At 48.0% G+C, this 57671-nt stretch carries 57 protein-coding genes and 1 pseudogene (2 of these 58 cut by a window edge); 46 read left to right on the top strand and 12 right to left on the bottom strand.

Annotated elements, in window-relative coordinates:
• Positions 1 to 145, top strand: the 3' portion of a protein-coding gene (locus ACKU4E_RS14585) for a response regulator (protein WP_320171812.1). The gene continues 1112 nt to the left of window position 1, outside the view; 145 of the gene's 1257 nt are visible here — the last part of the coding sequence; its start codon lies beyond the left edge, outside the window; the stop codon is at positions 143 to 145.
• A gap of 15 nt (positions 146 to 160) precedes the next feature.
• On the opposite strand, the gene ACKU4E_RS14580 is transcribed toward ACKU4E_RS14585, so the two are convergent.
• The 10 genes from ACKU4E_RS14580 to ACKU4E_RS14535 form a co-directional block, all read right to left on the bottom strand.
• Positions 161 to 733, bottom strand: coding sequence for a class I SAM-dependent methyltransferase (locus tag ACKU4E_RS14580; protein ID WP_320171811.1), 573 nt, complete (start codon positions 731 to 733; stop codon positions 161 to 163).
• A gap of 218 nt (positions 734 to 951) precedes the next feature.
• On the bottom strand, positions 952 to 1704 hold the full coding sequence (locus ACKU4E_RS14575; RefSeq protein ID WP_320171810.1) for a hypothetical protein: 753 nt from the start codon (positions 1702 to 1704) through the stop codon (positions 952 to 954).
• A 9-nt stretch (positions 1705 to 1713) separates the two neighbouring features.
• Positions 1714 to 2211 carry a type II secretion system protein GspM gene (gspM, locus tag ACKU4E_RS14570; RefSeq protein WP_320171809.1) on the bottom strand — a complete coding sequence of 166 codons (498 nt, stop codon included), beginning with the start codon at positions 2209 to 2211 and terminating at the stop codon, positions 1714 to 1716.
• Positions 2212 to 2239: 28 nt separating this feature from the next.
• A complete protein-coding gene (locus ACKU4E_RS14565) occupies positions 2240 to 3358 on the bottom strand; it encodes a hypothetical protein (RefSeq protein ID WP_320171808.1) in 1119 nt (372 codons plus the stop codon).
• 73 nt (positions 3359 to 3431) lie between these two features.
• Positions 3432 to 4382 (bottom strand): type II secretion system protein GspK, encoded by a 951-nt coding sequence (locus ACKU4E_RS14560; protein ID WP_320171807.1) that lies wholly within the window; start codon positions 4380 to 4382, stop codon positions 3432 to 3434.
• On the bottom strand, positions 4369 to 4947 hold the full coding sequence (locus tag ACKU4E_RS14555) for a prepilin-type N-terminal cleavage/methylation domain-containing protein (RefSeq protein ID WP_320171806.1): 579 nt from the start codon (positions 4945 to 4947) through the stop codon (positions 4369 to 4371). Before ACKU4E_RS14555 ends, ACKU4E_RS14560 begins: the two co-directional genes overlap by 14 nt.
• Positions 4947 to 5312: a prepilin-type N-terminal cleavage/methylation domain-containing protein gene (locus ACKU4E_RS14550; RefSeq protein ID WP_320171805.1), complete on the bottom strand. Its 366-nt coding sequence runs from the start codon at positions 5310 to 5312 to the stop codon at positions 4947 to 4949. The genes ACKU4E_RS14555 and ACKU4E_RS14550 overlap by 1 nt, the downstream gene beginning before the upstream one ends.
• Before the next feature lies 1 nt (position 5313).
• On the bottom strand, positions 5314 to 5736 hold the full coding sequence (locus ACKU4E_RS14545; protein ID WP_320171804.1) for a prepilin-type N-terminal cleavage/methylation domain-containing protein: 423 nt from the start codon (positions 5734 to 5736) through the stop codon (positions 5314 to 5316).
• A 15-nt stretch (positions 5737 to 5751) separates the two neighbouring features.
• A complete protein-coding gene (gene gspG / locus ACKU4E_RS14540) occupies positions 5752 to 6213 on the bottom strand; it encodes a type II secretion system major pseudopilin GspG (protein ID WP_320171803.1) in 462 nt (153 codons plus the stop codon).
• A gap of 30 nt (positions 6214 to 6243) precedes the next feature.
• Positions 6244 to 7614, bottom strand: coding sequence for a WD40 repeat domain-containing protein (locus tag ACKU4E_RS14535; RefSeq protein ID WP_320171802.1), 1371 nt, complete (start codon positions 7612 to 7614; stop codon positions 6244 to 6246).
• Between the two features lie 189 nt (positions 7615 to 7803).
• Here ACKU4E_RS14535 and ACKU4E_RS14530 point away from each other — a divergent pair, with 189 nt between their 5' ends.
• The 45 genes from ACKU4E_RS14530 to ACKU4E_RS14310 all read left to right on the top strand — a co-directional run bounded on the left by ACKU4E_RS14530 (position 7804) and on the right by ACKU4E_RS14310 (position 55526).
• On the top strand, positions 7804 to 9075 hold the full coding sequence (locus ACKU4E_RS14530) for an ATP-binding protein (RefSeq protein WP_320171801.1): 1272 nt from the start codon (positions 7804 to 7806) through the stop codon (positions 9073 to 9075).
• Positions 9059 to 9964 carry a response regulator gene (locus tag ACKU4E_RS14525; protein ID WP_320171800.1) on the top strand — a complete coding sequence of 302 codons (906 nt, stop codon included), beginning with the start codon at positions 9059 to 9061 and terminating at the stop codon, positions 9962 to 9964. Before ACKU4E_RS14530 ends, ACKU4E_RS14525 begins: the two co-directional genes overlap by 17 nt.
• 177 nt (positions 9965 to 10141) lie before the next feature.
• A complete protein-coding gene (locus ACKU4E_RS14520) occupies positions 10142 to 10918 on the top strand; it encodes a type II secretory pathway component PulC-like protein (protein WP_320171799.1) in 777 nt (258 codons plus the stop codon).
• 14 nt (positions 10919 to 10932) lie between these two features.
• Positions 10933 to 12144, top strand: coding sequence for a type II secretion system F family protein (locus tag ACKU4E_RS14515; protein ID WP_320171798.1), 1212 nt, complete (start codon positions 10933 to 10935; stop codon positions 12142 to 12144).
• Between the two features lie 7 nt (positions 12145 to 12151).
• On the top strand, positions 12152 to 13150 hold the full coding sequence (locus ACKU4E_RS14510; RefSeq protein ID WP_320171797.1) for a KpsF/GutQ family sugar-phosphate isomerase: 999 nt from the start codon (positions 12152 to 12154) through the stop codon (positions 13148 to 13150).
• Positions 13151 to 13244: 94 nt separating this feature from the next.
• On the top strand, positions 13245 to 15221 hold the full coding sequence (gene asnB, locus ACKU4E_RS14505) for an asparagine synthase (glutamine-hydrolyzing) (RefSeq protein ID WP_320171796.1): 1977 nt from the start codon (positions 13245 to 13247) through the stop codon (positions 15219 to 15221).
• Positions 15218 to 16327, top strand: coding sequence for a glycosyltransferase family 4 protein (locus ACKU4E_RS14500; protein WP_320171795.1), 1110 nt, complete (start codon positions 15218 to 15220; stop codon positions 16325 to 16327). The genes asnB and ACKU4E_RS14500 overlap by 4 nt, the downstream gene beginning before the upstream one ends.
• Before the next feature lie 3 nt (positions 16328 to 16330).
• Positions 16331 to 16951: a sugar transferase gene (locus ACKU4E_RS14495; protein ID WP_320171794.1), complete on the top strand. Its 621-nt coding sequence runs from the start codon at positions 16331 to 16333 to the stop codon at positions 16949 to 16951.
• Positions 16936 to 17562 carry an acetyltransferase gene (locus ACKU4E_RS14490; protein ID WP_320171793.1) on the top strand — a complete coding sequence of 209 codons (627 nt, stop codon included), beginning with the start codon at positions 16936 to 16938 and terminating at the stop codon, positions 17560 to 17562. The genes ACKU4E_RS14495 and ACKU4E_RS14490 overlap by 16 nt, the downstream gene beginning before the upstream one ends.
• A gap of 38 nt (positions 17563 to 17600) precedes the next feature.
• Positions 17601 to 18581 carry a biotin/lipoyl-containing protein gene (locus tag ACKU4E_RS14485; protein WP_320171792.1) on the top strand — a complete coding sequence of 327 codons (981 nt, stop codon included), beginning with the start codon at positions 17601 to 17603 and terminating at the stop codon, positions 18579 to 18581.
• On the top strand, positions 18582 to 19580 hold the full coding sequence (locus tag ACKU4E_RS14480; protein WP_320171791.1) for a hypothetical protein: 999 nt from the start codon (positions 18582 to 18584) through the stop codon (positions 19578 to 19580). It begins immediately after the preceding gene.
• Between the two features lie 31 nt (positions 19581 to 19611).
• On the top strand, positions 19612 to 20544 hold the full coding sequence (locus ACKU4E_RS14475; protein WP_320171790.1) for a thiamine pyrophosphate-dependent dehydrogenase E1 component subunit alpha: 933 nt from the start codon (positions 19612 to 19614) through the stop codon (positions 20542 to 20544).
• A 1-nt stretch (position 20545) separates the two neighbouring features.
• A complete protein-coding gene (locus tag ACKU4E_RS14470) occupies positions 20546 to 21547 on the top strand; it encodes a transketolase C-terminal domain-containing protein (RefSeq protein ID WP_320171789.1) in 1002 nt (333 codons plus the stop codon).
• Positions 21548 to 21559: 12 nt separating this feature from the next.
• The gene (locus ACKU4E_RS14465) at positions 21560 to 22693 is read left to right on the top strand and encodes a DegT/DnrJ/EryC1/StrS family aminotransferase (RefSeq protein WP_320171788.1); all 1134 of its coding nucleotides are present in this window, start codon (positions 21560 to 21562) and stop codon (positions 22691 to 22693) included.
• A gap of 3 nt (positions 22694 to 22696) precedes the next feature.
• Complete coding sequence (locus ACKU4E_RS14460) at positions 22697 to 24568, top strand: nucleoside-diphosphate sugar epimerase/dehydratase (RefSeq protein WP_320171787.1); 1872 nt, start codon at positions 22697 to 22699, stop codon at positions 24566 to 24568.
• An 11-nt stretch (positions 24569 to 24579) separates the two neighbouring features.
• Complete coding sequence (locus tag ACKU4E_RS14455) at positions 24580 to 25965, top strand: MBOAT family protein (RefSeq protein WP_320171786.1); 1386 nt, start codon at positions 24580 to 24582, stop codon at positions 25963 to 25965.
• Between the two features lie 338 nt (positions 25966 to 26303).
• A complete protein-coding gene (locus ACKU4E_RS14450) occupies positions 26304 to 27881 on the top strand; it encodes an ankyrin repeat domain-containing protein (RefSeq protein ID WP_320171785.1) in 1578 nt (525 codons plus the stop codon).
• Between the two features lie 45 nt (positions 27882 to 27926).
• The gene (locus ACKU4E_RS14445) at positions 27927 to 28454 is read left to right on the top strand and encodes a winged helix-turn-helix domain-containing protein (protein WP_320171784.1); all 528 of its coding nucleotides are present in this window, start codon (positions 27927 to 27929) and stop codon (positions 28452 to 28454) included.
• A gap of 37 nt (positions 28455 to 28491) precedes the next feature.
• Entirely contained in the window at positions 28492 to 29649 is a 1158-nt protein-coding gene (locus tag ACKU4E_RS14440) for a DegT/DnrJ/EryC1/StrS family aminotransferase (RefSeq protein WP_320171783.1), read from the top strand.
• Positions 29650 to 29661: 12 nt separating this feature from the next.
• Positions 29662 to 31233, top strand: a complete 1572-nt coding sequence (locus tag ACKU4E_RS14435; RefSeq protein ID WP_320171782.1) for a Gfo/Idh/MocA family oxidoreductase — start codon at positions 29662 to 29664, stop codon at positions 31231 to 31233.
• Positions 31234 to 31244: 11 nt separating this feature from the next.
• Positions 31245 to 32402, top strand: a complete 1158-nt coding sequence (locus tag ACKU4E_RS14430) for a glycosyltransferase (protein ID WP_320171781.1) — start codon at positions 31245 to 31247, stop codon at positions 32400 to 32402.
• Between the two features lies 1 nt (position 32403).
• Complete coding sequence (locus ACKU4E_RS14425) at positions 32404 to 33588, top strand: glycosyltransferase family 4 protein (RefSeq protein ID WP_320171780.1); 1185 nt, start codon at positions 32404 to 32406, stop codon at positions 33586 to 33588.
• A complete protein-coding gene (locus ACKU4E_RS14420) occupies positions 33575 to 34534 on the top strand; it encodes an NAD-dependent epimerase/dehydratase family protein (RefSeq protein WP_320171779.1) in 960 nt (319 codons plus the stop codon). The genes ACKU4E_RS14425 and ACKU4E_RS14420 overlap by 14 nt, the downstream gene beginning before the upstream one ends.
• 5 nt (positions 34535 to 34539) lie before the next feature.
• A complete protein-coding gene (locus tag ACKU4E_RS14415; RefSeq protein ID WP_320171778.1) occupies positions 34540 to 36309 on the top strand; it encodes an ATP-binding cassette domain-containing protein in 1770 nt (589 codons plus the stop codon).
• Positions 36306 to 36977 carry a PIG-L deacetylase family protein gene (locus ACKU4E_RS14410; protein ID WP_320171777.1) on the top strand — a complete coding sequence of 224 codons (672 nt, stop codon included), beginning with the start codon at positions 36306 to 36308 and terminating at the stop codon, positions 36975 to 36977. Before ACKU4E_RS14415 ends, ACKU4E_RS14410 begins: the two co-directional genes overlap by 4 nt.
• Positions 36978 to 36981: 4 nt before the next feature.
• Complete coding sequence (locus tag ACKU4E_RS14405) at positions 36982 to 37995, top strand: aminotransferase class V-fold PLP-dependent enzyme (protein ID WP_320171776.1); 1014 nt, start codon at positions 36982 to 36984, stop codon at positions 37993 to 37995.
• Positions 37992 to 38696 (top strand): WbqC family protein, encoded by a 705-nt coding sequence (locus tag ACKU4E_RS14400; protein WP_320171775.1) that lies wholly within the window; start codon positions 37992 to 37994, stop codon positions 38694 to 38696. Before ACKU4E_RS14405 ends, ACKU4E_RS14400 begins: the two co-directional genes overlap by 4 nt.
• Positions 38689 to 39354 (top strand): class I SAM-dependent methyltransferase, encoded by a 666-nt coding sequence (locus ACKU4E_RS14395; protein ID WP_320171774.1) that lies wholly within the window; start codon positions 38689 to 38691, stop codon positions 39352 to 39354. The genes ACKU4E_RS14400 and ACKU4E_RS14395 overlap by 8 nt, the downstream gene beginning before the upstream one ends.
• The gene (locus tag ACKU4E_RS14390) at positions 39355 to 40275 is read left to right on the top strand and encodes a hypothetical protein (RefSeq protein WP_320171773.1); all 921 of its coding nucleotides are present in this window, start codon (positions 39355 to 39357) and stop codon (positions 40273 to 40275) included.
• Positions 40272 to 41297 (top strand): N-acetylneuraminate synthase family protein, encoded by a 1026-nt coding sequence (locus ACKU4E_RS14385; protein WP_320171772.1) that lies wholly within the window; start codon positions 40272 to 40274, stop codon positions 41295 to 41297. Before ACKU4E_RS14390 ends, ACKU4E_RS14385 begins: the two co-directional genes overlap by 4 nt.
• Complete coding sequence (locus tag ACKU4E_RS14380; protein WP_320171771.1) at positions 41298 to 41990, top strand: acylneuraminate cytidylyltransferase family protein; 693 nt, start codon at positions 41298 to 41300, stop codon at positions 41988 to 41990.
• Between the two features lies 1 nt (position 41991).
• Positions 41992 to 42612 (top strand): serine acetyltransferase, encoded by a 621-nt coding sequence (locus ACKU4E_RS14375; protein WP_320171770.1) that lies wholly within the window; start codon positions 41992 to 41994, stop codon positions 42610 to 42612.
• Positions 42613 to 42632: 20 nt separating this feature from the next.
• A complete protein-coding gene (locus ACKU4E_RS14370; protein ID WP_320171769.1) occupies positions 42633 to 43631 on the top strand; it encodes an NAD(P)-dependent oxidoreductase in 999 nt (332 codons plus the stop codon).
• Positions 43632 to 44798 carry a LegC family aminotransferase gene (locus tag ACKU4E_RS14365; RefSeq protein WP_320171768.1) on the top strand — a complete coding sequence of 389 codons (1167 nt, stop codon included), beginning with the start codon at positions 43632 to 43634 and terminating at the stop codon, positions 44796 to 44798. It begins immediately after the preceding gene.
• A gap of 19 nt (positions 44799 to 44817) precedes the next feature.
• A complete protein-coding gene (locus ACKU4E_RS14360; RefSeq protein WP_320171767.1) occupies positions 44818 to 45909 on the top strand; it encodes a nucleotidyltransferase family protein in 1092 nt (363 codons plus the stop codon).
• Positions 45902 to 47284 (top strand): hypothetical protein, encoded by a 1383-nt coding sequence (locus ACKU4E_RS14355; protein WP_320171766.1) that lies wholly within the window; start codon positions 45902 to 45904, stop codon positions 47282 to 47284. The genes ACKU4E_RS14360 and ACKU4E_RS14355 overlap by 8 nt, the downstream gene beginning before the upstream one ends.
• The gene (locus ACKU4E_RS14350; RefSeq protein WP_320171765.1) at positions 47285 to 48160 is read left to right on the top strand and encodes a polysaccharide deacetylase family protein; all 876 of its coding nucleotides are present in this window, start codon (positions 47285 to 47287) and stop codon (positions 48158 to 48160) included. It abuts the gene before it with no gap.
• Positions 48161 to 48628: 468 nt separating this feature from the next.
• Positions 48629 to 49795, top strand: coding sequence for a dTDP-4-amino-4,6-dideoxygalactose transaminase (rffA, locus tag ACKU4E_RS14345; RefSeq protein WP_320171764.1), 1167 nt, complete (start codon positions 48629 to 48631; stop codon positions 49793 to 49795).
• A gap of 232 nt (positions 49796 to 50027) precedes the next feature.
• A complete protein-coding gene (locus ACKU4E_RS14340; RefSeq protein WP_320171763.1) occupies positions 50028 to 51143 on the top strand; it encodes a glycosyltransferase in 1116 nt (371 codons plus the stop codon).
• A 15-nt stretch (positions 51144 to 51158) separates the two neighbouring features.
• Positions 51159 to 51842 (top strand): methyltransferase domain-containing protein, encoded by a 684-nt coding sequence (locus tag ACKU4E_RS14335; protein ID WP_320171762.1) that lies wholly within the window; start codon positions 51159 to 51161, stop codon positions 51840 to 51842.
• A gap of 75 nt (positions 51843 to 51917) precedes the next feature.
• Positions 51918 to 52910, top strand: coding sequence for an AAC(3) family N-acetyltransferase (locus ACKU4E_RS14330; protein WP_320171761.1), 993 nt, complete (start codon positions 51918 to 51920; stop codon positions 52908 to 52910).
• A gap of 2 nt (positions 52911 to 52912) precedes the next feature.
• Positions 52913 to 53605 carry an SDR family NAD(P)-dependent oxidoreductase gene (locus tag ACKU4E_RS14325; protein ID WP_320171760.1) on the top strand — a complete coding sequence of 231 codons (693 nt, stop codon included), beginning with the start codon at positions 52913 to 52915 and terminating at the stop codon, positions 53603 to 53605.
• Positions 53602 to 54324 (top strand): methyltransferase, encoded by a 723-nt coding sequence (locus tag ACKU4E_RS14320; RefSeq protein ID WP_320171759.1) that lies wholly within the window; start codon positions 53602 to 53604, stop codon positions 54322 to 54324. The genes ACKU4E_RS14325 and ACKU4E_RS14320 overlap by 4 nt, the downstream gene beginning before the upstream one ends.
• 1 nt (position 54325) lies before the next feature.
• Positions 54326 to 54565 carry a hypothetical protein gene (locus ACKU4E_RS14315; RefSeq protein WP_320171758.1) on the top strand — a complete coding sequence of 80 codons (240 nt, stop codon included), beginning with the start codon at positions 54326 to 54328 and terminating at the stop codon, positions 54563 to 54565.
• A complete protein-coding gene (locus ACKU4E_RS14310; protein ID WP_320171757.1) occupies positions 54558 to 55526 on the top strand; it encodes a ketoacyl-ACP synthase III in 969 nt (322 codons plus the stop codon). Before ACKU4E_RS14315 ends, ACKU4E_RS14310 begins: the two co-directional genes overlap by 8 nt.
• 32 nt (positions 55527 to 55558) lie before the next feature.
• Here the strand turns inward: ACKU4E_RS14310 and ACKU4E_RS14305 are convergent.
• A pseudogene (locus ACKU4E_RS14305) lies at positions 55559 to 56623 on the bottom strand (IS3 family transposase).
• Between the two features lie 609 nt (positions 56624 to 57232).
• Positions 57233 to 57671 carry the end of a hypothetical protein gene (locus ACKU4E_RS14300; RefSeq protein WP_320171756.1) on the bottom strand. 1502 nt of this gene lie beyond the right edge of the window, so 439 of the gene's 1941 nt are visible here — the last part of the coding sequence; its start codon lies off the right edge, out of view — the gene reads right to left on this strand; the stop codon is at positions 57233 to 57235.

The raw sequence follows: 57671 nt of genomic DNA, 5'->3' as shown, positions 1-57671 counted from the left end.
TTCAGGATCGGCCAGATTCATGGCTTCAGCCTCATTCGTAATCAGCAAAGACCCGGTTGCCGACATGGATCAGGCCATGTCCAAGGTAGCCAACGGCCTGAGCGCAAGCCAGTCCCGAGCCATCAATTCATACAGCTTTATCTAACTGTCCAGGCTGGGGCTAAAGCTTGAAAACGAATACAACCCGAATAGGATGTCCGGGTTTGTTGATCATCTCACTCTGAACCACCCGGTAGGAATGGTAGTCCAGCGACCTGCAGAATTGCCTGACCTCCGAGTCTTCATCGTCGCCGCCGGGATGCCCGGCATAGATGGCAATGCAAAGGACTCCGCCCACAGATAAAAGAGAAAGGGACGACCGCACAGCCGCGATAGTGGTCTCCGGCTTTGTAATAACGCTTTTATCGCTTCCTGGCAGAAAACCTAGATTGAACATGATCACGCCGACCCGGCCGTGAAACTCTTCAGGGATATATTCTAGCATATTCTCGTGACCGGCCTTGAAGAGAGTCCAGTTGGCCGCTGTGCACTCCTCCTCCAGACGAGATTCAGTCTGAGCAATAGCCTCTTCCTGAATATCGAAGCCGAAGACATGCCCGCAGCTGCCCACGCTGCGGGACAGAAAAACCGTATCGTAGCCGTTGCCGACTGTTGCATCCACGGCAATGCCGCCAGATTCAAGAGCATCACTCAGTATCGATTTGGCAAAAGAAAGAATGTTGCTGCCTATCATTTCTCAAACCCCGGTTAAGATTCCAGCCTATCATTTGATGCGCTTCGCGCCTTTGATGATCTGATTTCGCCGCTGGCAGCCAAAGGAGATAATCCCCTTTGGAAACCCTAACAGTTTTTGGTTCTTGCCTTAAAAGCTGTTACCATACTCAAAATTTTGTAGAAACAAGGCAATAATCTCAGAGTTGAATCCCCACGAGGCAGCAGTAAACCAGTCTGCTAGAAACTGAGATACTTAGAAAGGTTGCCTGATTTACTGAACTGGCGCTCGGTGCTGCCCAAGGTAGTGCTGCCGCTTATCTGATAGGTTGACGAGGCGAGATTGCCCCAGTTGAGTGTTGCTGCACCCTTGGCGCTTACAGGGATAGGCTGTCCGCAGCTGAATGAATTCAATTGGAACTGGTTGCCGGCGAGGACCGCATTCACATTCACGTCTTCGGCAATTAGCCCGCCGGGAATCTCCACCTGATCCGCCCTCAGCACAAGGCTGCCGGTGTGAGGAGGCTTGCCCCAGGCCGGAAATCCTACATCGGACGTTATGCGTACCTTTCCGCCAAGGCCGTCCATGCGCACCAGCTTTCCGAGATCCACACCGCCGCCGAGGGTCAGGGATTTGGCCTGAAACAGCCTAGCCGTAAGAGTAGGTCCGGTCTTGACCCTTACTTCGACAAGAGGTGAAATCCCCACATCAAAGCCGAGTTGAGGTATGGTGATGACAATCCCGTTCTGCGTTGTCACATGCACATTGGAGACTTCGAACGACAATGGTCCGGCACTGATAAAATCACCCCACTGAATGGTGGCTTTGGATATTTTGGCATCAGCAATCTTGAAAACCTGCGACCAGGCGACTTCCCAGGGCATGAAGAGAAATGCCCCGAGCAGAAGTCCGGCAATGAAAAGAAAAAAACGCCCAAGAATTTTCTTGAAGCTGAAACTGAAATTTAAGTTTAATTTGGGGAGGAACTTCATTAAGCCGGCCTACCTGCTGAGAATGATCTGAACATCCGCCAACTCCGGCGAATCCAGTCTGTGGGAGATGCTGAAGTTCGTTATTTTAAGTCCGCCGCGTACCTTGAAATCACGAAGCAAAGCCACCAGTTCCGGCAGATTTATAGACTCAAGAAGAACCTGCACGCCCTGATCCGAATTGATTCCGGCCTGTAACGGCCGAAGAGAACTGAGACGATTATCCATTCCGAGGTCGCGTATGACCTGCTGGGCCGCAGCCATAGGCTCTCTGTCGACCAACGCCCCGCGGGAGGATTCTCCCGCCTTGAGCTGCTCCACAAGCGGTACGGTCTTAACGAATTGCTGGCGGGTCGATACCACAGTCCGCAAGGCGACAGCCTGCGACTCGTGCATGGCTGACCAGATCATAAAAAGGATCAAGGCCCACCCGGCGACAAGCCCCGCAAAAAAGAGCTTCTGCTTTTCGGCAGGCCAGTCCTGCCAGATGAAAAATCTCTCCAGATCCATTAAGACACCCGCGTACGGCGATTAAAAATTAGCGGTTATACTCGGCCCGCAGGCTTATGCTGACGCCGCCTTCCACGTTATTGGCCTGCTCCAGCACAAATCTGAACTGAGATGAACCGGACAGCTTTTCCATCATGGCATCAATTTCCTCATAGCTGCTTACTTTGCCCCTGATATTACCGGATTCAGGTCCCAGGTTGAAACCCTCTATCACGATTCCCACAGGAGCGCTCTCACTGAGCGTCGCCAGCAGCCCCAAAACATCAACTCCGCCGCCCTGAGCACCACCGCTCTTAAGTTGGTCGAGTTTATAAAGTATCTTTCCGTACGGATCAGACCCGATATCGGGCCCCAGAGCTCCTACATAAACTTCCCTGAGCCGGCTTCTCCACTCAGCCGCCTGGTTCCCGGCCTGCTGCAGGCGATGATACTGGCCGACAAGAAAAAACAGCCCGATCAATGTCACCAGAACAGCTGCGGCAATATAGGGCTTGAAATCAATGGCAACGGCTTTATCGGAAACGGATTTCCTGCCGGTAGTCAGGTTGATGCGTGCCCAGCGGACTTTCTTTTCGGTCAGAATGCGGCAGGCCTTTGAAATATCCATGGGCTCCGGAGTGCCTTCAAGCCCCAACCGTTCAAACCTGCTGTTAAACTCTTCTTCACCGCCCCGAAAGTAGGTCAGGTCATCGCCGGAAGCCAGAATGCGCATATTACCCTGCCCTGTCCAACTCCAGACGGATAGGCCCTCGGCAACAGCTGCTCTCCAGCAGACCGCAAAAGAAGTTGTAAGAACAGTAGCTCTGGACAGGACATCCCTGTGCTGCTCCAGAAAACGTTCCAGCAGATCGTGTGGGGTATAACCAAGTACAGCGCTGCCTGAGGGACGCAGAACGCTGAACCCGCTTTCCGCCATGGGAAAGGAGTAGCTCATCTGCATCATGGTGGCGGACTTGGCATGGCGGGGCTTTATGGCCCCTTTCGGCTTGAAGAAAAAGAATAGGGGATCCGGCAACAGGGCCACCACCGGGCTTTTGTCCTTATCGTCCGGAGCCTGAGCCTCAGCCAGGTTCTCGCCGTCGAACTTCATCCACCGGTGCTCATTGCCCTTGAAGGAAAGAATATATATCGTTTTTTTGGCAGCCATTTATGGCTATTCCCTATACCTGTTAGCAGGAAGTTTGTCCATTTACCGGAGACATTATAAACACGGTCCGGAACTATTCGGCTGGAGCGAAAGTGACCGATACATCATTTTGAAAAACAAGTGTTGGCTGTTCTGTTTCAAACGTGCTCGGTCTTGAGATTATATATCGCTTTACCACCGTGCATCCGGACGCTTCAGCGACAACCAGGGCTTCAAAAACATCAGAACGAACCGTAAGCAGTTCAAGCATGTCCTTATACAATTCCGAATCAGACTGTATACCAACAACATTTATAACCTGGCTGAGGTCGGTAAACCCTCGTGTATTGCGCCAGTGAACTATCTGAGCAACCTTTTTACCCAGCTTTGGGAAATACGCAAGCAGCGCCTTTTTCGAGGCAAAGTTAATATTCAGTTTACTCTCAGAACTCCAGACGGTAAAAGTCTCGTCTACCCACTGGCGACTGAAATCCCGCCATCCGTTAACCAGAAGGACCTCTTCCGGAGTTTTCAAGCCCTTACCCCGGGGACTATAGGGAGGAAACTGGGAGGCATAATACAGGGAATCTATATTGCTAAGAGCCTTGCTAACAGGCAGTCCGACCCAGACACCCAGGCTTCCCATAAGCCGTTTTACATTTGTTCCGCCGGGGAAAATCTGACTCATAATTTTTAAAATTCTGTCAGAATTTCCCCCAGCTATCAATTTATTAAGATCAATTTTGGCATTACACGGAGCTATGGAAACATGTACACCATCATAATCAAGCCCGTCGGCCCATTCTTCCCTTGCCGTATCGGAAAAGGGAGTCCGGTCATCGCGCAGCACCCGGTAGATCATGAACAGGGCTTCCTCCGCCTTGAAATGCGCTTCATACTCACTGCGGACACGGGCGGCTTCCACTGCTCCCCTGGAGCTTACCTCGATCGTCATCAGGGTCAGTCCCGACAGGGCCATAAACAGGACCAGCACAATTACCAGCACGACACCACGTGATTTTTCCTGCTCCCTACTGGTTGGCATAAGGCACCCTCTCAACGAACATGATCTTCTGCCCGTCATCAAAGACAAGTTCAAGCCTCAACGCCTTCAAACCGGAAGCGGAAGAAACTGCTCTGCTGCCGACCTGGGCAGCTCCAACCCAAGCATTGTTTCTGCTGTCCAAAAATTCGAGACGCCAGGACTCAAGTCCCCTCAGGAATTGAAATGAAGATGAATACCCCAGGTTCTCATTGCTCTCCGACCTGCGAATCATGTTAGCTGAAAAATCCCACTCCGCTTTTACTTCGACACCTCCGTCCACAAGAAAATTACTGCTTGTAAAAATGCTGAATCCATTGTCGCCGGTTTCCAGAGTTTTCCCGACCGAAATATTCTGCAGATCGCGATGAAGCACCCGGCGCATAGTGAACATGCGAGAAGAAAGCCCGGCGGTAGACCGGACCACTTCGTTGTTGGTCACGGACTGCCCCAGAACCATGGCCACCATACTCATAAGCAGACCGGAAAGCACAAGGCCGATCAGGACTTCCACAAGCGAAAATCCGCCCTGAAGACATTTTCTTTCAGAAGGAGAAATAAACTTCATCAGCGATCGTACCTGCCCTTGTGGGACACCCTGTATATATTCCAGTCCAAAGTGTATTCTCCGCTGCGAGTCTGTAGGGAATAAAATCCTACTCCCACTGAAGATATGGATTCAACCTTTACACGGAAATCACCTGCCGGAGGCCCCGGCCAGGGAATCCATCCGGAAGAAACAACGCTCATGCCGTCAGGATACTTATGCCCCAGAATATCCTGAGACATATTCAGAACATCCCAGGAATCCTTTGACGACTGAGCCATCAGGGCGCTCTGCCTCTGCACCCCCAGGAAACTGATGGACAGGATAGCCGCAATAGTAAGAGCGACAATGATTTCAATCAGGGAAAAACCGTTACTGCCGCGCATGCTACATCTCTCCGAACCGAGCGGAAAGGGGATCAAGGACAATGGCCAAACCGTTGGAAAGGACAAGCCGGACCTCATCGCAGAACCCTGCAGGATAGATGGTGAAGTCAACACCTTCTCCCCCTACAGGATCCTCGTTGAAATGTCCGCTTGAAACAGGATCGGGCAACTCTGCTGTTTCCTCGTTCCAACGAACCTCGCCGGATTCGAAATCTATATGCACGATCTGTCTGGAATCTGTTTCCACGGCCTTGTTCTTAGCCTCGTAAATAAGCGCGTTGACCAGGCTGACTTTGTCATCCTTTTTGCCGCCGGCAAGATCAAGATTGGGCATGAGCGTAAACCAGCCCATGCCCACAATTAGGAGTACGATAAGAAGCTCAATGAAAGTAAGCCCGTGTGAACGGGCTTTATGATCATACATGCATCCGGTCCCGGGTTATTCCCAGCTCTTGATATCGGCGTCGTAGTCTTCGCCGCCTTCCATGCCGTCTGCTCCGAGAGAAATCAGTTCATAGGGACGATCATCCTCTCCGGGACTCCTGTAAATGTAATCATATCCCCAAGGATCGACCGGGGTGGTGGATGCGTCAAGATAACCGCCCTTGCGGTAGTTACGGGGAACAGGACGGGTATCGGGCTTGGTTATCAGCGCCTTCAGTCCCTGCTCGGTAGTCGGATACCTTCCGGTATCAAGTTTGTAGAGCTTCAGTGCCGAGTCAAGAGCCTTCATGTCCATCCTACACTTGGTCACCCTTGCTTCGTTAGGGCGGTCCATGATCTTGGGAACCAGCATGGAAGCCAGCAACCCGAGAATCACGATGACAATCATGAGTTCGATCAGACTGAAGCCGCACTGGCCCTTGAACCGCCTAGCATCACGTATCTTTCTATTCTGCATTGTTTCCTCGAATGTTCCATCTGCAGTTAACTAATCCCTGATATCCGATTCACCGCTTGCAAGCGGAATCCACTTCAGGGGAGCCCTTGCGGAAATACCTTCGCGGCGGGGAATCATGCCGCGCGATTTGAAATAATCATCCGGACGGGCCACTTTTTCCCACCAAAGGACATAACCTTTACTCGGTATATACCGACAATACAACCTCTGAAATTCACGCTGTGCAATAGGATCGGCCAGCACGAATTCCCGTCCGCCGTCCGTAAACCTGTAATTACTGTCCACCCGGACCTTCTTCCAATCGGCAAGATCGGGGGCGTCCTTAATAAGGTCACCGCTTTTTTCCGAATAGAATCGGAAATTCCCGTCAACATCCTTAATCCTGAAAACTCCGCCTGAACCGGAACGCTCCACGGAAATCCGGACCGGACTGAAAACCACTTTCCTGGAAAACCTTTTACGTGGCGAAGTATAACTCAGCACACCGTTTTTAAGGCTGAACCGATCATCACCCACCTGATAGGCGGACCTGGCCTTACTGCTCACATCCCATAAAAACCGATCGCCCTTTTCAGTGATAATGTTCAGATACGGTCCGTCCGCACGTACCTCCCGGAAAGGGCCGCCCTTTATCTTGTATTCGAAAATACGGCTCAGCTTTAACGGGCTCCACATATTGAGTTGTCCGGTTTCATCGACCGCCATGAGGATTCCTTCACCCCCGGAAAAGGACAGGGAAAGCGGCTTGTGCAGAAACCGATAAACCTGCCGCAACCGCCCCTCTGCCGGACCGACAAAAAGCCTGCGTGCTTCATCCACTATGGCCAGCCAACTGCCTTTGGGAGAAATCGCGAACAGGTCAACAGTGCTGTTTACGTTGGCCATACGCACACGGGCGCACTCGTCAACCCTGAAAACTTCCACGTATTTCCCTTCTCCGGAAGTAGCAGCAAGCACCCTGGAATCCGGAAACCAGGAAATGCCGGTCACCGGGCTTGTCTCGGTCTGCACGGCACCGCATCCGGGACCGCCGTATATATTTATGATGCCGCTCTGAAAACCGACTGCAAGCACATTGCCGTGCTGCACATAAGAAATCACCCTGTCGGCAAGGTTGACGACCTCATTAGTCCTGCTGAGCAGCACATAGTAATCATGCGTCATATCCTCAGGAGGTCGGTTATAGATGGTTTCCGGCGAAGAATACTGTTGCGAAGCGGAATAATCGACCAGTTCAGCCAGTGTTACCGGACGTTTGCCCACAAGCTGCGAAACATCAAGCCGCCCGGCTTCCGAAACCGATGGTTCAGGATAATCCGTGGAAACATTTTTCCCACTGCCGCAACCGGCGGCCGTGCACAGCAACAGAAAAAATAACAGAACAGGATAATTTATTCTCATTGTCAACTCAGCTCTTCTATTTAATGGCTCTCCAAAAAAACAGGGCGCAGGAATTAGCCGCTTTTACAAGGAGTGTGTTAAAGATGTGCGGATAAAAGTCAAGCCTGCAGCGAAACTCCTGCTTGCCCATCGACGGAGTTTACGGCAAAAGAGGCCTACAAACTCCGATTATTATCCAACGAACAAGACATGAACAAAAACAATAAAAAAAGCTACACACCATCTTCCCCTGATTCCGGGTGGAAAAAAATGCTGGCTCCCCTGGCCGGTTCCGGCTGGAGGTTGCCGCTTTTGGCCGTCTTTTACGTTCTGGCCTACGTTATCTTCGACCTGGCCGTCGACAGTGTGGTGCGGCAATACATTTTCTGCATAGTGCTGGTCGTTTCCAGTCTTTACTTCTCCTGGCGCATAGGAGGAAGGGAGACCATGACCTATGTCGGTTTCTTCAACATTTTCTTTGCGTTCATATTCTCCAGACTGCTGTACATGACCGGCAACTTTTCATCCAAGCTATTCCTGAGCCGCTCGTTCATGACACTCTATGTGGTGGCAATCGTCTTCATGTTTTTCATGGCCAAACGCAAGTCTCCGGCAGACGAGGAAAAAACAAACAGGGAAAAATCGATACGCGATGAACGACAGAGACGCCGACAGCTTGAGCTTATGGTGGCAACGGAAAAACTTACCGATGACATGATCGTGAAGGCCAATATGGTCAAAGACGAACTCATGGTCCTGCAGAACTCGTGGCGATCCCAGATCCACACCATTATCAACGACCTGCCGAAAGTTAAGGAACGGGAACTATACGAGCAAATAGTTTCACCTTTTGAGGAAAGCATAATCGAGCATCTCCGGGGACTCGAAAACAGGCTTTCGTTTAAACCGCAACTGGTGGAATTGGAGGAACTCGGCAAAGAAATCAGCGAAAAGCTTGAACACGACAAAAAGCATTTCAAAAACCGTATGGACGCACGTTTCGACTTCAGCAGTTGGGCAGGCAGGACGGAAGAAATTTTCGTTGATCGCCACAAGACCTGGGAAATAATCCTGAACCTGCTGCGCAACAGCCAGACTGCGATGGAACTTCATCAGATAGCACTGCTAAAAAAAGGTCCGGAAGCATTCAAAAATTTCAAACCCAGAATAAGCGTTGTCGGCGATGTGCTGGACCGCTATGCAAGATTGCGGGTTACAGATACAGGCGGAGGAGTGGCCGATGACAGCCTTCCGGAACTTTTCAAAAGAGCAGTTCCCTCGGCCAAAAGACAGGGCCGTGAAATGGGACAGGGAACCGTCTTCGTAAAATTCTTCGGCGACAACATGGGCTTTGACATTTCCGCTCAGAACACCGAAACTCTGGGAACAAAGGGCCTTGAAGTATGCATACTAATTCCTCTGGGAACTTTCGGCCCGGCAGGTGTTATTCAGCAGGAGATAAATAATGACCCCTCAACATGATAAATACTTTTTCGTGCTGGCGGACGATGATCCGAGACTGCATGAGTATACCGTATCCATTCTCCGCGAGGGCGGCATGCTTGAAAAGCACGAGTCTTTTTACGACCCGGTATCATTTCTGGCCTTCCTGAAGGAATCTGAAGAAGAACCGGATGTAGTGCTGCTTGACGTCCACTTCGAAGGCTCCGGACTCAGCGGAGTTGATATCCTGCCATACATCCGTGAGGAATATCCCTATCTCCCGGTTATCCTGCTGACCGGAATGGATGCGGAAGCAACGGACGAAGCCCAGGCGGATGTCTTCACCTATTTCATCCCCAAGCCGGTTACAGAAGACCACCTGCTGCGCATGCTCCATTTCTATCTGGGCAAAAGCAAGAAGACCGCAGAGCAGGTCAACAGACTCATGTCCGAAATGGAGGAGGTCAAAGGGTATCACCAACTCCTTGAAGAAGAGGTCGAACAGCTGCAGGACGAGCAGCGCAGGCTGGAAGAGCAGTCCCAAACCGGGAAGACCGACGGCAAAGGTTTTGAAAAAGTCACCGAGATTCTTGAATCCCTGCTGACAAAAAGCGAAGCCATGCCCAGCTTCATAGCCGATCTGGAAAAAGTGTATTCCACCCAGTTCAAACTGTTCAAAAAGGTTCTTGAGACCCTCATCCGCTTTGACGTACAGGATTCAGGAACTCCGGGCATGAACATCCACAAGGTCAAGGGAACCCAGAATGTTTTCAGCGCCAGACTGTCACGAAAAGTTCGGCTCTTTTATTACAGCTCGGCTAAGACGGTAAGAAAAAGGCTTTTAAGACTGGACATTTACCACGACACCAAGGGGATGGACAAGTGGATTAAAAACAACTACCATTCTTATGCTGAAATAGAGGAGTAGTTTCGGTCTGCCATGCGCGCCAACAAATAAGTAAAATCAGAGCATGGCCCTCTGCGACAGATCATAATCCGAGGGAAATGATATCCGTACGCCGCAGTCCTTTTAAAAAAACTGACGGCCACGAAAAACGATTACAGGGGACCTCCTGATCAAAGAGGTCCTTAGGATAGTATTTAGATGGAGCTTAAAGCCACCAAATTTCCGGCATGGCTGTGGCCTTTGGCCTTCGGGCTGGCCTCGGCATACCTTGTTGCGTCCTTTATCCACCTGCCCAAGGCTACGGCCCCGATTATGGGAGAATCCTTTTCCTCGGAGGCAGTAGACAAGATAGCCGGAGACTCGAAAACAATTCTGGACAAGAACATTCTCGGGCTCGACAATCCCGCTGAAATTCAGAAAAAAGCCACGGTCACGCCAAGCACCTGGCAGCTTGTCGGTATTATTACCGGCGAAACGGACATGGCCGTGTTCGTGATAAAAAACGAGACCGTGATCCTGCGTGAGGGCGAGGAGTACGAAGGCTGGACTCTTGAAGAGATAAAACCGCAGTACGTTCTCTGGAAGTATGGACGCGAAGAAAAAAAGGTCGTTATGTGGGATCAGGTACAAGGCTTAAAGCTTGTCCGGGGCAAGACCAACAAGATTGTGGTCGAAAGGGCCCAGGCCAACGAAGTTCTGGAAGACCCCAACGCTTTCCTCAAACAGGCCCTGTTCAAACCCAACAGCAAGAACGGAAAAACGCAGGGTTTCCGTGTTACCAACATCCGCACAAATTCCCTGCTCAAAAAACTCGGACTTGAAAACGGAGATGTGCTCATGAGGGTGAACGGTGAAATGATCACCGGGCCGACGAAACTTCTTCAGGTTTACGGCTCGCTTGCCGGGGCATCTGCCATTTATATTGATGTTGAACGCAAAGGCCAGATGCTTTCACTGGTTGTCGAACTGAAATAGGAACACACTCCGTAATGCCCACATACCAATACCGCGCAGTAACTGCAGAGGGAAAAAAGAAAAAAGGCTTTGTGGAAGCCGCATCGCAGTCGCGCGCCTTCGCGACCCTGCAATCCAAGGGACTCATGCCCCTGCGTCTTGAACAGGTCAAATCCGGCCAGAAAGCACAGAGCTCCTCCGAGTCCCTGGCCTCTTCCTTCTCCATGGGCGGAAAAGTACGGGTCGGAGAATCATTCTACTACCTCGGTATTCTGCTCCAGAGCGGCACGGCCCTGGCCCAGTCACTGGACATGATGGCCCGTATGACCGGCGGAAAGGCCAGCCGGACATGGATGGAAGTCCGCGACGCCGTTCAATCCGGGGAAAGCTTTTCGTCCTGTCTGGCCAAGTATCCCAAAATTTTCCCGCAGGTCTACGTCGGGATGGTCCAGGTGGCCGAGTCTGTCGGCAAACTCGGCGATGTACTGGAAAACATCGCCAAATATGAGGAAGAACGCGCTGAAGTAAGCGGAAGGCTCATGACTGCCATGGTCTACCCTGTGGTCATCCTGCTGATAGGCATGGGCGCGGTATATTTTCTGCTTTCAGAGGTCCTGCCCAAGATCACCGGCATATTCAAGGCAGCCAAGGGAGAGCTCCCTACCTCCACAAAAATAGTCGTCGCGCTCGGCAATACCCTCTCCAATATGGGCCCACTGGCCCTGATCATACCCCTGTGCATAATTCTGGGGCTGGTCAGCGCCTACAAATCCGTCCCTGCGTTCAGGGAAAAAGTAGACAGATTTTTCTGGAAAATCCCTCTGGTGCAGAAGAGCACGCTGGCGCGTTTTTCAGGCATACTCGGATTTCAGATAAATGCCGGTATTCCGCTGGTTCAGGGAATGGAAAGCTCCGCAAACGCAGTCAACTCAACATTTTTCAAGAAAAAAATGGCCGAAGCACGCGAGGAAGTCGCCACCGGGCGCTCCCTGAGTTCCGTGCTGGCTGAACAGAAAATTTATCCCGACATATACATACTGACGCTTACCGCCGGGCAGAAATCCGGGGAACTCGGAAAATTTCTGCAGCGCATGGGCACCATTTTCGAACGGGATGTGGACAACTTCATGAAACGGGTGGTCGCGCTGGCCGAACCGATGCTGCTGCTCTTCATCGGCATGCTCATCGCTTTTATCGTGGTAGCCATCATGGGCCCGATCTTCGACCTGACCTCGCTCGTAAAATAGGAAACAGATGACAGATAAACAGCTTTCGGATTTCATTAAAAGGGGACAGGAAGTCCTTGAAATCGAAGAAAAAGGTCTGGCGGCCATCCGCAATGATCTCGGAGAAGGTTTCGCCCGCGCGGTGGAAATGCTCGCTGGCTGCAAAGGTCGCGTAATCATTACCGGGCTGGGCAAATCCGGACTGGTGGGCCGCAAGATCGCCGCCACCATGTCCTCCACCGGCACGCCATCATTCTTCCTGCATCCGGTGGAAGGCGCCCACGGAGACCTTGGAATGGTCCGGGAAGAAGACGTGGTCGTCTCCATATCCAACAGCGGGGAGACTGATGAACTGAACGCCCTGCTGCCGGCAATCCGCTCCTTCGGCACGAAAATAATTTCCATCACATCGGACCCGGAATCCACCATGGGACGCCTTTCCGATGTGGTCATAAAAACAAAGGTTCCCTGCGAAGCCTGCTCCCACGGGCTGGCTCCGACATCATCAACCACCGCCGCCCTGGCCATGGGGGACGCTCTGGCCGTCTGCCTGATGGACTACAAGGACTTCGACAGCAAAGATTTCAAACGATTTCATCCCGGAGGTTCTTTGGGACGCAGGCTGACTCTGTGCATCAGTGAAATAATGCATTCCGACAATATTCCCTCCTGCCCCCAGAACGTTACGCTCTCCGAAGCTTTAACCGTACTGGACAAAGGAGGTCTGGGTCTTGTGGCCCTGACAGCATCCGGGAAACTGTCCGGAGTAATTACCGACGGAGACGTACGCAGGATGGTCTGTACAGGAAATTATGATCCCACCGCAGCCGCAACCGAATTCATGGTCTGCGATCCGTTGCGCATCACGCCGGACATGTCGGCGGCCCAGGCATTGGATATAATGGAATCAAAGGAAATAACGGTGCTTCCCGTGGTAGACGAGGACGGCGTCATTACCGGAATGGTGCATCTGCACGATCTGCTGGGCAAAGGCCGACTCAAATTCGCAGGTGCCGAGCGGGGATAGCCATAACATTGATGCGCTTCGCGCTGTTGGTGATTTGATTTCGTCTCCGACGGCCAAAGGGGATAATCCCCTTTGGAAACCCTAACGGTTTAAAATGGTCGCAATGTGTGGAATAGCCGGTTTTATTGATTTTTCATGTTCGTCAGATTCAGCCAGGCTTGAACGGATCGCTCGGAAGATGGGTGACGCCCAGAACCTGCGCGGCCCGGACGGTTCCGGGCAGTGGTCGGACCCTGAATGCGGCATAGCCCTGGATCACCGCCGTCTGGCCATCATCGACCTGACGGTTGAGGGCGTGCAGCCCATGCACAGCAGCTCCGGACGGTTCGTCACCGTTTTCAACGGCGAAATATACAACTACCGTGACCTGCGCGAGGAACTGGAACAGGCTGAAGGGTTCGGCGGCTGGCGCGGACATTCTGACACGGAAGTCATGCTGGAAGCCATTGAGCAATGGGGATTCGAACCGGCTCTTAAACGGTTCTGCGGCATGTTCGCCATTGCCGTATGGGACCGCAAGGAACGCTGCCTGCTGCTGGCCCGCGACCGCATGGGAGAAAAACCGCTTTACTATTCGCGTCAGGGCGAAAATTTTCTCTTCGGATCGGAACTCAAGGCCCTCATGGCCTACAAGAAATATTTCAAACGCGAGGTGGACCGCGACTCTCTGGGCTCCTACCTCAGATACAACTACGTTCCCGGCCCGCGCACCATCTTCAAAAACACATACTGCCTCATGCCCGGCACCTGGACCTGTATACGCCAAAACGGAGAAATGACGGCTCCGCAATCATACTGGTCCCTGAATGAATGCGCACGGGATGCCGGAGAAAGAATTTTCACTGCCCCGGATGAAGTGATCATAGAGACCCTTGAAGACATGCTGCTCAAAGTCATTGAGCGGGAAATGATCTCGGATGTGCCTTTAGGGGCCTTTCTGTCCGGCGGTATTGATTCGTCACTTATCGTCGCCCTGATGCAGCAGTGCGCTCTTGCACCGGTCAAAACCTTCACCATCGGTTTTGATGACGAGGCATATAACGAAGCAGATGATGCCCGGGCAGTTGCAAAACATATCGGGACCGAACACACCGAACTGTACCTTTCGCCACGCGATGCGCTGGACGTAATCCCGACAATTCCGCAGATATGGGACCAGCCTTTTGCTGATGCGTCCCAGATTCCGACACATCTCGTTTCGCGTATGACCCGCGAGCACGTCACCGTGGCCCTTTCCGGTGACGGGGGGGATGAGCTTTTCGCAGGCTACAACCGCCATTCCAAAGGCTGTTCCATATGGAACAGATTGAGTTCCGTTCCAGTGCTGTTGCGAAAACTTGCAGCAAAATCCATCTCGGCAATCTCCCCAGCTGACTGGGACAGCGCTTTCCGCATGTTCGGACCGGTGCTTCCCGAAGAACTGAAGATGCGCCTCCCCGGCCAGAAACTGCATAAACTGGCCGATGTCATGGCTGCCGGATCAGCAGTGGAATACTACCGCAACCTGACATCCTGCTGGCTTGAACCGGGCAGTCTGCTCAGAAAGGGAAATGAAATAGCCGGCCCGTTCCAGTCTGCTGATATGCAGCCTTCAAACGGCAACCTGACCTCATGGATGCAGTTCATGGACGCAGCAACATATCTTCCTGACGATATACTAACCAAGGTGGACCGGGCGGCAATGGCCGTAAGCCTTGAAACGCGCGCTCCGTTTCTCGATCATGAAGTGGTTGAATTTTCACAGCGGCTGCCCATGCACCTGCGGGTCCGCGAGGGCAGATCCAAATTCGCCCTGCGCGAAATCCTGTACAAATATGTGCCGCAGCAGCTGATAGAACGCCCGAAGATGGGATTCGGGGTGCCCATAGACAGCTGGCTGCGCGGCCCTCTCAAGGAATGGGCCGAGGATCTGCTTTCAAACAAGAGGCTGGACAGCGACGGTTTTTTCTATAGTGGTCCAGTGCGGCTGGCCTGGATTGAGCATCTTCTGGGTAAGAAGGACAACCAGTACAGGATCTGGAATATACTGATGTTCCAGTCATGGTGCGACCATTGGGAGATCAAAGGGTGAAGATAGCAGTCATCGGGGGATACGGACCGTCGCTGGTCAATTTTCGCGGCCCCATGCTGAGAGCCATGAAAGAAGCCGGACACGAGGTCTGCGGAATAGCTCCGCTCGACTCTCCAGATGTGCCCGAAAAACTGGCTGCCATGGGCATTGAATTCATTGCCGTCCCGATCAGGCGCAAGGGAATGAATCCTCTGCGCGATATGGCATCCCTAATGGCCCTGACCGGAATACTGCGCAGACATAAACCGGACGTTGTGCTCTCCTACACTATCAAACCTGTGATATACGGTTCACTTGCAGCACGGCTGGCCGGGGTGCAAAACATATTTTCCATGATCACCGGTCTGGGCTACGCCTTCGGGCAGACTTCCGGCAAGCGGGCACTGCTTTTCAAACTGGTAAAAAACATGTACCGGACGGCATTATATTTTAACAAAGGGGTCATGTTCCAGAACCCGGACGACAGAAACATGTTCATGGAATTGGGTATAATCCCCGGTGGTAAGGACACGGTTGTCACCAACGGTTCCGGGGTGGATATGGATTATTTCACAAGTTCACCGCTAAATGACGTAACTCCGGTATTCCTGTGTATTTCACGCCTGCTCAGGGAAAAAGGTGTTCGCGAATTTGCCGAGGCGGCAATGAGCCTGAAACGGAAATACCCGGATGCAGAATTCCGGTTGGTGGGCCCTCACGATCCGGGACCGGATTCCATCAGCGCGGAGGAAGTCGCACGTTGGCAGGATGCGGGGATTGAATGCCCCGGTCCAGTGGAAGATGTGCGCGAAGAGCTGGCCGGCTGTACAGTTTATGTGCTTCCTTCCTACCGCGAAGGCACGCCCCGTTCCGTGCTGGAGGCCATGTCCACCGGAAGGGCAATTGTTACGACGGATGCACCGGGCTGCCGTGAAACGGTTATGGAAGGCAGCAACGGATACAAAGTGCCGACAAGAGATGTTGCCGAGCTTGAAAAGGCCATAGAGCGCTTTATTCTCCGCCCGGACCTTGCCCGGACCATGGGCGAGGCATCACTGGAATATGCGGCGGAAAAATATGACGTAAACAAGGTCAACACGACCATAATGAACTTCATGGGGCTCTGATTCATGACCGTCAAAAGATGTTTCGACCTGACCGTATCCATTGCGGCACTGCTAATTTTCTTTCCGGTGCTTGTTGCGGTGGCCGTGGCCATCCACAAAAAAATGGGCGGTGGTATTTTCTTTATTCAGAGACGCCCCGGACTTTATGGAAAGCCCTTCAATATAATCAAGTTCAAAACCATGTCCGATGAACGTGATGCTTCCGGGAAGCTGCTGCCGGACTCCGAACGTCTGAGCAGGTTCGGCCGCATCCTGCGCTCCACGTCTCTGGATGAACTGCCGGAGTTGATCAACGTGATTTTCGGGGATATGTCTCTGGTTGGTCCGCGACCGCTGCTCATGCAGTATCTTGACCGCTACACCCCGGAACAGAGCCGCAGGCACGACGTGCTGCCCGGAATTACCGGATGGGCGCAGGTCAACGGGCGCAACGCGGTTTCGTGGGAAGAAAAATTCAAAATGGATGTCTGGTACGTGGACAACCACACCCTGCTGCTGGACATAAAAATAATCTTCATGACCGTGGCAAAAGTGTTCAAACGCGACGGCATCAGCCAGCCCGGACAGGCCACAGCACAGGAATTCATGGGCGGAAAGGTGGACAACATATGGAAAAAATCATAATCATTGGCGCCGGCGGGCATGGGCAGGTGGTGGCCGAGATCATAACACTCATGCATGGAGTGCAACCATTATGCTTTCTCGATGACGACACAAGTCTTCACGGCACAGAGTTACTGGGAATTCCCGTACAGGGCGGGATTTTAGAACTGGACAAGATAAAACATGACGGAGTCATAATTGCTATCGGTGACAATAACCGTAGAAAACTTATTTTTGAAAGACTTGCGGCACAGACGCATTTCTTTACTGTAATTCATCCATCTGCCATAATTTCGCCAAGTGCCTCCATAGAAAAAGGTTGCATGATTCTTGCGGGGACAGTTATCAACACGAAGGCAAAGATACACAAAGACACAATAATAAATACAAATTCAATAGTTGAACATCACTGCCAGATTGGCCCTCATGTACATATAGCTCCAGGAGTAAGCCTGGGTGGCAATGTTACCGTAGGGGAAGAAACGTTGATTGGAATAGGCGCAACCGTATTGCCGGGGATCTCAATAGGAACAAATTCGATTCTCGGGGCTGGAAGCACAGCCATTAAACCAATCCCTTCCGATACGATAGCTGTCGCTTACCCGGCAAAAAAACTATTCTCTAAATGGTAAGTGTATTTAGGTAAAATTTTCACCCAAAAAGGTAACTAATGACCCTTGAAATAAAAATACCTCGTCTAAACGCAAATGAAGACGAACTTCTTGTTTCCGACATATTTGTCTCAGTAGGAGATCAGGTTTCTGAAGGAGACCTGCTGTTTGCAATAGAATCGGTAAAATCCTCGGTTGAAATTGACTGCCAGCAAGCCGGGTTCATAAATCAGATTAATATTGAAACTGGCGAATATTACGAAATCGGTTTTCTTGCCATGACCATCTCTTCGGATAGGAACAGTACGGTACAAGCAGCCCAGCAGTCGCTAAAACAAGAAGCTCCTCCCCAACGAAAAGAAAAAATCACAGCCAAAAAACGACTCGAAAAAATCACAACTCTCGCTTCCAGGCAGATGCGGCACAAAGAAAACGTAAATGACGGAAGGCTGCCGGTCATAATAATCGGAGGGGGAGACCACGCCGGGAAACTGAGCAGGATGATAGACAAGTCTTTTTCTTTCAGGGTCCTTGGGTATGTCGGCCCCGCTCTGGACAAGAAAAATACCAACGGACTCGAATGGTTGGGAACAGACGAAAATCTCGCCCAGATAGCCCGTAGCCAAGGCTCTTTTGCCGCATTGGCAGCCGGTGTCCTTGCCCCCGATGCAATGTTGCGCAGTAAAGTATATGCGCAATGCCTCTCACTGAAAATTCCGTTACCAGTGTTTGTTCACCCGACAGCCGAAGTCGACCCAAGTGCCGTCCTGGAGCCTGGAGTACAAATATTTGCTAACGCAACTGTTGGAGCAAACGTCACAATTAAAGCGGGTTCAATTATCAATACAGGAGCAATCATTTCGCATGACAGCTCAATCGGGCAGCTGACACATATTGCCCCTGGCGCTGTTTTAGCTGGTAGAGTTGCTGTTGGAGACCGTTGTATTATTGGCATGAATTCGACCATATATATTGGAGTTAATATACCTGATAGCTCAATAATATTAAATAACTCCAATATATCAAAGGATATACGGTAAATGTTAACCAATGACGTTTATATTCACATAGGATTACCCAAAACAGGTACTACATTTTTGCAGGAATGTTATTTCCCATACCTGAAAGATTTTTTTTATTTTGGGATTGGCACAAAGGCATCTCCTGAATACTACAACGTGATACACCCTTTAAAATCACGAGGAGTTATGAGTCTAACGGATGAATACGTCCGCAATACTCGTGAGCAGATTAAAACAGCATCATACCCGCACAAAAAAATTTTGATCAGTGACGAAAATTTTGATGGGGGAAATAATTTTTCAGGCTTAGCGGACAATTGCATTGTCCTTAAAAAAATATTTTCAAAACCTAAAATCATATTCACATTCAGGAGACAAGACAGCTTCTTAGAGAGCTATTATAGGGAGTGTATTAAAACTGGAGATTTTATCTCCGTAAAGTACTTTTTAAGATACTATAACGACTCCTTCGGCAGTTATTTTGGAAGGGGGTCGATAAATTTTGATGTCTACAATCTTAATTGGTTATTATATTATAGACATCTGACTGATACTTTTGGGGAAGAGAACGTCCTAGCTCTGCCTTTTGAAATGTTAAAACAGGAAAATACCATTTTTTTTACACGAATGGCCGACTTTCTAGGAACAGGAAATTTTATTCCAAATGGTGTTAAAAACCCAAGACATTCTTATGCAGCTCTGCGCGCAGTGAGATTTCTTAACAGGTTTGTCAACAACGGCAGGAATGGATTCCCAATTCTAATTCAAAATCCTTTTGCAAAAATTCTTCCGAGTAAACGCGAAGGCAAAAACGATCTAATAACGAAGTTAAGAGATATCTCTAACAATTATCTAAGGATGAAATACCTTTCACGCATGCTTAGTCACATTCCATGCAATGAACAACAATTTATTTCACCAGAAATCAGAAACAAAATAATGCTAATCCATGCAGAAAGTAACAGAGAACTGGCAGAAGAAATTAAAATTGATTTGCAGAAATACTCATACTATTAATTACCATCTCGCAAACCGTTGAGGTTAAAATATGAAACCAAAATACTTCGAAGGATATAAACAAGATAATGCACTATATGATTTTTTATGGATGCTGCTGATCAGAAGGGCTGAAGAAAAGATAAAACACCTATTTTCTGAAGGACTGGTTGACGGGACAACTCATCTATACATCGGGCAAGAGGCGAATGCTGTAGGCATTCTTCAGCCTTTAAGCAATGAACATGATTTCGTTATCAGTAACCATAGATGCCATGGACATTTCCTTGCATTCGGGGGAACATTAGAAGAATTATTCGGAGAAGTCATGGGCAGAGTCTGCGGAGCAAGTAAAGGCTTTGGAGGAAGCCAACATATTAAAGGGAAGAATTTTTTTTCAAGTGGAATCCAAGGAGGATTCACTCCCATTGCATGCGGACTGGCATACGGCATTAAGCTAAAACAACAGGATGGTGTTGTTGTATGCTGCATTGGGGACGGCACTCTAGGTGAAGGAGTGTTGTATGAATCAATGAACATTGCTGCGCTGAAAGGACTTCCCATACTTTATTTAGTTGAAAACAACCGATACGCACAAAGCACTCCTACACAGAGAGGAGTGGCCGGCTCAATGATAGAAAGAGGTAAGGCGTTTTCGTTGAATGCAAGCGAAATTGACAGCCACGATGTTGGTGAAATTAAAGAATGGGGCCAGAAACTCATCGAAACTACGCGTAAAAACTCTGTCCCTACATGGGCAGTAATACATACCCATAGACTATGTGCTCACAGCAAGGGAGATGACACAAGATCCCAAGATGAAATATACGAGACACTCAAGTTCGATCCATTGGATCTTTACCGCACAAGACTGGACGAAAAAAAGACAATAGAAGCTGAAAACATTGTTGCTGATATAATCGAGTCTGCCATTGAAAAAACAATGACCAAGCCCTCCCCGGTTATTCCTCAGGACGGAGTGTAAAATGAGAGTCTATGAAGCCATAAACCATGCCCTGCAATCTTCAATGGAAGAGAACGACAAAATCATTTTGATAGGTGAAGACATTCTGGACCCTTACGGAGGCGCATTCAAGGTAACAAAAGGTTTGTCCAGCAAATTCGAAGAGAGAGTGATAGACACTCCTATAAGCGAACAAGCCATTATTGGAATCGGAACCGGACTTTCTCTACAAGGATTCGTGCCTATAATTGAAATCATGTTCGGGGATTTCCTCACCCTTATAACTGATCAGATAGTCAACCACGTTTCAAAAATAAGAATGATGTACGGAAAAGAAATTCCACTGCCGCTAATCATACGTACTCCAATGGGAGGAAGGCGGGGTTACGGGCCGACACACAGCCAGTCGCTTGAGAAACTATTTTTTGGAATCCCAGGAGTTATTGTTGTCGCTGTTTCCAGCTTATTCAACCCTGGAGACTTGCTTGAAAAATGCATAAAAAGCAACTCCCCAACTATCTTCATAGAAAACAAGGTATTATATGCCAAACCAGTAAAAGTACGCTTGGAAGAATACGCAACAAACATAGCATATAGCAAATCCGGAATTCCCACTTTAACTCTTACTTCCGGCATACCTGATTTAACAATAATCACTTACGGAGGAATGGTCGAAATTACGCTTAGCGCCGCAAAACAATTGCTTGAAGAAGAAGGTCTGCGTGCCGAAATAATTATCCCGCACCAACTTTCGCCCCTCTATGAAGCACCGATACTAGATTCTGCAACAAAAACAAAAAGAGCGGTAATAGTAGAAGAAGGCCACGCCCAGTGGGGTTGGGGAAGCGAAGTTGCCAGTATGTTGACCGACATTCAAATGGAGGCCCCAGTACAAAGAGTCGGGTCAAAATTGGCTCCGATTCCGGCATGCAGAAGCCTGGAAGATCAATTTTTGCCAAATGAAAGAAGTATTATCGACGCTGCTATCAGAACGGTGGACAGAAGTTATATCCTAAATAAGTAAAGGCCATTTCCAATGAATACCAGCAAACGCATCTTTCTTTCCCCCCCGCACATGGGCGGATCAGAACAGGAATATGTACGGCAGGCTTTTGAAAGCAATTTCATCGCCCCTCTGGGCCCCATGGTCAACGGATTTGAACAGGAATTCGCGCAGATGAGCGGTTTTGCCCATTGTGCCGCCCTTTCAAGCGGAACAGCAGCGCTTCATCTGGCCCTGCGCCTGCTCGGAGTCGGTCTGGGAGATGTCGTCATTGCCTCTTCGCTCACCTTTATCGGCAGCGTAAGCCCGGTCACATTTCTCGGAGCCGAGCCGGTCTTCATTGATTCCGACCGCACATCCTGGAATATGGACCCGGAACTTCTGGCAGAGGCGGTGGAAGAATATGTTGCCAAAGGACGTAAGCCCAAAGCGGTAATTCCAACCGACCTTTACGGCCAGTGTGCCGACTATGACCGTATTCTCGAAATTCTTGAACCCCACGGAATTCCCATGATCGTTGATGCCGCCGAATCCGTAGGTGCACAGTACAAGGGACGCCACGCCGGAAAAGGCGCGCTTATGGCGGCCTACTCTTTCAACGGCAACAAGATCATCACCACCTCGGGCGGAGGACTGCTGGCTTCCGATGACGAAAAACTGATCGCCAAGGCACGCTGGCTTTCGCAGCAGGCCAAGGAACCGCTGCCGCACTATGAGCACAACGAAATCGGCTACAACTACCGCATGTCGAACCTTGTTGCCGCAGTGGGACGCGGACAGCTGGAAGTGCTAGCCGATCGCGTAGAGCGCAAGCGTGAAATATTCAATTTTTATGAACAGAAACTCGGTTCCGTTCCGGGCATAAACTTCATGCCCGAAGCCGCGTACGGAAAATGCAACCGCTGGCTTAGTGTAATGCTGGTGGACAGGGACGAATTCGGCGCCGGCCCGGACGAAATCCGCAATGCACTGGAAGAGCAGAATATCGAATCCAGACCGGTCTGGAAGCCGATGCACCTGCAACCTGTTTTCAAAGGCAACCGCTGCTACGGCACGGAGGTCAGCGAGGATCTATTCAATCGCGGCGTCTGCCTGCCTTCCGGAACCGCCATGACCACTGCAGACCTGAACAGGACCGTTGAAATAATCAAAGGGTGCGGAAAATAGAAAATGATCCACAACCTGCGAAATGCTAATTTTTATCTGATGGTCCTGATGGACCTGATTATTTTCTTTGTGGCTTTTTACGGAGCGTATCTGTTCCGTTTTGACTTTGCCCTGCCGGGATACGCACATACGCAGTACCTCGAACTGCTCAAGTATACGGTCATAATCAAATTTTCCGTTTTCCTTGGCCTGGGTCTCTACCGGGGCATGTGGCGCTACACAAGCCTGCGTGATCTCTGGCAGATTCTGGAAGCCACATTTCTGCAGTCACTCATACTGGTCACTATTGTTCTGTATAAATTCGGTTTCGGCGGATTCTCCAGAGGTGTGTTCATCATCGACTGGATGCTGACCGTATTCATGTGCAGCGGCGTAAGGGTTTTAATCCGTTCTTTTTTTGCATACAGGGACGGTAACGCTCTCCACTTCATGCCGGAATCATGTCCTGTTGACGGCAGCAATGTTCTCATAATCGGTGCAGGCCGGGCCGGCGAAAAGGTGGTGCGTGAAATCAAAGGCAGCGGGCAGCTAAAATACCTCCCCATAGGATTCCTCGACAACGACAAAACCAAGCAGGGACGTACCATTCATGGTGTCCCGGTGCTGGGAACTCTGTCCGATCTGCAGGAACTTGTTGAGAACAAATGCGTCAATGAAATACTCATCGCCGTGGCCGAGGCTTCCGGACAACAGATGCGCCAGATAATCGATGCCTGCAAGAAGACGGGATTACCTTACAAGATTCTGCCCGGCATGGATGAAATCATCAACGGCAAGGTGGGTATAAAGGCCCTGCGCGATGTAAGCTATCAGGACCTTCTGGGGCGCTCCCAAGTGCAGTTGGATAATACCGCCATCAGTGAATACATTTCCGGCAAGACCGTGCTTATCACCGGCTGCGGGGGATCGATCGGTTCGGAGCTTGTCCGCCAGGTCGTCCGCTTTAAACCGGAACGGCTTATTCTGGTTGATTCAAGTGAAGCCAATCTTTACGCCATCCAGATGGAGCTGCACCATGAAATAAAATTTCACGCATACGTTACCGTGCTCGGATCGGTGCAGGATACGGAACTGATGGATTCCACATTCGGAAACTACAAACCGCAAACGGTTTTCCACGCCGCGGCCTACAAACACGTTCCCATGATGGAACGCAACCCCTGGCAGGCGGTGCACAACAATATCTGCGGCACCAGGAACGTAATGACTGCTGCGGACAGGCACAAGGTGGACCGCTTCGTAATCGTCTCCACGGACAAAGCCGTGCGGCCCACTAATATAATGGGAGCTTCCAAGCGGGTAACAGAACTGCTTATGCGCCTTTTTCATGATTCCGAAACCACTTTCATGGCCGTTCGCTTCGGAAACGTGGTCGGATCTTCCGGTTCGGTAGTTCCGCTCTTTCGCAGACAGATAGAAAAAGGTGGGCCGGTAACGGTCACCCATCCGGACGTCACACGCTATTTCATGTCCATATCCGAAGCAGCACAGTTGATCCTGCAGGCGGGAGTTATGGCCGAGGGCGGGGAGATTTTTATACTTGAAATGGGCGAACCCGTGAAAATAGCCGACATGGCCCGCGACCTGATCAGACTTTCCGGAAAGGAACCGGACAGGGATATAGAAATCGTCTTTACCGGCCTCCGTGAGGGAGAAAAACTCTATGAGGAACTGATCACAGAGGGCGAAGGAATTGTCCGGACAGAGCACGATAAGATCATGGTGCTGAAAGCCTTTGAAAACGATTTTGAAGCTTACTCCAAGCAGCTGCAGGAAATTCTGCAGCGCATGTCCGCCGCAGCAGACCGGTTTCATGCTGGCGAGGTCAGAAAAGTTCTGCACGAGGTGGTGCCTGAATTCGATGAGGAAGGCTAGGAGGTCAGATAATGCTCTTCAATTCGCACATCTTCATCCTCTTCTTCCTACCACTTGTTTTCGGATTCTACTTCCTGCTTCGGGGTTTCAATCTTCATACAGCAGGCAAACTGTTTCTCATCATAGCCTCGTTCGTTTTCTATGCCTGGTGGAAAACCGAATATCTGTACCTGCTCGGCGGAACGATTCTTTTCAACTTCCTCATGGCCGAGGCTCTGCACAGAAAAAGCAGCAAACGGACTCTGGCCGTTGCTGTTGGCTGCAATCTCTCGGTGCTGGGCTACTTCAAGTATAAAAACTTTTTCTTTGACAATATTGCCGGGCTGACCGGCCTGCCATCCGTCACCGAAAAGGTGATTATCCCTCTGGGCGTCAGCTTCTATACATTCCAGCAGATATCCTTTCTCGTTGATACATACCGGGGTAAGGCTGCCCGTTGCAACCTGCTGGATTACACTCTGTTCGTATCCTTTTTTCCGCAACTGGTGGCCGGCCCCATAAGCTACCAGCACGAGATTACACCCCAGTTCAACGCCAAAGATGCCGGACGGATAAACTATGCCAACATCGGTCAGGGTTTTTATCTTTTCAGTATGGGGCTGTTCAAAAAAATCATCATCGCCGACTCCCTCGCTCCTTTTGTAGAAAACGGATTTGACAAGGCTCTGGCACTGCCTTTCTGGGACTCATGGGCTGTAAGCCTTGCCTATACCTGCCAGCTATATTTCGATTTCAGTGGCTATACGGATATGGCTCTTGGACTTGGACTCCTTTTCAACATCAAGCTGCCAAACAACTTCAATTCTCCATACCAGGCTCTCGATATTCAGGAATTCTGGAGACGCTGGCACATCACCTTGGGACGCTTTGTCCGCGACTATATATATTTTCCCCTCGGCGGCAGCCGCAAGGGAGGTTACCGCACGCTGGGCAATCTGATGGCGTCATTCCTGCTCATCGGACTCTGGCACGGGGCCGGCTGGAATTTCGTACTCTGGGGCGGGCTGCACGGTACCGCGATGGTGATCCACAGAGTCTGGCGCAACACCGGTGGAAAACTACCGGTCTACGCAGGATGGTTGCTCACATTTCTATATGTAAACGCATGCTGGGTCCTGTTCCGTGCGGAAACGACTTTTGATGCCGTTAAAATTTTCAAAGGCATGATCGGTATGGTCAATATAGGCTTTTCGACGGCTCTTACAATGCAGGAAACGTACATTCTTCTGGCCGCATGCTGCGCACTGGTGGCATTCACCGTAAAATGGAAAAATTCGATTGAAACAGCCGCACAAATGAAATTCTCTGTTTTCGAATCCGTGCTGTCCATCTCGTTGTTCATCTCCGCATTCCTGCAGATGTATACCCACCAAACCTTTCTTTACTTCGATTTCTAGCCATGAACGCACGTAAATGGACAATAACCACCCTTCTGGCCCTCGGAGTCCTGCTCACAGCACTCATTCTTATTGTTGATGTAGTAATTGATCCATACGGGGAATTCAGAATTGTTGAAGGCAGTTTCAACCGGAACAAACTTGCCGCCCGTAAGACGACGGCATCACAGGTGGCCACAAAACTTTATAGCGGAAAATACTCCCTTGTATTCGGAAGCAGTCGGACTATGCTGCTCTCTTCGGAAATAACCGGCTGGCCGCTTCTCAATTTCAGCACATCCATATACAACAACCCGGGAGATGTGCTGGCATTTCTCAATTCATTGAACGCAGAACAGTTGCGCAATGTCAGCCACATATATTTTCTTATCGACATAAACGGATTCAGCTACACGAATTCTGACCCGGCACTGAAAAACAGCTTTACCCAGCAATTATCCAAAATCAGGAATATCAATCCTGACAAAATCAAGGATTGCTGGAACTGTGTTGCAGCCAACATATCCGCTGACAACTCAAGCTCAGCACCGAATACCATTGATGAGTTCGGAGTTTTGCACAAGTCTTCGGACGAATTCAAAAACAACAATGTAATCTTTTCAAGTCACTTGGTGACACCATTTTATCTGCAAAATATTTCTAAAGTATACACATTCTGCGACGACAAAAAAATTCCTATCACATTCTTCACTTTACCGTGGTATACCACATTCAATCCCGATCAACAGGAAGTCCTTGAAACAATTTTCTCAAGAACAGCAAAAGCATGCAATGGTTTTTACAATTATTACAATTGCAGGGACATAACAGGACACGAGGCGCTTTTTTCAGATCCATCACATCTTAATAGTGCGGGATTAAAAAAAGTCATGAGTGCTGATATCTGGAACAATCAAAAATTATTCCAGCAGCCTGTTGCCACCAAAGCAATTGCCAATATTGACTTTAAACATATAAATAAGAACAAATTGATAAAGAATCTGCGCGATCAGAGAGACGTTCCTCAGGCGTATATTGTTGCAGACAATCTTCTGCGAAACGGCAGGGAAGACCTTTTTCTGGAATTATACAACAACCTTGACAAGATCGGATACAACAAACTTGAACTTATTACGGATGCATTTCTCCTTAATAAATTAAATATACTGAAACTCCTGCTAAGCAGAAAAGAAAAGGAAATGCACGATGGAATTATCATTTCCAAATGCCTGAAACAGGCCGTCATGTCCGGAAACAGGGATGCGGTAAAAAACGCTCTGCTGCTAGGGGCTGATCCCAATCTTCAACATGAATACGGAACGACTCCGCTATTGCTGGCGGCTGACTTTTCACCGGACCTTGAAATCATAAAAATGCTCCTGAACGGTGGCGCGGACCCGTTTTATATAAACGGGGACAGGACAGCCATGAGACATTATGATCAGTCCGTATTCAGCATTGCCGTCGATGCAAGAAATAGGGAACTTACAGATTTCCTGACAAAAGAATACAAAGGCTCCCCTCTTGCAACCCACGCAGAGCTACTGGCTAATTTATATTCAAACCCGCTTAACAGCACCGCTTTTCAAAACTGCCTGAAGCTGCAACGAACACTTTACCATAATGGACTGCTCCAGACAGCCCGAGTTTTCATATGCATTCCTGCAAACCAGTTACTTTTCGAACATAACAACCGGAAATTCATCCAATTAGACGGGGCGAAAATGAAAATACCGGATGACATCGCCTCCCTTGTAGAAAACACGGAAAGCAAAATTGTTGTGTTCAAAATATTATTAAAAACGTTTGAAGATATTTACAAAAAACCATTTACAAATTCAAACGATGATCAGAAGAAATTCAATCAGATTGCAAGAAACTTCGACAAGTTAATGAGTTTACTTATCAGACATAACGCGGTCCGAATTTTAAAATAAGTCTCCGTTGACAGTTCGTTCAGAATAACCTAACAAAAACACATCATGTTGAAAGAACTATTTACATCAAAGACAAGAATCAAGCTTCTGCTCAAGCTTTTTCTCAACCCGGATGTTTCATCGTATCTACGAGAACTGGCGGCGGAATTCAATGTTTCCCCGAATGCAATGAAAGAGGAACTTGATGGTCTAAGTGACGCAGGATACCTGAACAAGAAAAAAGAAGGGCGTTACATTTACTACAACGCCAACTCGACCCATCCGTTTTTCCCTGAAATAAGTTCAATCGTCCGCAAGTACATCGGCATTGACCAGATTCTTGAATACATCCTTTCCACAATAGGTGACGTTGATTCCGTATACATACTGGATGATTACGCCAAAGGAATCGACTCCGGGATCATTGATGTTCTCATTATCGGAGACGAAACCGATACCAATCGCATCGGGGACCTTTGCCTTAAGGCTGAAGAAGCCATAAAACGCAAGATAAGAATAATGGTCCTGAACACGGATGAATTTGAAAAAACCCGCGACATTTATTTAAGACGACCAAATTGGAAGGTTGTCTAAAACACATAAGCATGTGCCTTTAACGGAGAATAATCTCATGAATATCCCTTTTATCGACCTTAAAAAACAGTTTAGCCGCATTGAATCCCAGGTTCGCAGCAACATGGATGCCGTGCTTGAACACGGAGCCTATATCATGGGCCCGGAGATTCCGGCCCTTGAAAAATCTCTTGCCGAATACTGCGGAACAAAGCATGCACTGGGTTGCGCATCCGGAACGGACGCACTGACCCTGGCGCTCATGGCTCTGGACGTAAAACCGGGTGATGCAGTCTTCACTACCCCGTTCACCTTCTTCGCAACAGCAGAAGCCATCGCCGTTCTTGGCGCAACCCCGATCTACGTTGATATTGATCCTGTCACCTTCAATATCGATCCTGAACAGCTTGAAAAGACAATAGAAACTTTTAAGGGTGCCGACAATGGCGTTGCCATGCCGGAGACCGCCGGGCTGACTCCCAAAGGAATTATTCCGGTTGACCTTTTCGGACTTCCCGCCGATTACGACGCAATTAAAGCAATTGCCGACAAACACGGCCTTTTCATAATCGAAGACGGCGCTCAGGGATTCGGAGGCGAATACAAAGGCAAACGAGCCTGCTCGCTAGGAGACATCACCTGCACATCCTTTTTCCCGGCCAAACCTCTTGGCGGATACGGAGATGGCGGCATGTGCTTTACCGATGACGATGAACTGATCAAACGTCTTCGTTCTCACCGCGTTCACGGACAGGGTCCCGACAAATATGACAACGTTCGCCTTGGAATAAATGGTCGCCTCGACACCCTGCAGGCTGCCATTCTGCATGCAAAATTCGATGTTTTCCCTGAAGAAGTAGAACTTAGGGACAAGGTTGCGGCAACATATGCCGAACTCCTCGGCGACATTGAAGGACTGACTGTTCCAAGCATTCCGGAAGGATATAGATCTGTATGGGCTCAGTACTGCCCGATGGCCACGGACAGCGAACACCGTGACCGCATCCAGGCCGCGCTAAAAGAAAAAGGTGTTCCCTCACCGATCTACTACCCGATTCCCCTGCACATGCAGACCGCATTCAAAGACCTCGGATATAAGGCCGGTGATTTTCCCGTAAGCGAAGACGCAGCCAAACGTATTTTCGCCATTCCCATGCACCCCTATCTTGAAAAAGAAACCCAGGAAATGATTGCGGAAGCAATCCGCAACGCCTAGGGAGGGCTCCTGATGAGCGGAAAACAAATCGCTGTCGTAGGTTCAGGCTACTGGGGCAAAAACCTTGTCCGCAATTACGCCCGGACCGGTTCGCTGAAAATGATATGCGACACCAACAAGGACACTCTGGACACCTTTCGCGCACAGTACCCGGACATTGAAACGGTGCTTTCATACAGCGAAGTGCTTTCCAGCGAGGAAATTGACGGGGTGGTAATTGCCACCCCGGCCGAAACACATTTCAATCTCGCAAAAGAAGCCTTGCTTGCAGGCAAACACGTATACGTGGAAAAGCCGTTGGTATTAAGCGAAAAGGATGCCGAAGAGCTTATCGGTATTGCTCAAAAAAATAATCTTATACTAATGGTCGGTCACCTGCTCCAGTATCACCCCATTTTCGTAAAACTGCGTGAAATGGTCCATTCTGGAGAACTTGGCCGTATCAACTATATTTATTCCAACAGGCTCAACCTCGGCAAGATCAGAAGAGAAGAGAATATCCTGTGGTCATTTGCACCGCATGATATATCCATGATTCTTGCTCTGGCAGGGGAAGAGCCTGAAAAAGTAATCGCAACCGGCGGGAACTATCTGCACAAGCACATTGCGGATGTTACCACTACGCATCTTGAATTCCCCAGCGGAATCAAGGCGCACATTTTCGTTTCATGGCTGCACCCTTTCAAGGAGCAGAAACTGGTTGTTGTCGGGGACAAAAAAATGGCCGTCTTTGACGATACCCTGCCCTGGGATGAAAAGCTCCTGCTCTACCCACACAAGGTGGAATGGGAAAACAACATACCGGTGCCGAGCAAAGCTGAAGCGGAAAAAGTTACAATCCCTCAGGATGAACCTCTTTTTCTGGAATGCAAACATTTCCTTGAATGCATAGGTTCAGGAACACACCCCAGAACAGATGGAGCCGAAGGCCTGCGTGTACTTAAGGTCCTGAATGGAGCCCAGGCTTCACTCAACAAAAACGGCTGCGAAGTCACCCTGACCCAAAAAGAAGGCAAGCCTTCTGTGATGGTTCACGAAACAGCCATAGTCGACCAGAACGTGGAGATAGGCGAGGGGACCAAAATCTGGCATTTCTCCCATGTCCTTGGCGGCACGACCATCGGCACCAACTGCAACCTCGGCCAGAATGTCGTAGCCGGTCCGAACGTCAAAATAGGTAACGGCTGCAAGATCCAGAACAACGTTTCCGTATATAAAGGTGTAACTCTTGAAGACGACGTCTTCTGTGGGCCATCCATGGTTTTCACCAATGTATACAATCCCCGCGCACACGTAGCACGTATGAATGAAGTGCGTGAAACTCTGATAAAAAAAGGCGCAACACTCGGGGCCAACTGCACAATTGTTTGCGGCAACACAGTAGGAAACTACGCTCTTATAGGGGCCGGTTCCGTTGTAACCAAAGATGTTCAGGACTATGCCCTCATGGTCGGATCTCCAGCAAAAAGAATCGGCTGGGCCTGCCAGTGCGGAGAAATTCTGCCACAGTCCCTTGAATGCGTCCGTTGCAACAGTAAATATGAAGAGAAAGATGGAAAACTTTCTCTGTGCAAGCAGTCATAAAGGCGGAATTAATGGGCAAAGTCCTCTTGAATATCATCACAGACAGACTCTCTCACCTTGAAAACAAGGGCGAGATGACTTCCCGCTACTACAACCCGGGCGGGGAGTTTGATGAAGTGCATATATTGATGACCAATGAAGACAGTCCAACCCCTGAAAAACTCCAAAAAATGGCGGGCGATGCCAGATTATACATCCACAATCTGCCCGCATCCAAAAAGCTGCTCATAACATCACTCTTCTGGCGCCCGGCCCTGCTCAAGGGCTGGGCTGCCGGAGGAGTTGAGCTTGCCAAAAAAATAAAACCGGATGTCATCCGTTGTTACGGTAATTACATTAACGGATTTATTGCATCGGAAATAAAAAAAGAGCTTGGGATTCCCTACATTGTTTCCCTGCATACGCATCCGGACGAAAACCGAAGCAACCTGAGTTTCGGTTGGAAAAATTTTCTCTACTATCATTTCACCGCGTCGGTTGAGAATGTAACCCTCAAAAATGCAGATTATGTAGTCGGCGTGTATAAGTCACTGATTCCATACGTAAATCGACGCAATCCTAAAAATTACGAAACCATATACAACACTGTCACACCAGATAAAATCAGGATTAAATCCGATTACACGGCTGACACAGCTTTAAAAATATTATCCGTAGGTCGGCTTATTCCGGGCAAGAACCCGGAATATCTTATAGATGCAGCAATTGCTGAGGGCGCTCACCTTACAGTTGTTGGCAACGGTCCCTTACGGCCGGCACTTATGGACAGGGCAGAACAAGCACAAGGCCCGGGTAAGGTCACCTTCATCCAATCCATCAGCAATGAAAAACTCTGCGAGATGAGCCCAGATTTTGACGTATTCGCCATCCACAGCGACTACGATGGAATCCCCAAAACCGTACTGGAAGCATCCCTGTGCGGCCTGCCTGTAGTGGTAAACAAACGGATGGAAAATCAGGTGCCTGAATTCGAAGACGGCTGGATGGAGCTTGTAAACAATTCTTTTGAAGGGTACTCCATGGCAATCAAAAGGCTGGCAAACATGGATTACCGCGAAGATCTGGGGAAAAAAGCCCTCAAATACTCGCACAAACACTGGAATCCGCAGCAAACAGAATTGCGTTACGCTGAACTTTACAAACAAATAATGCAAAATCGATCTGCATAGAATGAAAAAGTCAATCCTTTTCATAGCGTACGATTTTCCACCGATACTTTCCCCCGAGTCCATTCAGGTTCAGCGCAGAGCATTGGCCTTGGCCCGCAACGGACACCGGGTGCACGTACTCACAGCCTGTGAAAATCCTGATTTCGAATTTATGGACCCGGAACTGGGCAGGGATCACGAAAACCTGACTGTCCACCGCATCAACAGAATTCCGGGGGAAAAATGGCTGCATTATCTCTGCGGCGGACTTGAAATTACCGACCGCAAATTCTGGTGGAAATTTCCCGCAGCGACCACGGCGATCAAACTTATCAAAGAATTTAAGATTGACGCCCTGTACACCCATTCCACGCCGCTGGTGAACCATCTTGCGGGACTGGCCGTCAAAGAAACCGATCGCGATATGCACTGGACCGCGCATTTCTCGGACCCCTGGACGCTGAACCCGTACATTTCATATCGCACCGGTCTGCAGCGCGGCATCAACAAGCTTTACGAAAAAGCGGTCATCTCACGTGCCGACAGGATAACTGTCACCTCGGAAAAAACCAAAGATCTTCTCATAAAAGGACTTGGTGCCGCAAAAGATAAGATAGCGGTTCTGCCCCACGTATTTGATCCGGACCTCTACACCCGCAGACAGCACACGCCTGAAAAAAAGATCGTGGCCCACACCGGGAACATATACGGACTGCGCTCCATAGCTCCGTTTATCGAGGCCGTGGACAAGGTTCGTCCTGCGAATCTTGAATTTCATTTTTACGGACGCATGAAAGACGATGAACGCAGACTGGCGGAAGAAAAATGTCCGGACCTGATCAAAATTTTCGAACCGGTGCCGTACCTGCAATCAATTGACGTTCTGTCCAAAGCGGACATCCTTATGGTCATTGATGCTCCGCTGAAAAATTCCCCGTTTTTTCCTTCTAAACTGGCCGATTATATCGGTGCAGGGAAACCGGTTGCTGCGCTGACCCCCCTTTCATCCACCACCACAGACATAATCCGGGATATCCAGAAAGAACTTCTCGTGGCAGACAGTGCGGACGTCCCTTCCATAGCGGCCCTGATCCGGCGCATGGAAAAAGCGGACTCCTCCGCCCTCATCGACGGGGCGAAAGATTTTTACAACATGAACAACAACTACGACAGGATTCGTGAGGCCCTCATAGATGAAGAATGCTAAAGTGCTCGTAACCGGCGGTGCCGGTGCCATTGGACTGAACCTGATCGAAAGAATGCTCGCTGGCGGAGTCGGCTCCGTGATGGTTATCGACAACCTCTCTTCGGGGTACAAAAACTATCTTCCGGATGACGACCGTATAGTCTTCCTGAAAGCCGATATCGGGGTTATGGAATCCTACCGTAAGGAAATGGAGGAGTTCAAGCCGAACTACGTTTTCCATCTGGCCGCCCATTTCGCCAACCAGAATTCCGTGGATCATCCGTTCAAGGACGTTCAGGCCAATATTATCGGAACCATGAACCTGCTTGAAATTTCCAAGGATAACGAAGCGCTCAAGAAATTCGTCTACACTTCCTCGTCATGTGTATACGGCAACGCTGCCATCATGAACGAGCAGGATTACATCTATCCTCACGAAACCCCGTACGCCATCAACAAATACACGGCCGAGCTTTACGTTAAATACTATTCGTCCATGTACGATATCCCGGCTGTCTCCATCCGGGTATTCAACACCTACGGGCCCTATGAACCGCACGGCGCGTACCGCAACGTTATCCCCAATTTCATCGTGCGGGCCATAAAGGGCGAACCGCTTTTCATCACCGGCGACGGAACCGAAACCCGCGATTTCACCTTCGTAGGCAACACCGCCCAGCTCCTGACCCTGGCCGCCCTTTCGGAAGTCACGGACGGAGACGTATTCAACGGAGGGACCGGCAAACCGACCAGAATCATCGACCTGGCCAGAATGATCATAGATTACACAGAGTCATCATCCGAAATAGTCTTCAAGGAAAGGCGCAACTGGGACGCGGTAAAGGACCGCCTTTCTGATGTCTCCAAGTCCGGAAAAATCCTCGGCTACGAGCCGGAAACAACGCTTGAAGACGGACTCAGAAAAACCGTCGACTGGTATGTGAACGACTATGAAATCGGTGAGTAGGATTCATGGCTGACGCAAAAAGCACTAGTACTCGTGCAAAAACAATGGCTCTGCTATCTGCGATACAAAAACGCCAGCTTTGCCTCTTGGCTTGTTTCTCTATTTTTATATCAATCATGGAGACTGTCGGAATTTCCTCAATAATGCCCTTCATTTCAGTTGCAAGCAACTTTTCTTTAATAGAAAAAAATGAATGGATCAACAAAATCTACAACACATTCCCCTTCACTTCTCCACAGCAATTTGTGCTTGTAGTTGGTTCGTGCCTTGTTTTCTTTTACTTTTTTAAAAATGGCGTATCTCTTTTTTACATGTATATTACGTCGCGTTTTACACAAGGAATTGCGCAAAACATAGCCGTAAAATTATTTGATAGATACATTAGGCTATGCTACATAGATTTTATAAAGCAGGACACAACAGAATTAACAAAAAAACTAGTCATTGAAAGGCAACAAATAGCCTCATACTACGGAGCAATGATGCTCCTTATATCAGAATTGTTCATCATTGCTTTCATATATTTAGCATTAATGACAGTAGACTATAAAATAACATTAGCTCTAAGTTTATTTATTGCTTTTAAAGCATTAATATTTCTCAAAACAATAAGCAAAAAAATGGCTTATGAAGGAGAAAAAATACATTTTTATTTAAAAGGATATTATAAAAGTATCTCTGAAGGGTTAAAAAACTTAAAAATAATTAAGCTAACTTCAAGTGAAAACATCATTGAAGAAAATTTCAACATTTCTGGCAAACATTATATGGAAAGCTCAGTTATAACAGCAACAATATCTCACATACCGCGCCTAGCCTTTGAGAGTGTCGGCTTTTCAATACTAATTTGCATAATTATGTACGTAATTTATTCTAAAGGAAATCCTGAATCGGTAATTCCGACAATTTCAATGTTTGCAATTGCGTTGTACCGCCTATTGCCATCTGTTAACAGGGTTATGGCCAGCTACAACACTATGCGACTTAACAACGTAAGTCTGAATTTGATTTTTGATGACTTGAATCGTCCTATTGAGGAATATGGGAACAAACAACTGTCTTTTAAATCTGAAATAAAATTTTCCAATCTTTCTTTTGCCTATGACGATCATCCGGTACTCAGTGATATTAGCTTAGCTATTAAAAAAGGAGAGCGAGTTGCTTTAATAGGCCCCAGCGGAGCCGGGAAAAGCACAATCGCCGACATTCTCATAGGCATGTATTCAAATTTTAAGGGTTCTATATTCATTGACGGGACGAAGTTGACAACGGATAACCTAAAAAGCTGGAGAAGCCTTGTAGGCTACATACCACAAAGCATGTTTCTTTTTGATTCGACTGTAGGCGAAAACGTGGCTTTTGGAAGAAGATATGACGAAAACAAAGTTATTGAAGCTCTTGAGAAGGCAAACTTAAAAAATTTCCTCGACTCCAAGGAAGGAACAAAAACTCCGGTCGGCGAGAATGGAGAATTGCTTTCCGGAGGGCAAAAACAGCGTATTGCCATAGCCAGAGCATTGTACGGTAACCCTCCGATTCTAGTTCTTGATGAAGCGACATCAGCACTAGATACTGCTACTGAATCAAAAATAATGAGCCACCTGTATGGATTGAACTCAAACACGACAATAATTATAATCGCCCACAGACTTTCAACTATTAAATCTTGTGACAAAGTCTATCTTGTTGAAAATGGAACTATTTCCCCTGTAACCGACTTGAAAAAATACGAACAACAACAACAAGATTGCGGCAAAGCGGAGATTTTTTCATGAACAAAATCCTTGCAGTTGCCGTCCATCCGGACGACGAGACTCTGGGCTGCGGAGGCAGTCTTCTCGCGCACAAGGAAGCAGGTGATGAAATCCACTGGCTAATACTGACCGGAATGCGCGAGGAACTCGGATATTCAAGACCGCAGATGGATGCGCGTGCCCTGGAAATAAAATCCGTTGCAGAGGCATACGGATTCGATACCGTCCATAATCTTGACCTGCCCACATCCTGTCTTGACGAACTTCCGCTGGGGAAAATCATATCCGGCATCTGTTCCGTGATTTCCGAAGTTGAACCGAACATCGTCTATCTACCATTCTATAACGATGTGCACTCCGACCACAGGATTGCATTCGAGGCGGCCATGAGCTGCACAAAAAATTTCAGATATCCGTTCATAAAAAAAATTCTCTGCATGGAAGTCCCGTCTGAAACCGAATACGCCGCGCCAATCGGACTGGGGGGATTTATCCCCAACGTGTTTGCGGACGTAACCAGACACATGGACCGCAAATGCGAAATAATGAAGATTTTCAATTCGGAAACAGGAGAACCTCCCTTTCCGCGAAGCGAAGGAAATATCCGTGCGCAAGCCCGCTTTCGCGGAGGGGCATGCAACTGCATCTATGCGGAATCGTTCATGCTCGTTAAGGAAATAATTGGGTAGAATTATGTCAGCGGAATCACGGACAATTCTTCCGCACTCATGGCCGGACCTGCGAAGTGAGGACGCAGCCGCGGTTGCCAGGTGCTTTAAAGACGAATTCATCGGATTCAACAGCTCATATGAAACCAGGATTTGTCATGAACTCCGGCAGTATGTGCAACAGGAATGCGTTGTAACGACTCCGTCCGGGAGCATCGCGCTTCTCCTTGCGCTGAAGGATATCGGGATTGAGAAAGGGGACGAGGTAATTATTTCAGCAGTAAACTGCTGGTCGGTTTACCATACCATAACATTTCTGGGAGGAACCCCGGTCCTTTGCGATATCAGAAGCGCGAAAGACCTCCGGGCCTCGGCTGAGACGATTTCCGCCAGCATAACATCCCGCACAAAAGCGATTATCGCAACCCACATGTTCGGTGCGCTGATTGAGGTGGAGCAATTCAAACTCCTGAAGGAGCATAGCGATATCCCTGTTGTTTGCGATTATTCATCTTCTTTCGGATCACAGCACGAAGGCCGGAAAAAAATCGGCGCTTTCAGCGACTACGTTATCGGCTCTTTCGGTTCCACCAAGCCTCTACCGGGAGGAAACGGGGGATTCCTGGCAACTGCCGGTCAGGTTGTGAATCCGGCCTATGCCGAGTGGTCTGAATCGGGAATACCGTTCAATATTCACGTTTCCGGCATGATACAGGCACTGATCCTTTCACAGCTTGAAAATCATGCTGAACGCCAGGAGTTCAAAAAAACTCTGCTCGATTTTTACCGGCAGTTCGTCACAATTGAAAACAGCGGTTCAGAAGGGCTGTTCAGGGCCATAACATTTTCCGATACCGCGAAACTGGAAAAAGAACTTCTGAAAAAGAATATTGAAATGGACAGCCGGGATTCCGCCCAGCCGAACCTGGCAAAAGAGATGAAAATCAACCTGAAAAACGCCATGTCACTACAAACTTACAAATCGCTTCCATTCAACAGGAAAACCCATTCCATCCTGCGGGACAAGGGTGTTCTATGAAAATTTCCATCCATCAGCCGCAGTATATTCCCTGGCCCGGTTATTTTGCCAAAATACTTAGCAGTGACCGTTTCGTATTCCTTGAGAATGCGCAATACCAGAAAAATTCCATAATAAACCGCAACACAATAATGATTTCAGGAAAAGCGGCACACCTGACCATCCCTGTAAAGAAAAGTCCGCTTGACACGCCTATCGGCAGAAAAGAGGTTCTCGACAACAAATGGAGAATCAAGCATATAAAATCAATAGACAATAATTACAAAAAGTATCCTTTTCATGAGCAACTGATGGAACTAATGGCTGAAAGCCTTGAAATTAAAAGCAACAGCCTCTCCGAAATAGCCATACGCAATGTTGAACTGATCTGCCGCTATCTCGGAATTGGAACAACTCTGACAAAAGAGGAGCAATTGCCCGAATTCAAGGTGGATTCTCCGACAGACCGCCTTGTGAAAATCGTCCGGTTTCTTGACGGCGATGAGTATATTTGCGGGACCGGCGGCAAAAATTATATGGATGAGACACTGTTCGCCAAGAACGGAATCAACCTGCGGTACATGGCATACAGGCAAACGCCCTATGTCCAGCACAACAGCAAGGAATTCGTCGAAGGACTTTCAATACTAGACATGATCGCCAATATGGCACCTTCGGAAATCAATGACCACCTGAGGAAAAACTGGGTGCATTATGAGTGATTACTGGAAAAAGGAATGGGAAAGCATTGCGTCTGCCGACAATGATTTCGCCATGCTCGGAAGAAACGGCTTCAGGTTCAGCGACCTGACCATTTATCTCGGCGAGATCAATGCTGCCCTGAAGGTATGCCCGGAAGACTCCATTCTCGACCTGGGATGCTCAAACGGGATGATCTGCGCTTTTATGTCTCCTTTCTGCAAAAGGATTACGGGATTCGATTATTCGGAAAACCTGATCAAAGTGGCAAAAAGATACTATCGGGACATCAAAAATATTTCGTTTGAATGCCGGGCACTTGCCGATGCGGATCTTTCCGGCTTCAACAAGCTCATCATCGGGGCTGTTTTTCAGTACATAGACAAGGAAACCGCCAAGGATTTCATGCGAAAGCTGAACGGCTCCGACATAGAAAAGGCCTATATCGGACATGTACCCGATATTGCCCTTAAAGATTCTTATATCAAAGGGTACGAAAACTTTATTACCGATAAGGACGAACTTAAAAAAAAGCAGGAAATCTGGGAAAAAAGAATGACCTGGTTTGATGAAAGGGATTTTGACATTCTGTCCGACAGGTACAGGATTGAATTCAAAAATCCCGACAAGAAACTCGTTCAGCATAAATATGCCTTTGATATCTGTCTGGAGCGTAAATAGATGTTCTGTTTCATTCCACAGGATCATGGTCGGGGGCACCTATACCGCTGTCAGGTAGTAGCTGATATTTTAAAGGAGAATGGATTTTCCACAGCCTTTATCCTTGAAAAATCACTTGTCGGCGAAACAATGCGGCACCCCGTAATCGACGCCATACCTGAAAACGGAACGATGATCATCGACACAAATGATCCCGGTTATCTCAAGCGTTTTTTGCCCATGGTTGAAGGACTTAAAACATTCTGGTGGACCGACCTGCGCGACCCTGAGCTTTTTCAAGATGTGGAAATAATAGCTCCATTCGCCGTTCAGAAAAAGGCTAAGGACTTACACGCAGGGCTTGAACTATTTATTGTTCCCGGCCTGAACGGGCGAGCCAAACGAAATGTCACGCATGTCTCTACCATAGGGATATTCTTTGGAGCACTGGATGAGACCAACAACCTTTTCTTTACGATATACAGGCTGGAACAGGCCAGCCTTCTGGACAAATTCGAATTCAATATTCTCATAGGCAGCCAATTCGAGTTTAAAAGCTTCATTGATGAACATTTTGAAGGCAGCGTCCCGGAGAATCTCCATTTTCACTACTCCAACTTTGAATCAATCTATGATTTCATAGGGATGAACGACCTGCTGATCGCCTGTTGCAACAACACCTGTTTCGAGGCGCTGCACATGGGCGTACCGGTAGTGAATATCGTCCAGAACAAGGTTCAACTGGCAAACGCGGATAATCTGGAAAAAAAATCAGGATTTCCCAATCTGGGCCTGTATCCGGACTTGTCTTCTGTTGCAGGCTGCTTTAGTGACTCCTTTTTTAAAGATATTCCTAGGCTCTCCGCCGTAGGCAAAAAATTAATCGACGGGCATGGCGCAACCCGCGTGGCCCAAAAACTGATACAAGGAAAACAATCATGATTACAGTTAAATTGGGCTCCGGTGAAATTACTCAGGAAAGTTGTCCGTACATTATCAGCGAAATAGGTGCCAACCACAACGGTGACCTTGCGCTGGCCAAGACAATGGTGGACAAATGTATTGATCTGGGCTGCGATTGCGCAAAATTCCAGGCTTTTACCGTAGAATCGTGCTGCTCCACTACGGTCTACGAAAACAATCCAGGACTGAAAGAGGATGTCTGCAGGTACAGCCTGGACAGGGACGACCTCATTGAACTCGCAAGATATTGCGCGGAAAAAAAGATTGATTTCTGCTGCACCCCCGAAAACGAGGTAGAACTGGATTTCCTTATTGAAAAATGCGGGATGAAGTTTATCAAGATCGCTTCCCAGGATGTTACAAGCATTCCCTTCCTCAAATATATAGCATCCAAGAAATTGCCAATGATTCTGTCCACAGGGCTTGCAAAACTTGCCGAAATAGAAAACGCAGTTGAAATCCTGACTGAAAACGGCAACGATCAGCTTGTAATCCTGCACTGCGTTTCCCTCTATCCTCCAGAAGATGCGGAAGTGAACCTCAAGAACATCAGCATGCTCAAAAGTCTTTTCGATTTCCCCATCGGGTATTCCGACCACACCCTCGGCTACTCTATCCCCCTCGCTGCCGCGGCAATGGGAGCTTCGGTTATCGAAAAGCACTTCACCATGGACAAGGACATGGAAGGATGGGACCACGCCGTATCCGCCAATCCGGAAGAGCTCAAAATCATTGTTGAAGAAACAAAACGCATCCATACGGCACTCGGCTCCTACAAAAGAGTCGTGTCGGAACGGGAAAAGAAACAGATCGTTGACTTCAAAAAGAGCGTTGTTCTGAGAACCCCGCTTAAAAAAGGCGAAATCGTCACCATTGAAAATATCGATTTCAAACGCCCCCAGACCGGCATCAAACCGGAATACCTGGAACTGGTCATCGGCAGGGCTGCGGCAAAAGATATCGACGCCGACCGCCCGGTCAACTTTGAGGACCTGCGGTAAATGATCGCGATAATCCCTGCGCGGGGAGGCTCCAAAGGCCTCCCCGGCAAGAACATAAGACCGTTGCAGGGCAAACCACTGATCGGATGGACGGTGGAAGCCGCACTCGCAGCCAGGCACATTGATAAAATCATCCTCTCGACCGATGATGATGAAATCGCCGGCATCGCGGCAAAATTCGGTGCCTCGGTTCCTTTCATGCGTCCTGCGGAACTCGCCTCGGACACAGCCATTGCGGACGACGCGTACATCTACACCGTCAACAGATTAAACAGCGAGTTCGGGTACGACATAAACGAACTATGCATTCTGCAACCGACTTCACCTTTGCGCCTGCCGGAACACATAGACGGGGCAATTGAACTTTTTCACGCTAAAAAGGCGGAAGCGGTTATCGGTGTCTGCGAACTTCCCCACCCGATTGAATGGGTGAAAGGAATGGATGAAAACGGGGTGCTGACCAGCATCAACAAGGAATTTGATGAAGCCTCCAACGACAACAGACAGGGTGTGAGCCCCAAATATCTGCCAAACGGCGCGGTATTCGTCCTTAGTTTTGAAAAACTGCTCACTAGAGACTTTTACGGCCCGAAGACGTACGGTTATAAAATGGAACGGCGATATTCAGCGGATATTGATTCCATAGACGATTTTGAGTACGCAGAATTTATGCTGAACAAAAGGAATCTATAAGATGAGCAACCACACGACAGGATTGCATGACTTCACGACTTTCATCCTGTCAAGGGCTTATGGTTTCGATGCAAAGCTCCTTGATCCGGGTATTATCAAGAATGCTGCGGATCAATCTGTCGCGGACTCGAAATATCATTATGACATAACTGCCGAAGAGGTCTTTGCCAGAATCTCCGCCAACAGAAACGAACTGCCTGTGTATCTGTACAGGCTTGGAAGAATCCTCTACGAAAAAACCCCGGACCACCCTGTGCTGCGCTGTCTGCACTGGGTGATGAGGGAAGTCTGTTGCTGTGAGCTTTATTTCTCTTCAAAAATAGATGAGGGGCTGCTGATCCTGCATGGACTGGGTACTGTTATCGGCAGCAGAAATACCATTGGTAAAGGACTTACCATATATCAAGGATGCACCATAGGGCACAAAAAAGACGATGGCAAAGGAAGCGTCATCGGAAATGGTGTCACCATGTTTGCCAACTCACTGATTCTGGGAGAATTGACCATAGGCGATAATGCGGTTATCGGCAGTAATTCACTTGTATTGAAGGATGTCCCGGCCGACTGTGTAGCAAAAGGATCACCGGCCGTAGTCACCCCCCTGCAAGCAGGGAATAAATAAAAACTTTTCAAGGAGCCAAAATGAAAAACATTCTTGTCACCGGCGGAGCCGGATATGTAGGATCCATTCTTCTGCGCCGCCTGCTCAACGACGGCTACGGTGTAGTCTGCGTTGATACCCTCAAATTCGGTGGCGAGTCGCTGATCGATATATATGATCATCCCAATTTCACTTTTCATAAAGTGGATGTTGCAGATGCTTCTCTCATGGATAAAATCATGGCTGAAAGCAACCTGCACGGCGTTATCCATCTTGCGGCAATCGTAGGTGATCCGGCCTGCAAGCTTTACTCCGACGAGGCAAAGCGCACCAACTGGGGAGCTTCCGTATACCTTGCAGACAAATGTGTGGAACTTGGCATTGAACGCTTCATATTCGCATCCACCTGCTCCAACTACGGCAAGATGCCCGATCCTGAAGGCTACGTGGTGGAGACAACTCCGCTGGCTCCGGTTTCCCTTTACGCTGAACTCAAGGTCAAATTCGAAAAATACTTCCTTGAAGAGATGGAAAAGAGCGATGCTTTCTGCCCCACATCACTCAGGTTCTCCACTGTTTACGGCATGTCCCACCGCATGCGCTTCGACCTGACTGTAAACGAATTCACTAAGGATCTCGCCCTGAAAAAGGAACTGGTTATTTTCGGAGAACAGTTCTGGCGTCCCTACTGCCACGTGGCTGATTTCACCAACGCGATGATGACCGTTCTTGAAGCCCCCAAGGAAAAGGTTGCCTACGATGTCTTCAACGTAGGAGACACCGCGGAAAACTATACCAAGAAAATGCTCGCTGACGAATTGTCCAAACTCTTCCCGGCAGCGGACATAAAATACGTCAAAAAAGACGAAGATCCCCGCGACTATCGCGCCAATCACGACAAGATCAGGGAACGCCTCGGTTTCAAAATAACCAAAACCGTTCCTGAAGGAATGCGCGAGATCAAAGAAATCGTCGAACTCGGCATAATAAGCGACCCCGAGGGGCAGCAGTACTACAACATCCCTCACAAGAGAGATTAAATGAGCCTCGCAAACAATATTCTTGACGCGATGAAAACCGTGCTCCCGCAGGGCGGAGGATTCCTCCCCCTGCACGAGCCGGTATTTCCGGGAAATGAACTGGCATATACAAAGGAATGCATCGAGACCACCTTTGTATCCTCCGTGGGCAAATTTGTGGACCGGTTCGAGGAAATGCTCGCCGATTACACCGGAGCAAAACGTGCTGTGGCCGTAACCAACGGCACCGCAGCACTGCACATGGCCCTGATGCTTGGCGGAGTCAAAGCCGGAGACGAAGTAATCATCCCCGGACTGACCTTTGTGGCCACCGCCAACGCGGTAGCCTACACCGGAGCGATACCGCACATAGTTGATTCCGAGGAAACAACCCTGGGGATAGACGCAGACAAACTCGACGCACACCTGAGCACCCTTGCCGAAATCCGTGACAGCGAATGTTTCAACAAGGAAACAGGCCGCAGAATTTCCGCTCTGGTTCCCATGCATGTTTTTGGAATTCCTTCCGATATTGATGGACTTCTGGCTGTTTGTGAAAAGTACTCCATCCCCATGGTTGAGGATGCGGCGGAAGCTATCGGATCATTTTACAAAGGCAAGCACTGCGGCAGATTCGGCAAAGTCGCCTCGCTCAGCTTCAACGGAAACAAGACCATTACCACAGGCGGCGGTGGAGCAATACTTACCGATGACGAAGAACTGGGCGCATTGTGCAAGTACCTGACCACCACTGCGAAAGTCCCTCACAAATGGGAATATTTCCACGACATGGTCGGCTACAACTACCGTATGCCCAACATCAATGCCGCTCTGGGCTGCGCGCAGATGGAAAAGCTGGATGAAATCCTTCTCAGCAAACGCAAGCTGGCTGAAAAATATGTTGAAGCATTTGCGAACGTTGAAGGAGTCCGCTTCCTGAAAGATCCCGAGCAGTGCAGCAGCAACTACTGGTTCTGCACAATCATCCTTGAAAAAGGATTTGAAGCTGAAAGGGATTCAATACTTGAAGCCACCAACGGAGCCGCCTACATGACGCGTCCGCTGTGGACGGCCATGCACCGGTTGCCCATGTACGAAAACTGCCCGAAGAGCGACATGAACGTAGCAGAGTCCCTTGAGAAAAGGGTCATCAACATTCCCAGCGGTGCCGGGATAATCGGGGTTTAATCTCCGAGACAGGATACAGATGAGCAACAGATCAGAACTTCTTCGCAGCATCACAATCTCCCCGGAAACTTCCGTAAAAGAGTGCCTGGAAAAGCTTAACAAAGCCGGGGTAGGAATTCTCACTGTCTGTACCCCGGATTACAGGTTGGAAGGAGTCGTAACTGATGGAGACATACGCAGGGCTTTTCTGTCTGGCATACCTTTCGAATCTTCATGTATGGAGATTGCCTGCACAGATCCGCTCACAGCACCAGCAGGATGCGGTCCTGAAGAAGTTCTGGCTCTTATGGACCACGGGAAGAGCTTCACGGTAGATCAGTTGCCCCTAGTGGACAGCCAAGGACGTGTTGTGGATATACTTCTTCGCCATAACATGTGTTTTTGCAATGAAAGCACACCGTCCATGAAGGCCGTTGTTATGGCAGGCGGATTCGGCACCAGACTTCGGCCTCTCACCGAAACCCTGCCAAAGCCGATGCTTCCGGTTGGAGACCGCCCTCTGCTTGAACGTATCATAGACCAGTTGAAAGAAGCGCATATCGAAAATATTGATGTAACAACCCACTATATGCCGGAAAAAATAATTGAGCACTTCGGTGATGGGAGCAAATTCGGCGTCAGTATAAACTATGTATCCGAAAACAAACCTCTTGGAACTGCCGGAGCTCTTTCGCTTATTGAGGAACCGGACACCCCGCTGCTTGTAATCAACGGTGATATCCTCACTCAGGTGGACTTCAATGCAATGCTCGCGTTTCACAGGGAACATGATTCCGTGTTAACGGTTGGAGTCCGCCAGTATGAATTCCAGATACCTTACGGTGTAATCGAGTGCGAGGGAGCACATATCTGCCGCCTGAAGGAAAAACCTGTCCAGAAATTTCTGGTCAACGCGGGTATCTACCTGCTGGAACCCGAAGTCCAGAAAATGGTCAAGCCGGACGAATTCACAAACATGACCGACCTGATCGAAGCCCTGATAGCTATGGGCAAGACGGTTACCAGCTTCCCGGTAATGGAATACTGGCTGGATATCGGACAGCTCGCGGATTACAATAAGGCGCAGAGCGACATCACGAATCTGGATGGAGCGGAAAAAGAAGATGAGTAAAGACGAAGCAGTCCTTTTGATCGGGCGCGGCAAACTGTTTGAACCGTACCTGCAGGGAATGATAGATGTTTTCAGCAAAGATTACACGGTGCTCGTTTTAGAGCAGAATGAAAACATCGTTTACAAAGGTGAGTATAGCAGAGTTAACCTTCCAGAACTCCCTGATACGGATTCAAAGGATTTCTGGATTAACCTGAAACAGGCTGAGCAAAAAACAGGACTCAATCTGTTCTTTTCGTATTCAAACTATTTTTATTATGGCCGACTGGCCCAGGAAGCCAACATCGACTATTCACACTACTGGCATTCACGTGAATGGATTGCCTCGCAGTACATGCAGTCATTCAACTTCATGAACGCCATTACAAGCCGGTATAACTTAAAATTTGTTTTCCACGACACCATTGATCTGATCCTGCTACAAATGGTCGAAGCAATGTCCTGCAAACTCGGATTCGGCTTTTACCATACTCTGATTAAACCGGGACCATTCGACAACAGAGTTCTGCTCGCCTATGGAATTCCCAGAAAATCTGCGCTGTTCACAAAATATATCAATGAAAACATTTCTCCGACCAAAGAAGAAAAAGAGGTTGTGGACGGGATAATCAATACCTTTTGCGAAAATAAACCGGCACTGACATATCTGAAGAATTCGTCCCAAAAAATAATTACCCTCAATGAATTGAAGCGTATTCCATCCAGAATCAAGGATTTTAAATTCGGTTTTAAACGTGTAATAAACAGGCTCTACCTGCACCGGCAGGCACAGGATTTTTCCATTGACCGAGCAGGGAAATATATTCTTTTCTTCCTGTCTCACCAGCCCGAGGCAACCACGACATCGGCAGCTCCCAAATATGCGGACCAGTGGAAGATAATAGAGGAGCTGGCTGTCCACGGACCTTCGGACCTTAATATCGTAATCAAGGCCCATCCATTCGGATACGGCTGGCAGGGCAAAAATTATTTTGAAAAAATGTTACGTCTGCCCAACGTGATGCTGGCCCCGATCTCTTTTCCCGGTAAAGAGCTTATACAAAACGCATGCGCAGTGCTGACGATAAACGGTTCCGTAGGACTTGAGGCGTTCATATACGACGTCCCGGCATACACAATAGGGGATGCTTGGTATGGAGTTCCGGGCATCATTCAGGAACTTGGCGACCCGCTTGATATCCTTCGGCACATTGATAATCCTCCCATAATCGGCAAAGAGGATAAATATATGGTGCTTGCGGCAGCTTACCGGGCCTCTTTCGAGTTTTTCCTGGATTTCTCTGAAGATTTTGCAGATGAAAAAATAAACTCCGGCAGGATCCTTGCCAACCATATACTTGATAACCGCGACTTATATTTCGGCAGGCCGGACTAAATGTATCCTGATTTCCTAATCCGCCCCTACTCAGGCAGAATCAGCGCACGCGCAGTCAGAGAACTCGTCCACCGCATCAGGCCGGAAGAATTTTTCATTAAATTCATGCGCAAACAGAATAATCCACTTGGACGCGCGGCCTATGCCCTGACCTTCGACTTTGATTTCGAAGAAGATATTGCCGCATTCCCAGAACTGCTGGACAAGCTTAAACAGCATGACATCAGAGCCGGACTTGCCGTAATCGGAAAATTTGTAGAAAAATACCCGGATATCCACAAACGCGCCGTGGCCGAAGGCCACGAAATTATAAACCATACCTACACCCATCCGGACAACCCGCATTGGGCACCGGATAGATATTTCAACAAGCTCACTTATTCTGAACAAAAAGAAGAAATAGAACGGGCTCATGATACTTTTCGAAAAGTACTCGGAATCGAAGTAATCGGATTCAGGACGCCGCATTACGGGAATCTGCATACAGAGAGTGTTTACCCCATTCTTGCGGAACTCGGATACAAATACAGCAGTTCCACCGCAGCATGCGGATACAAGGGGTTCGGTGCACCAACAATCCATTCACATGGAATCATGGAAATTCCGACCGGATGCAGCCTGCATTTTCCACTGGCCATTTTCGATTCCTGGAACATGCTGCGCAAGCGTAATCCCTTTCTCGGTGATGACGGACTATTTGTAGATGAATTTGATAAGACCCTGCATACGGTGGTTGAATATAATCTCTTTCTTACCCACTACTTCGACCCCTATGACGCAATCAAAAACAGAAAACTAAATATTATGCTTAAAAGTATTTCCCGGCAAGGGATTAAAACCGTCCTTTATAAAGAAGCCGTTTCTAGTATTTTATGATCACCCGTTAATTCAGCAGGTTATGATTCTAACATCAACAATGGAAAAGATGAAAGCAACCCGCGTATACGTCCTTAAAAAATGCATCGAGAATTGCTTTCATCTTCGCATCCATAAGTCGCTTTGTACGACTTCTACAAAGGCTGAGCGATTGATATTTTTTCACGTTGACTTTTTGTTCAGTTTTTCCTAACAAAAAATGAAGACATGAAATTAATACAACCTAACATTGTATTTGCTCCTTAAAAGGGAACTTTTCCTGGAGTAAAAGTATGTCCAAACTCTCAACAAATATTTTTCTGTGCGCTAGATATCCACAACATAAAGTGAACTTTTTCGCACAAACGAGTAGAGAGATGATCTTAAAAAGTAGCAAAAAGCGGTCCTTAAAGCTTACAGTAACCAGCTACACCGAAACTGGAATGCATGTTGGGCGGACCGTTACCACTCAACCAGCAGGTATGTAGTATGCGTATCCCGTTCAATAAGCCTTTCATCGTAGGTAAAGAACTTTTTTATATTGCCCAGGCGGTAACAAAGCAGGAGCGTCTTTCTGGAGACGGCCAATTCACCGATCTCTGCCATAAGTGGCTCAACTCGACTTTGGGGTGCCCGGCATCATTGCTGACCCATTCCTGCACTGCAGCCTTAGAGATGGCCGCAATACTATGCGATCTGAAGCCTGGGGACGAAGTAATCATGCCCTCTTTCACATTTGTCTCTACTGCCAACGCATTTGTATTGCGTGGAGCAAAGCCGGTATTTGTGGATATCCGTTCCGACACTCTTAATATAGACGAACGACTCATTAAGAACGCAATAACTGAAAAGACAAAAGCAATAGTTGTTGTGCACTATGCAGGTGCACCGTGTGAGATGGACTTGATTATGAGAGTCGCACAAGAACACAATTTATATGTTATTGAAGATGCAGCTCAAGCTCTGCTCTCCACCTACAACGGGTCAAGCCTTGGGACAATAGGAGATTTGGGGACAATCAGCTTTCATGAAACCAAAAATATTATCAGCGGTGAAGGCGGAGCACTGATAATCAACAACCCAAAGATGCTTGAACGGGCTGAAATAATAAGGGAAAAGGGAACCGACAGGGCTAAATTCTTCAGGGGACAAATAGATAAATATACTTGGGTTGATATCGGTTCATCATTTCTTCCCAGCGAGCTAATGGCTGCTTTTCTTTACGCTCAAATGGAAGAGGCACCCAAAATAATTAAACGCAGATGCGAGATTTTCCAGATGTACGAGCGTGGCCTTAAACCCCTTATTAAAGAAGCTGGGATCAGACTCCCTGTTGTCACCAACAACAGCACGTGCAACGGACATCTTTTTTATATTCTTTGCCGAGACCTAGAACAGAGGACAGCGTTTATTGACTATATGAAGGGGTGTGGAATAAATACCGTTTTCCATTACGTTCCACTGCACTCTTCTCCTGCAGGTCTTAAATATGGAACCGTCAGCGGTGAAATGATTAATACAGACAGAGTATCTGATCAACTTATACGTCTGCCCCTTTATTATGAAATGACGGATAATGAAGTTCAAGATGTATTGAACGAAATTTATAATTTTTTCGAACTAAACACCGATGGACAACAAGGCTGTGCACCATAAAAGGTGCAGCAATAAAAACAATAGACCATGTGAAACAGCCGGACGAGTATGTTCTCTGGATTATGAATATCTCAAATAAGGCCTAGATATATCTAAACACGACGCTAGCAATATTTTGTGTTAGCAGCACTAAGGATTATCAAAAGTAGTCATCTACATATGGACAATATCAACCGTATTTGTCGCCCGACAATCAGGTGGCAATAACATTACGATCCCGGGGACACCGTTTATGATCAAAAAAGCACTAATCATTGGCAATACTGCCGGTGCGGGATACCGCATCAAAAAAAGCCTTGATTCGGTTGAAATACGCAACGAATTTATAATTTCGGACAATGAACTAGACTGTGCTTGCGACCCCACCTGGGAAAATCTGCAAGCTCAGAATGGTGTCGATTTCATCACTTTCAGCAAACTGTTGAATGAATCCGACTTATCCTCCATAACCAAACGCAATCCGGCAAGTGATGTAAAAAATTTTATCCGTATACGTTCAGCTTGCAAAAAAAAAGAATTTGACTTTGGGTTCGCCATGGGCGTCTGGCCTATCCTGATGAACAGCCTTTCCATCCCCTATGTTTGGCTGTGCGCTGGAAGTGATGTACGCGAAGTGCTGTCTGGAAACTCATTTCTATCCATGCTTCTCAAACGCGCATTAAAAAGATGTAAGGGGATAATAACTCCTGCTGATGATAACATGCTCAAAATTTTACGTAGGTACTTTCCGGAAAACAAAACTTTGGTTTTCCCTAATTACCCCATAGATACTGATATCTACACCCCAAAAGCCAGCTCCAACGAACAGTTCACCATCTACCACCCTGCACGGCACTTATGGTACAGCAAAAAAGATGAATCAAAGGCAAATGATCTGCTTCTCAAAGCAGTTAAACGAATTTCAACTGAACACGATGTTAAAATTATTATGGCGGAATGGGGAATCGATCTAGCACATAGTAAACAGCTTATTTCCGACCTTCAAATGGAACATGTTGTAGAATGGCACGGCATGGTGACAAAGCACAAGATGATTGAATACTACCAAAACGCTGACTGTGTGGTGGATCATGTTGGCTGGGGTATGGTTAGCCAGACCTCTCTTGAAGGGCTTGCCTGCGGAAAACCGACTCTTGCAAACATGAGTTCCTCAGTAAAAAGCCTCTTTCCCGACATACCTGTCTTCAGTGTTGCCAGCGAAGAAGACTGCTACTGTGCCCTTAAAAAACTCATTACTGACAAAAAAATGTATCTGCAAACCTGTGAAATAAGTCGTGCATGGATCGACTCACAGTGGTCAGTCCGCGCTCTTGGACCCAAGATAAAAACTTTTTTGAACCAGTTGTAACAACCGGAGAGACTGATGAAAATCATCCACGTCCACAACATTCCTCGTAAGCCTGTGTGCAATCGACATGAATTTACTTTAAATCTTTGCAAAGGAAAAACAGTATTGCATGTTGGAGCCTGCGACCATCCTGAAAATGTCAGGGTGAAATATGAAAACGGGATCATGCTTCATGATAAGATTACCCACACTGCTGCAAAAACAATAGGAATTGATATCAATTCTGAAGCAATTGAGGAGTGTAAAAAAGTTGGCATTGACAACATATATTATTACGATGTCATGGACCCCACCTTTGCCATTCCGCAAGTAGATGCAGTTGACTACGATATTTGCGTCTTTGGTGACGCTCTACAACATATCGGAGACCCTAGATTATTTTTGGTTAATTTGCGAAGGCTGCTTAGCCCCAACACCAAGGTCCTTGTAAGCGTTCCAAACGCTTTTTGGATCAAAAACTTTTTCTCAATGCTAAGGTCTGTCGAAAATTGTAATTCCGACCAGTGGAGCTACTATTCGCCCACGACACTAAGGAGAACGCTTGAAGGTGCTGGTTATAACTTCGAGGACTTTCTCTGGCACGGCAAGGGTGATCCCAATGCTTGTATTCCCATGAAGGCACGCATTAAGGAAAAATATATTTGGAAAGCTTTCCCGCATCTGGCGGATGGCATTATTGCCATTGCTTCGTTACGATAGATTGTGTCATCAGACGAGTAAAACTGTCGCAAACAATTCATAACCATAGGTATTTATAAATAAAGTGTCTAGACAATGTTAATCAATTTATATAGAAAAATTGTCTTCAAAGCCTACGATATGTATGCCCCCATTAGGGAAAGAAAATCCCGTAAGATTATGGCCTTAAAAAAAAAACTGGGCTTCAACCGAATATATGAGCAAAATCTAATCTCCATTGAGGAATTGCAAAGCAGCCTTGAAAGTTCAGGGCTCAAATCGAATGATACTGTTTTTATAAGAGCTTCTCTGTCGGCTGCACAGTCAATTAAAGGAGGTGTTCCTGCTTTCCTAGACGGTCTCAAGTCATATTTTTCAGAAGGCACAATCATGATGTCTTCGTATACCTTCGACAAAAGCCCGATCATGTACCTTGCAACGAACCCCCTGTTTGACCCTAAAACCAGCCTAGACAGGCTCAACCTCGTAAGTGAATTCTTCCGTAGATCACCGGATGTTAAAAGGAGCATTCACCCTACGCACTCAGTTGTAGTTTGGGGCAAGGATGCTCATTGGTTTGTCAAGGATCATCACAAATCATCATTTTGCTACGATATCAATTCACCTTTTGCCAAGCTCTACCTACGCAATGCAAAAGAGCTTTCTTTCGGGGTTTTCCCGACATCGCTTTCCTATCATTTTATTGAGCAATTCGTTTCGCAGGGCTACCCCACCTACAGGGATTTCGACACCCCTGTAATGTGCAGAGTCGTGGTTGATGGCAATGAAGAGATACTGCCTTTCAAAGTCACAGACGCCTTCAGAGCGATACATGATCGTGGAGATATGATTGTCGGAACTGATGCAGAACCCCAAAAACATGAGATCTCTTCCCATTTGGATTACTATATATTTGATCTAGCCCCTCAACTTGAAGCCTTGAAAGAGATTATCCGAAATTGTGGTAGCTACCACTACATAACAAACCATTTTCTGGATTTTGTACTAAAATATATTGTAGAGCCACTGGTTCTTACTGCATATTACAACAAAAAAAATGGTAAATACTACCCCGTAAAAGAAGCGTAAATATGATCGTTCTCATAGGGGCTTCAAGCGATATAGGCAGACAGCTGCTGCCCAAGCTGCTGGATAAAGACAACGTTCTCGGGACAACCAGAGATGTGACCAAGCTTTCCGATTTTTCCGGCCATGATAATTTCAGCTGCGTTGAGCTCGATCTTACCGACAATTCTTCCATACAGAATTTCTGCTCCGAGGCAGGAAAGATTTCCGGACAGATCACATTTATCAATCTATCCTCCATCTCCATAGACAAACTCTTTCTGGGATACACCCCGGAGGAATGGGAAGCTGTTCTTTCCGTGAATCTCACTGGGGGAATGCGCATCCTGCAATCGGTCATCCCGCTGATGATGAAATCCGGCTGGGGCCGAATTATAAGCATCTCATCCGTGGTTGCCCAAAGCTCTGTCGTGGGGGCTGCGGCATACTCGGCAAGCAAGGCCGCCGTAAAGGCCATGACCAGAACACTGGCCCATGAATACGGCAGATTCGGAATTACAGCCAATTCCCTTGTGCTCGGGTATTTCAATACAGGACTGATCAACTCTCTCGACTCTAAACGCAAACAGGCTGTCCTGGACCGCATTCCATCCAAAAAATTCGGAACATGCGATGACATCTTCTACGCTATTGAACATATCATGAAGTCCGGGTATTTAAACGGTTCTGAAATCACGATTGACGGAGGACTGATGTGAAGACTTTTGAATACGCGGACACGATTGTGGATGTTCATGAGGGGACCTTCTACCCCACGGAAACATCCAAGCTCATCATTGATTACCTCAAGGATAAAAAAGAGCTGCAAAAAGCTTCCATGCTTGATCTCGGATGCGGATGCGGCATAGTAAGCCTTGCGCTCAACCGTCTGGGGCTTTCAGGCCCGACCTGCGCATCTGATATTTCGGAGACAGCTGTACAGAACACTGTTGAAAATTTCCGGAAATACGGCCTGAAAGTTGAAGGAAAGGCAGGCTCAATGTTCGAGCCCTGGAAAGACCGCTCCTTTGACCTGATCATGGACGATGTTTCGGGGATAGCAGAATCCATAGCCAGAATTTCGCCGTGGTTCGGCACTTCCATAAGCTGCGAATCGGGCAGTGACGGCACGGAACTGACCACGGAAATAATCAGGAATGCCCCTGAATATCTGAAAGACGCCGGCAGGTTGATCTTTCCGGTGCTCACCCTGTCCAATTATCCGAAAATTATCGAAACAGCGGAAGATACCTTTGAAGAAGTCAATCTGGTAAACCGCCAGAGTTTTCAGTTCCCTCTTGATCTTGCGGCAAAGCATAAGGATATTCTGAAAGAGGCAATTGAAAAGCAGGATATCATGGTAGACTATAAATTTGGAATGTACATTTGGGAAACACTCATTTACGAAGCCGCTTCCCCCAAAACAAGGAGCATGTGAAATGGATAAAGCAAAAGTTCTTACTCTCATTCAAGAAGCCCTGGAACAGGATGAGGTTGTAACTATGGAAGATTCCTCCCAAACACTGGAAAAATGGGACAGTCTCGCACAGTTGCAGATTCTCCTGCGCATAGACCAGGAAACAGGAGGCAAGGCTGCCAACATTCCGGAACTGGCCATTGCCCTTTCCGCCAAAGACATTGTTGAAACTCTGGAAGCAAACGGATTGATTGATGGCTAACCTCATCAGCAGGATTGAGTATTACCTTCCGGAAAACACCGTCGACTGCCTTGAACTCGACAGGGAAAAGCCGGATTGGAATATCGCCGGGACATTCGCCAAGACAGGCGTACGTCTTCTGCATCATGCCGCCGCAGATGAATCCACTCTGGACATGGCCTGCAAGGCAGCCTCAAAGGCTCTCGGGAATACAGACGAAATTCCGGATACACTGATTGTCTGCACTCAGACCCCGGACAAACTGCTCCCGCACTGCTCAGCCATGCTTCAGGAAAGGCTGGGCCTGCCAAAATCCACCCTCTGCTTCGACCTCAATCTGGGTTGCAGCGGATATGGATACGGAGTTTCTACTGCTTACAGCTACCTCGAAGCTGGGCTGTCGGAAAAAGTTCTGCTTGTGACGGCGGATAATTATTCCAAAATTATCCGCCCGGAAAACAAGAAATGTTTCATTCTCTTTTCCGATGGTGCCAGTGCCACCATTCTGGAAAAACCTACGCAAAAACCGGTCTTCCTGTTCGGTACAGACGGGGCAAGAAGCCAGGCCGTTGTCTGCGAGAACTCCGGTATAAGCGTTGTCACCGGAGCGAAAGCAGAAAAACCAATTGAAAAACCGTCCTTCGAGATGGATGGATACGGGGTTTTCCTCTTCACCCTAGGGACCATTCCGTCAGAAATTCAAAAGCTGCTCGCTAAGGCTGATCTCCGTATTGACGACATTGACCTGTTTGTCATGCATCAGGCCAGCCGCTACGTTCTCGAATCAATCAAAAATAAGCTCGGTATTCCCGAAGGGAAAATGGTTGTAGACCTAGAAGAAGTTGGGAACACAACGTCGTCATCCATTCCCATAGCCTTGAAAAGAGCGGAAGAGTCAGGAAAATTGAAAAGTGGTGACAGAATTCTAATTTTCGGTTTCGGCATTGGACTCAGTTGGAGCGGTGCCATTTTTGTGTGGTAGTCCCCCCATTTGTAAGGGGCCTGAAAAGTAGGCTACGCAGCCATTCTCAAGTTCTGCATCGGAGTGATGCCGCCAATGCCCATATTGAGTCGTTCATTGTATATGTCCAGAGCCATTTGGTTGCATAATCTTGCACCTCTTGAATGCTTTCAAATATATACTGGCTCAGCCAATCATACCGCACAGCCCGATTGAAGCGTTCGACGTGCGCATTTTGTTACGGATTTCCTGGCTGGATGCATTCCAACCGAATATCTTCTTTTTCAGCCCATAATTTCAGCTTATTGCTTTAGGTTTGCAGCGCCATTCGATTATCTGGTTCAGTGTGCGGACAACCCGATCCACAGGTAAGGACAAATCAACCCTAATACCAAGGCCTTCGCGATTAAAGTCATCAATCACGTTCAACAGACGAATCCTGCGTCCATCTTCCAACTGGTCGTGCATGAAATCCATGGACGAAATTTGATTTGCTGCTTCAGGCTGCGATACCGGCTCCGGCTTTTCGCGCACGAGTCGTTTTTTGGCTTGATGCGTATGTTCAGCTCCAAGTTCCCGATAAACGCGTTTATGATTCCATGAAAAGCCCTGTACATTGCACAAATACAGGAAGCACAGTCCAAAACCCCAGTTGCGTTGATTGTGCGTCAGCTGGCCCAGCCAATCGGCAATAAGTTCATTTTCAGAGGACAACTTCGGATCGTCTCTGTAGCAGGCGAATGCTTCGCACGCCTGACTGATATTGACTTTTTCTTCCTTTACGGAGGCCTTTGCAATCTAGCGTCGACAAGATGGCTTTACCTTTTTTTTCAAGAACTTCCTTGACGACTTCGGCCTTCAGTAGCTCTTCGGCATACATTTTCTTTAATTGGCGATTCTCGCGTCCAGCTCTTTCATTCGGGCCATCAAAGATGCATCCATGCGCCGTACTTGGATCGCCATTTATAAAAGGAGGCGCTACTCATTTCGTGTTCACGGTAAGGCTCGGAAACGGGAACACCATTTTCGGCTTGCTTCAAAATATTTAAAATTTGTCTGCCGCTGTAAAGGGATTTTTCATCTGAATCTTCTAGGTTATCTTTACTGAAGAATTCTATTTTTTTAGAACACTAAATTATCGGGGGATTATCATACATCTTCAATAAGATACAGCTTCAAAGATTGTCTCTCTTTGCCAATCTCCAGAACGCAAGTTGCTGTCCTTTACCGATTCTAACGTTCACACCGTCTTATATAGCTACTTCTTCATAAAATCGTTTCTTCTCCCTTTACATAAAGAAATACATTACTCTTGACTCTGATTAAATATGTATATCCTTCCTGTTGAGTCACCACATCAATAGTTTTTTCTTACAGACACGAATATCTCCCGAAGTAAGACACCATTTCTTTCTTCAGGCCTCGCAGGATTAACTTATGCTATTTCCGGGCGGGTATCAGGTGCCCCTGCGTATGGCTGAGTTAACCCGTTACATCAGCCAGATATCCGGTTTCTGTTCGTCGTGTCTGACTTTGGCCTCATCCTCCTCTTCACACCGCCTCTTGAACACGCTGTTGCCTTCAACAGAAAGTTCCCACCACCGGTACTGTAAAAAACTTGCACCTCCTGAACTCGTGCCGTGCTCGTCACTCCACAAAAAAGGGGGCTCTCAAAGAGAGCCCCCTTAAATTACCTAGTTAGGTCTAAGACCTTTGGAGTGCAAAGCTTACTTTTTGAAGCGGCTACGTACGATAGCAACCATGGGAGCAAGCATCAGCAGCAGCCATTCCAGACCGAAACCAGCAGCGGGGTTGAATACACAACCGGAAGAGCTGGAACTGGAGCTGGAAGTAGGCATGGAGCCGAGTACGACGGGGTCAACAATACTGCTTGCAGTAGAGTTGGAGTCGTAGTTACCGTTATCTTTAACAACCCAGTTAACATAGTAATCTACGCTGGGAGCGAGTACGGAATTCTTGTTCAGGTAACCATCAGCAGTTGCTGTGGAAATCCACCAGGAACCTTCAACGGAAGGAGTAGCGGAACCAGCGTAGTTGAAGGTACGTACAGTCTTAGCAGAAGTCGGGAAGACCTTGTAGAGACGCAGGTTCTCAACCTTGTCGCCAACGCCGTTCATGGGGAACTGGAAGGTTACGTAGACATCA

The sequence above is a fragment of the Maridesulfovibrio sp. genome, from assembly GCF_963677005.1.
Lineage (GTDB): Bacteria > Desulfobacterota > Desulfovibrionia > Desulfovibrionales > Desulfovibrionaceae > Maridesulfovibrio.
This window is presented reverse-complemented; position numbering and strand designations above follow the sequence as displayed.

What these genes read in the sequence shown, in the direction of transcription:
- ACKU4E_RS14580 (WP_320171811.1), bottom strand. Translation starts at nt 733, where the DNA reads ATGATAGGCAGCAACATTCTTTCTTTTGCCAAATCGATACTGAGTGAT.
- ACKU4E_RS14575 (WP_320171810.1), bottom strand. Translation starts at nt 1,704, where the DNA reads ATGAAGTTCCTCCCCAAATTAAACTTAAATTTCAGTTTCAGCTTCAAG.
- gspM (WP_320171809.1), bottom strand. Translation starts at nt 2,211, where the DNA reads ATGGATCTGGAGAGATTTTTCATCTGGCAGGACTGGCCTGCCGAAAAG.
- ACKU4E_RS14565 (WP_320171808.1), bottom strand. Translation starts at nt 3,358, where the DNA reads ATGGCTGCCAAAAAAACGATATATATTCTTTCCTTCAAGGGCAATGAG.
- ACKU4E_RS14560 (WP_320171807.1), bottom strand. Translation starts at nt 4,382, where the DNA reads ATGCCAACCAGTAGGGAGCAGGAAAAATCACGTGGTGTCGTGCTGGTA.
- ACKU4E_RS14555 (WP_320171806.1), bottom strand. Translation starts at nt 4,947, where the DNA reads ATGAAGTTTATTTCTCCTTCTGAAAGAAAATGTCTTCAGGGCGGATTT.
- ACKU4E_RS14550 (WP_320171805.1), bottom strand. Translation starts at nt 5,312, where the DNA reads ATGCGCGGCAGTAACGGTTTTTCCCTGATTGAAATCATTGTCGCTCTT.
- ACKU4E_RS14545 (WP_320171804.1), bottom strand. Translation starts at nt 5,736, where the DNA reads ATGTATGATCATAAAGCCCGTTCACACGGGCTTACTTTCATTGAGCTT.
- gspG (WP_320171803.1), bottom strand. Translation starts at nt 6,213, where the DNA reads ATGCAGAATAGAAAGATACGTGATGCTAGGCGGTTCAAGGGCCAGTGC.
- ACKU4E_RS14535 (WP_320171802.1), bottom strand. Translation starts at nt 7,614, where the DNA reads ATGAGAATAAATTATCCTGTTCTGTTATTTTTTCTGTTGCTGTGCACG.
- ACKU4E_RS14530 (WP_320171801.1), top strand. Translation starts at nt 7,804, where the DNA reads ATGAACAAAAACAATAAAAAAAGCTACACACCATCTTCCCCTGATTCC.
- ACKU4E_RS14525 (WP_320171800.1), top strand. Translation starts at nt 9,059, where the DNA reads ATGACCCCTCAACATGATAAATACTTTTTCGTGCTGGCGGACGATGAT.
- ACKU4E_RS14520 (WP_320171799.1), top strand. Translation starts at nt 10,142, where the DNA reads ATGGAGCTTAAAGCCACCAAATTTCCGGCATGGCTGTGGCCTTTGGCC.
- ACKU4E_RS14515 (WP_320171798.1), top strand. Translation starts at nt 10,933, where the DNA reads ATGCCCACATACCAATACCGCGCAGTAACTGCAGAGGGAAAAAAGAAA.
- ACKU4E_RS14510 (WP_320171797.1), top strand. Translation starts at nt 12,152, where the DNA reads ATGACAGATAAACAGCTTTCGGATTTCATTAAAAGGGGACAGGAAGTC.
- asnB (WP_320171796.1), top strand. Translation starts at nt 13,245, where the DNA reads ATGGTCGCAATGTGTGGAATAGCCGGTTTTATTGATTTTTCATGTTCG.
- ACKU4E_RS14495 (WP_320171794.1), top strand. Translation starts at nt 16,331, where the DNA reads ATGACCGTCAAAAGATGTTTCGACCTGACCGTATCCATTGCGGCACTG.
- ACKU4E_RS14490 (WP_320171793.1), top strand. Translation starts at nt 16,936, where the DNA reads ATGGAAAAAATCATAATCATTGGCGCCGGCGGGCATGGGCAGGTGGTG.
- ACKU4E_RS14485 (WP_320171792.1), top strand. Translation starts at nt 17,601, where the DNA reads ATGACCCTTGAAATAAAAATACCTCGTCTAAACGCAAATGAAGACGAA.
- ACKU4E_RS14480 (WP_320171791.1), top strand. Translation starts at nt 18,582, where the DNA reads ATGTTAACCAATGACGTTTATATTCACATAGGATTACCCAAAACAGGT.
- ACKU4E_RS14475 (WP_320171790.1), top strand. Translation starts at nt 19,612, where the DNA reads ATGAAACCAAAATACTTCGAAGGATATAAACAAGATAATGCACTATAT.
- ACKU4E_RS14470 (WP_320171789.1), top strand. Translation starts at nt 20,546, where the DNA reads ATGAGAGTCTATGAAGCCATAAACCATGCCCTGCAATCTTCAATGGAA.
- ACKU4E_RS14465 (WP_320171788.1), top strand. Translation starts at nt 21,560, where the DNA reads ATGAATACCAGCAAACGCATCTTTCTTTCCCCCCCGCACATGGGCGGA.
- ACKU4E_RS14460 (WP_320171787.1), top strand. Translation starts at nt 22,697, where the DNA reads ATGATCCACAACCTGCGAAATGCTAATTTTTATCTGATGGTCCTGATG.
- ACKU4E_RS14455 (WP_320171786.1), top strand. Translation starts at nt 24,580, where the DNA reads ATGCTCTTCAATTCGCACATCTTCATCCTCTTCTTCCTACCACTTGTT.
- ACKU4E_RS14445 (WP_320171784.1), top strand. Translation starts at nt 27,927, where the DNA reads ATGTTGAAAGAACTATTTACATCAAAGACAAGAATCAAGCTTCTGCTC.
- ACKU4E_RS14440 (WP_320171783.1), top strand. Translation starts at nt 28,492, where the DNA reads ATGAATATCCCTTTTATCGACCTTAAAAAACAGTTTAGCCGCATTGAA.
- ACKU4E_RS14435 (WP_320171782.1), top strand. Translation starts at nt 29,662, where the DNA reads ATGAGCGGAAAACAAATCGCTGTCGTAGGTTCAGGCTACTGGGGCAAA.
- ACKU4E_RS14430 (WP_320171781.1), top strand. Translation starts at nt 31,245, where the DNA reads ATGGGCAAAGTCCTCTTGAATATCATCACAGACAGACTCTCTCACCTT.
- ACKU4E_RS14425 (WP_320171780.1), top strand. Translation starts at nt 32,404, where the DNA reads ATGAAAAAGTCAATCCTTTTCATAGCGTACGATTTTCCACCGATACTT.
- ACKU4E_RS14420 (WP_320171779.1), top strand. Translation starts at nt 33,575, where the DNA reads ATGAAGAATGCTAAAGTGCTCGTAACCGGCGGTGCCGGTGCCATTGGA.
- ACKU4E_RS14415 (WP_320171778.1), top strand. Translation starts at nt 34,540, where the DNA reads ATGGCTGACGCAAAAAGCACTAGTACTCGTGCAAAAACAATGGCTCTG.
- ACKU4E_RS14410 (WP_320171777.1), top strand. Translation starts at nt 36,306, where the DNA reads ATGAACAAAATCCTTGCAGTTGCCGTCCATCCGGACGACGAGACTCTG.
- ACKU4E_RS14405 (WP_320171776.1), top strand. Translation starts at nt 36,982, where the DNA reads ATGTCAGCGGAATCACGGACAATTCTTCCGCACTCATGGCCGGACCTG.
- ACKU4E_RS14400 (WP_320171775.1), top strand. Translation starts at nt 37,992, where the DNA reads ATGAAAATTTCCATCCATCAGCCGCAGTATATTCCCTGGCCCGGTTAT.
- ACKU4E_RS14395 (WP_320171774.1), top strand. Translation starts at nt 38,689, where the DNA reads ATGAGTGATTACTGGAAAAAGGAATGGGAAAGCATTGCGTCTGCCGAC.
- ACKU4E_RS14390 (WP_320171773.1), top strand. Translation starts at nt 39,355, where the DNA reads ATGTTCTGTTTCATTCCACAGGATCATGGTCGGGGGCACCTATACCGC.
- ACKU4E_RS14385 (WP_320171772.1), top strand. Translation starts at nt 40,272, where the DNA reads ATGATTACAGTTAAATTGGGCTCCGGTGAAATTACTCAGGAAAGTTGT.
- ACKU4E_RS14380 (WP_320171771.1), top strand. Translation starts at nt 41,298, where the DNA reads ATGATCGCGATAATCCCTGCGCGGGGAGGCTCCAAAGGCCTCCCCGGC.
- ACKU4E_RS14375 (WP_320171770.1), top strand. Translation starts at nt 41,992, where the DNA reads ATGAGCAACCACACGACAGGATTGCATGACTTCACGACTTTCATCCTG.
- ACKU4E_RS14370 (WP_320171769.1), top strand. Translation starts at nt 42,633, where the DNA reads ATGAAAAACATTCTTGTCACCGGCGGAGCCGGATATGTAGGATCCATT.
- ACKU4E_RS14365 (WP_320171768.1), top strand. Translation starts at nt 43,632, where the DNA reads ATGAGCCTCGCAAACAATATTCTTGACGCGATGAAAACCGTGCTCCCG.
- ACKU4E_RS14360 (WP_320171767.1), top strand. Translation starts at nt 44,818, where the DNA reads ATGAGCAACAGATCAGAACTTCTTCGCAGCATCACAATCTCCCCGGAA.
- ACKU4E_RS14355 (WP_320171766.1), top strand. Translation starts at nt 45,902, where the DNA reads ATGAGTAAAGACGAAGCAGTCCTTTTGATCGGGCGCGGCAAACTGTTT.
- ACKU4E_RS14350 (WP_320171765.1), top strand. Translation starts at nt 47,285, where the DNA reads ATGTATCCTGATTTCCTAATCCGCCCCTACTCAGGCAGAATCAGCGCA.
- rffA (WP_320171764.1), top strand. Translation starts at nt 48,629, where the DNA reads ATGCGTATCCCGTTCAATAAGCCTTTCATCGTAGGTAAAGAACTTTTT.
- ACKU4E_RS14340 (WP_320171763.1), top strand. Translation starts at nt 50,028, where the DNA reads ATGATCAAAAAAGCACTAATCATTGGCAATACTGCCGGTGCGGGATAC.
- ACKU4E_RS14335 (WP_320171762.1), top strand. Translation starts at nt 51,159, where the DNA reads ATGAAAATCATCCACGTCCACAACATTCCTCGTAAGCCTGTGTGCAAT.
- ACKU4E_RS14330 (WP_320171761.1), top strand. Translation starts at nt 51,918, where the DNA reads ATGTTAATCAATTTATATAGAAAAATTGTCTTCAAAGCCTACGATATG.
- ACKU4E_RS14325 (WP_320171760.1), top strand. Translation starts at nt 52,913, where the DNA reads ATGATCGTTCTCATAGGGGCTTCAAGCGATATAGGCAGACAGCTGCTG.
- ACKU4E_RS14315 (WP_320171758.1), top strand. Translation starts at nt 54,326, where the DNA reads ATGGATAAAGCAAAAGTTCTTACTCTCATTCAAGAAGCCCTGGAACAG.
- ACKU4E_RS14310 (WP_320171757.1), top strand. Translation starts at nt 54,558, where the DNA reads ATGGCTAACCTCATCAGCAGGATTGAGTATTACCTTCCGGAAAACACC.